Here is a 57671-nt window from a genome sequence, read left to right as displayed (position 1 = left end):
TTTGATAGCGTTTAATACTTTCTGTAGAGCATTGACAGCGCACGTCCTGATTAAAAGCATAACCACAGGGGCAGGGGTTCATTGCAGCCACCAATTGAAAGTTCGCTGGAAAGGTAATTTGTCGCGATGCCCGAGAAATCACAATTTCTTTAGACTCCAACGGTTGCCGCAATACTTCTAATACTTTCTTATCAAACTCAGGTAATTCATCTAAAAACAACACGCCTAAGTGCGCCAGCGTGATTTCGCCAGGTTTTGGATATGAGCCACCCCCGACCAATGCTACGGCAGAGGCAGTATGGTGTGGGGCACGAAATGGGCGTTGCCCAAAAGTATGCGGTGTGTTGGCGACTGAGTAGATACTCGCAACTTGTAAATTTTCTTGTAAATCTAAGGGCGGTAAAATACTGGCAAGGCGAGAAGCCAACAAGGTTTTACCTGTGCCTGGCGGGCCTTTAAACAACAAGGAGTGTCCGCCTGCTGCTGCAATTTCCAAAGCACGTCTTGGGCGTAATTGCCCTTTTACATCTGCCAGATCAAAAGCCGAAGCCGAGAGCAAAGGCTGGTTTACTGGCGTGACTTTATGAAGTGGCTGATGTTGTGCCAAATGCTCACAAACTTGTTTTAAGTGATTGGCAGCAAAAACTTCAAAGTCTGGTAATTGTGCGGCTTCTTGCGCATTTTGTTCGGGTAAAACTAAACAGTGCTGTGCCTGTTGGCAGGCAATCGCAATACTCAGCGTACCTGTAGTTGGACGCAATTGACCATCTAAAGCCAGTTCACCAATAAATTCTAAACCATCGCTACTGTGTTCGGGCAGTTGACCTGAAGCAATCAAAATGCCCAAAGCAATGGCAAGGTCAAGGCGAGAACCATCTTTAGGTAAGTCTGCTGGTGCTAAATTAATGGTTAGACGTTTGCTTGGAAATTGAAAACCACTATTGATAATGGCAGAGCCGTACCCGATCTTTACTTTCACGGACTGCCGCTTCGGCTAAGCCGACAATCGTCAAAGAGGGTAAACCCTGACTTAAATGGACTTCGACTTCAATGGCAGGGGCGTGCAGACCCAATAGCCCCCGTGTATAAACTTTGGCAAAAGACATTATTATTATGATCCGTTTTGGTGCGTTATTTTTATAGGTGTTTGGTCTTTTATGGCACTAAATTGGTGCTTATTTTTTGAGCTGCATCTTTTGTTCGAGCATTTCGACTTGTTTTAACAATTCATTTAAACGCAAATTGGCATTATTCAGCGCAGTACGCTGACGATCTAGCTCATCTTGAGAGACCAAATCCATTTTTGTCACGGCTTCATTCAGTAAAGCACGTAAATTATGTTCTAAATCTTTTTTGGGTTGTTCAATTTGTTCCAAAATGGCTTGTAATAAAGTTTCAATCATTGTTGTTTCCACACAGATGGACAAAGGTAGGCAGTGTAGCACTGGTCTTTAATAGACTATAGCATTTCAGACGAAATATGGATTTATTCGATGAGTAAAATCGTAAATCTTCTAGTAAATATGTCTATTTTTTGAAGATCAAAACCATATAAATGTATAAAATAAGGTATAAAGAAAACTCATGTCACGGTTTCTAATTTCCCCCGACCTTAGAACTTTGGCATGGAATTTGAACATAAAACCTTACTGGTGAATTAAGCCGAAGGAAAACAAACATGAAGCTCGTAACTGCAATTGTAAAACCCTTTAAATTAGATGATGTGCGTGAAGCATTATCTGAAATTGGTGTTCAAGGGATCACCGTAACAGAAGTCAAAGGCTTCGGTCGCCAAAAAGGTCACACCGAACTTTATCGTGGCGCTGAATACGTCGTTGACTTCTTGCCTAAAGTTAAAATTGAAATCGCAATTAGTGATGAAATGGTGGATTCGGTGATTGAGTCAATCACTCGTGTTGCTAGTACGGGCAAGATTGGTGATGGCAAAATCTTTGTTACTAACCTCGAACAAGTCATCCGTATTCGTACAGGTGAAACGGGTGCAGACGCTGTTTAAGAAAATGGCACGAAGTTTGCTGAGTACCTAATAACTCACAAAAACAAAGGTCGGGGGACACAAATGAAAAAAATGCTACTCGCGCTGAGTCTATCAGGCGCACTTCTTGGTGGTTCTGTTGCTTGGGCTGAAGAAGCCGTAACAGCCACCGCACCAACTTCAGATGTTGCAGTGCTTGAAACTGCCGAAACATCTCCTATCGAAACAACAAATGCAACAACAGAAGTTGCAGCTGTAGCAGAAGTCAGCACGACTGAAGCTGCTGAACCAGAAGCTGTATTAGATACAGGCGATACCGCTTGGATTTTAGTTTCGACTGCTTTAGTTTTACTCATGACCATTCCTGGTTTGGCACTGTTTTATGGCGGTATGGTACGCAAGAAAAACGTACTCAATACTATGGCCTATAGCTTTGTAGCAGCAGCCGTGGTCAGTATTGCCTGGGTGGCAGTGGGCTATAGTTTGGCTTTTGGTGAAGGTAATGCCTTTATTGGTGGTCTAGACAAAGTCATGCTGGCGGGCATTGGTACCGATGCGCTCAGTGGCAGTATTCCTGAAATTCTATTTGTGATATTCCAAATGACCTTTGCCATTATTACTGTGGCAATTATCAGTGGTTCAATTGCAGAACGAATGAAGTTTGGTGCCTTTGTTGCCTTTATCGCGATCTGGGTGGTCGTGGTCTATGCACCAATTACCCACTGGGTATGGGGTGGTGGTTGGTTAGGCAATGATGGTGCACTTGATTTTGCTGGTGGTACTGTTGTTCATATTAACTCGGGTGTTGCAGGTTTGGTTGCTGCATACATGTTGGGCAAACGTATGGGCTTGGGCCGTGAATCTATGGCTCCGCATAACCTGACTTTGACTGTACTGGGTGCCAGTTTACTCTGGGTGGGCTGGTTTGGTTTCAACGGTGGTTCTGCTTTAGGCGCGAATGGTGCAGCGGGTTATGCCTTAGTTGTGACTCAAGTGGCAGCCGCAGCCGCAGCAATCGCATGGCTTGTTGTTGAAAAACTGGTACGTGGTAAAGGTTCGGTATTAGGTGCTGCATCGGGTGCTGTTGCAGGTTTGGTGGTGATTACTCCAGCAGCAGGTTTTGTGACTGTTGGTGGTGCATTAGCGATGGGTTTAATTGGTGGTGTCGTATGTTTCTGGGGTATTACTGCCTTAAAACGCGCCCTGAAAGCTGATGACTCTCTAGATGCCTTTGGACTACATGGTGTAGGTGGTATTGTCGGTGCAATTTTAACCGCCTTCTTTGCCAGCGAGTTTATTATGGGCGATGCTGCACCAAGCAACTTGATGAGCCAACTTTGGGTGCAAGTTGAAGGTGTGTTAGCGACCATTGCTTACTCAGCTATACTGACTTTCATCATCTTAAAAGTAATTGATCTAACCATCGGTATTCGTGTGGCTGCAGAAGATGAGCGTATGGGACTCGACTTAAGCCAACATGGTGAACGTGTAGAATAATTCAGACAGCACATAATCAATATATTGTGTAAAACAGCCCTTCGGGGCTGTTTTTTTTCTATATGTTGCGTAAAACTCTACAAAGTTTGGAAATTTTGCTACACTGCATTTTCATTTAAATTTGTGCAATTAAACCGCTATGCATTGTCCATTTTGCAACACTGCAGACAGTAAAGTGATTGACTCACGTTTGGCGGCAGAAGGCTGCCAAATTCGCCGACGTCGTGAGTGTATTGGCTGTGGTGAACGCTTTACCACCTTTGAAAGTTATGAAGTGGTCATGCCTCGGGTAATTAAATCCGATGGTAAAAGTGAGCCTTTCGATGAAGCCAAGTTGCGTCGTTCGTTAATGCATGCTTTGCAAAAACGTCCTGTGACCCAAGAGCAAATTGAAACGGTACTTAGTGACATCCAACTGCAAATTCGCCGTTTGGGAGAGCGTGATGTGAAATCACGTACCATTGGTGAGGTTGTTATGCAGGCTTTATTTGCATTGGATCATGTCGCTTATGTACGTTTTGCCTCGGTGTATCAAGACTTTCAGGATGTTGAAGCCTTCCGTCGCCAAATTGAACAAATGCAGTCGCGTGAGCAATAAAGCACAATGCCAGCATCTATTCCACAGCATCCATCCATGACTGAACTCAATACTGACGCGCAACCTGATGATCTTTTTTGGATGCGTCGTGCCATTGAACTGGCACGTTTGGGGCAATACAGCACTAAGCCAAATCCGAACGTGGGCTGCGTTATTGTTAAAGATGCCCAATTATTGGGCGAAGGTTTCCATCCGCGTGCAGGACAGCCACATGCCGAAGTCTTTGCTTTGCGTCAGGCCGCTGAACAAGCGCAGGGTGCAACCGCCTATGTGACCTTGGAACCTTGTGCACACTATGGGCGCACACCACCATGTGCCAAAGCCTTGGTTGATGCAGGCGTGGTCAAAGTGGTTGTGGCTTGTCCAGACCCAAATCCATTGGTGGCAGGTAAAGGCGTTCAGATTTTACAGGATGCAGGTATTCAGGTCAGTGTGGGCGTGGCAGAAGCTGAAGCAGCACAGTTAAATGCAGGCTTTTTAAAAGCTATGGCTACAGGTATGCCTTATGTGCGTTTAAAAATTGCCTCTAGTTTGGATGGTCGTACCGCCATGGCTTCGGGTGAATCTAAATGGATTACAGGGGCTGCAGCACGTGCAGATGTGCAACATTGGCGTGCAATTTCTGCAGCAGTCATTACGGGTATTGATACGGTACTGGCCGATGACTGTCTGCTCAATGTACGTCAGTTGGCAGCGGTGGATGATCTTCACAATGTGGTACAGCCAAAACGGATTATTTTAGACCGTCAAGGTCGTTTGCCTTTGAGCGCACAAATTCTGCAGCAACCTGAAACCGTGATGGTGATGGGGCCGTATCGTGCAGAGTTGGCAGCCTTAGGCGTGATACAATTGGCGGTACAGCCTTTGGCAAGCTTACTGGCTGAACTGGTCAAACAGCATCAAATTTATGATGTACTGGTTGAGGCAGGCGCAACTTTATCTACCGCTTTCTTGCAAGAAAGCTTAGTTGATGAAGTCATCAGCTATGTGGCGCCTACATTATTAGGGCAATCAGCACGTGCCATGTTTAATGCAGAATTTGAGCAGATGGCAGAGCAACTTCGATTTAAACTTTGCGACGTCACTCAATTGGGTGATGACGTGCGCCTTAGGTTAATTCCTTCTCAAGAGACACTATGAGTTCAGAGTCAACGGTTTATCACAAACGTCGTCATGCGGCACGCACCACCGATGAATACTTATTTCATCAATTGGTGCCTTATTTGGGCAATAAACGCCGTTTACTGCATCTGATTTTAGAAGCCCTTGAACAGACAGGAACGCTACATCCTAAAGATGGTCGTGCCCCAATTTTTGCTGACTTTTTTGCAGGCTCAGGCGTGGTATCACGTTTGGCTCGCCAAAATGGCTATCGGGTAATTGCCAATGACTGGGAACCCTACAGCCATGCCTTAAACCATGCGATTTTGGCCTGCACCGAAGCACCTGCGTTTAAAGAATTAGGCGGTTATCAAAAAGCCATTGATTATTTGAACCGCTTGCCTGAAGTCAAAGGCTGGGTAACGCATAACTTATGCCCACGTAACGACGAAATTTATGACCCGAGCCGTGACCGTTTATTTTTTAAACGTCGTAACGGTATGCGTATTGATGCGATTCGTCAGCAAATTGCCACGTGGCAAGCGCAGGGTGCAATTGATGATGTTGAGATGTCGGCCTTGTTGGCACCTTTACTCTATTCTGCCAGTTTTGTCAGCAATACCAGTGGGGTATTTAAAAGCTTCCACCATGGTTGGGGTGGTAAAACTAAAACTGCACTAGAACGAATTGAATCGTTATTGTGGCTCACTCCAAGCCGTTTTTGTGAAATTGGCGATGCCAGCAAACCTGCTGCAGAAATGTGGTGTGTTGATGCACAGCATCTGGCTAATCAAATGAGTGGTTTTGAGGTTGATGTCGCGTATTTGGACCCTCCATATAACCAACATGCCTATAGCAGTAACTATCATGTTTTAAATGCTTTAACGCTGTGGGATCAGGTCGATTTACCCACTCCAGACACCAAAGGCTTTAAAAGTGGTATTGACCGTGCGTGGCGTAAGGAACGTCCAAGTCCATACAACTCTTCCAAGTATGCCAAAGAGGCTTATGAAACCTTATTGGAAACCATCAATGCACGTTTTATTCTGACCAGCTATTCTACCGATGGTAATATCAGTGCCACTGACTTGCTACAAGCTAACTTGAAACGTGGCCGCGTGACATTATTGACGCAAGATGTGCCACGTTATCGTGTCAGTAAGCAGCGTCAGTCTGAACGTGCGCGCGTGCTGGAATTTATTGTGATTACCGACACCCATGCCAAATCAGGCCCGCCAATTCGTCAGTTGCTGGGTCAGTTGTACCATTTTGCAGAATTGGGCGGTGTCGATACCTCAGGGGTGAGTACCCAGCTGGCCTTGTGGTAAGCCCACCTTAATGAACACATTAGAGAAAGAATTATGTTTACAGGCATTATTGAAAGTTTAGGTAAAGTGGAAAGCCTGCAAAGTGTGGGCGGTGATGTACGTTTGCGTATTCAGACAGATTTAGATATGTCAGATGTGCATTTGGGTGACTCGATTGCCACCAATGGTATTTGTCTAACCGTGATTGAGTGGGGCGATAACTGGTATGCGGCAGATGTGTCGCGTGAAAGTCTGAACCGCACCACTTTAGGTACATGGAAAGTCGGTCAACCTGTCAATGTTGAAAAGGCCATGCTGCCAACCACACGTTTTGGTGGGCATATCGTGAGTGGGCACGTAGATGCCGTGGGTGAAATTACCGTGGTACGTGAAGATGCACGCTCGATTTACTATGAAGTAACTGCACCTGCAGAAATTGCCAAATATTTGGCAGAAAAAGGCTCGGTGACGGTAGATGGCATTAGCCTGACTATTAACCATTTACGTGGCAGCATCATCAGCCTAAATTTAATTCCGCATACGGCAGAACGCACCAATATTGGTACGTGGAAAGTCGGCAGCAAAGTCAATTTAGAAGTGGATGTATTGGCACGCTATATTGAGCGTTTGCTATTGGGTGATAAAGCTGCAGAAACCACACAGCAATCCAAAATCAGCATGGAGTTTTTGGCTGAAAATGGCTTTTTAAAATAAGCACAACGCCGTTAAATTCAAACAGTCTGATTGAAAAATTAGACTGTTTTTTTATTTTTAGGGATAATTCAGCCGAATAAAGTCATTTTTTCATCATGGATGATGCATTGGTTTATTGTAGATGATTGATATTTTAATGAATTTGGAATACTGGCTGCCCATATTACTCGATAATTATGGGGTGTGGATTTATGCCATTTTGTTTCTGATCATTTTTGCAGAAACAGGTTCCGTGTTTATGTTCTTTTTGCCAGGTGACAGCTTGCTGATCGCCATTGGTGCGCTGTGCTCTACCACTGACGTGGTGCATTTGCACTATATGGGCATTTTGCTTTTTGTTGCTGCGGTCTTGGGATATAGCGTCAACTACTACACTGGACGCATATTGGGACTAAAATACTTTCATCAGCATTCACGTTATTTCAAACCCGAATATATTGTAAAAACCAACCATTATTTTATGAAACATGGCGGTAAAACTATTTTAATGGCACGTTTTATACCTTTCGTGCGGTCTTTTGCACCCTTTGCAGCAGGGTCGGGGCATATGCCTTTGGCGACTTTTACTGTGTATAACGTAGTCGGTGCTGCTGTGTGGATTTTTTCTTTAATGGCAATAGGTTACGGTTTAGGTAATATTTTATCTTGGTTGGGTGATTGGATTTAAACCCTTAATTTTATTTTGGCTAGTGCTAAAAAAAGCCCACAGTGTGGACTTTTGATCATATTTGGTTTTAGTGTTTGATGACTGTCAACTCAGTACCACCTAAACGTGGCACAATTGCGTTATCGCTTTGAATTGAAAACTCACCTTTTTCAGCCTCTTTAGATAAGTACATGCATAATGATTGGAAGTCTGCACGACTCATCCATAGATCCTGAGCACGAATACTCCACTGTTCGCCCGTATGTAGATGGTCGATTTTTCCTGAAATTTTCGTCAAGATATCCATTTGAAACCCATGATTGCAAAAGTCATAAAAGGAAATAAAAGTTGAAAATTCAACTTTTTCCGAGCGCTCATGATGTGACAGAAATGTTGCAGTTTAATGACACTTGGGTTAAAACTTTGGGTTAATTTTGTATAAAAAGTAAAATTACTCTTTAGAAAAATTTGAATTTTTTAAAATATAGTCTATTTCTTCCTGAGCAGCAGCATGCAGGCGTGCACGGAAAATGGTCACTGCTTGTTCAATCTGGGTTTCTGCTTCTAATTCTAAACGCAAACGCACACTTTCCAATTCAGACAGGATTTGATCATCACTAACACTTAAAGCTGCTTTATTAAAACTCAGTGCAGGGAATTCAGGATTTTTCTGATAACGTGCGGTATAGGTTGAAATTTCATGATCCAAACTTTGGCGCATAATGGCTAGGGTCTGGGTTTGCTCTGCAAAACGCTGAGCTTCATCTTGTTGTAACTGTGCAGCATAGGCTGCTTGTTCTGCACGCTGCTGCTCCAGTTTTTTCTCTAAGGCCAACTGACGACGCTGGCGGGCTTCTTCAATCAAGCGTGCTTTTAAATTGGCATAAGCTTGTTCAATGGTGTTCTGAGATTGCTGTTGTGCACGTTGATCTTGGGCAATCCAGTTTTGCAAATTCGTTTCAGGTTGCAAGACTTCACAGATGCGGTAAAGGTCATCCATAAATGTCTGGCGCACAGCCTGAGGCGCAGTTAACCAGCGCTGTTTAAAATCTGAGCCGACATTTAAGGTCACAACAACTCTCCTTATTCTGAGCAGTATTTGTAAAAATCGTTTTAAAATTAAAGCTTAAACGTCTGTGGTTCTATGCCCAAACGTCGATATTGTTTAAATTTTTCACGCCCAAGCACTTTGGCAGTGTCGTGATTTTCAATAATCTCAATAATGTGACTAAATTTTGCATAGGCTTCAAGTGCCTGACTGTTAAAATTAAACACAATCCAGTCCGATTCAAGCGGTAATTCGGCAGAAATACATACACTGGCCTGTGTTTGGTTGATGCCATGAGGAATAAAACTGCTGGCATCAAAGCTCCATAGACGTTCATCTAAGGCTTGTTGCAAGTCAGCGTCAGGGCAGTGCAGCCAAATGCGCGCCTGCTGCCGCATAATTTTGCGGCATAAACGGCAAGTGCTTTCCACTTGCCGTTCAGGGCTTTTTTCAAACAAATAAAAGCTGACTTTAGCCATTATGGCCTGCACGTTGTGCAAGGAATTGCATCAATAATGGAACAGGACGGCCTGTTGCACCTTTATTGCTGCCTGAGTTCCATGCTGTACCTGCAATATCTAGGTGCGCCCAACGGTAGTCACGGGTAAAGCGCTGCAAGAAACAAGCTGCAGTCACTGAACCTGCTTTTGGCCCACCAATGTTGCCAATGTCGGCAAATGGTGAATCCAGTTGTTCCTGATAGTCATCAATTACAGGCATGCGCCATACACGGTCAAATGCAGTTTGTCCTGCGGCTTCCAATTCTGCTGCCAGTTCATCGTCAGGGCTAAACATACCGGTTAGCACTGAACCGAGTGCAACCACGCACGCGCCTGTTAAAGTGGCAATATCAATCACCAACGCAGGGTTGAAGCGTTTCACATAGGTAAGGGTATCGCACAGTACCAAACGACCTTCGGCATCGGTATTTAAAATTTCGATGGTTTGACCGCTCATACTGGTCACAATATCACCTGGGCGGGTTGCTTTACCTGAAGGCATATTTTCAGCCGCAGCAATGGTGCCGACCACATGAATTGGCAAACGTGCTTCGCACAGTGCGCGCATGGTGCCTAAGACTGAGGCAGAACCACACATATCAAATTTCATTTCATCCATGCCTAAGCCAGGTTTGAGTGAAATGCCGCCTGTATCAAAAGTAATCCCTTTACCCACTAAGACCACAGGGGCTTCATCACGCTGCGCTTGGTATTCAAGACTAATGATGCGCCCTGGACGGTCTGAACCCTGACTGACTGCAAGGAATGCACCCATGCCCAGTTCCGCCATTTGTGCTTCATCTAAAATGGTGACTTTGAGCAGGTCTGGAAACTCTGCCGCCAAGGCTTGAGCCTGTTCTGCCAAATATTCAGGGAAGCAAATGTTGCCCGGACGGTTACCCAAGTCACGCGCCATGTTTTGCCCTGATTGCACAGCTTCAATTAACTGCAACTGATCGGCAGTGAGTGAGCTTTCTTTGGCAATTAAGTTGATCTGTTCAAGATTAAATTCATTCTTTTTGCTTTTGAATTCATCAAAGGCGTAAGCTGCCTGCGTGAGGCTAAGTGCAAATACATAATGCAATTCGCTTGGCAAGGCAGACAGATCAATGCTGATCTGTTTAAATTTTTTTTGTGAAGATTTGATAATGCTTTGTGCAATTTTTGCCAGTTTTGCAGGCTGTAATTCTTCAACTTTACCTAAGCCAATCAGAGCGCTATGTGCACATTCTGCAACATTGGCCACCAGACTTAGACTTTCATTCAGGCCTGCCTTAAATTGTGTGGCATCAAGAATACGGTCTAAATCCTTGATTTGATAAGCAGCAGTTGCCTGTGGAACTTGCTCTGCAGCCACTAAAATCAACAAATATTCATTGGCGCTTTGCGCTGGGAATGACGTACTTAAGCTAAATTTTATCACTGGATTTTATGCCTATCTAAATGTGCAAACTATGCAACCATTGAAACATTTTTATGCGTCGAGTTTCAATGTATAACAAGGTGATAGGTTTTATATTTTGCACATTCAGGTAAACTAACGCGAATTGGATTCCCTCACATTTTGGAAGAAATAATTTGATTATTCGGCGTTATTTGGTCAAGCAAGTTGTGTCGACATCCTTGGTTGTGATTGCCTTACTGACCTTGATCATGATGGGTGGTCGACTGATCAAGTATTTTGGCGTAGCCGCGCAAGGGCGTTTGGATGCGAGTATTTTATTCAGCATCATTGGCTATCGCTTGCCTGAATTTTTGACGCTGATTTTACCTTTAGGTTTCTTTATTGGTCTGATGCTGGTCTTTGGTCGTTTATATGTCGATCATGAAATGGCAGTGCTCAACAGTAGTGGTGTGAGTCGACATCAGTTGGCACGTTTATTGGTACCTATGACGTTGGTGTTTCTGATTGTGCAAGGCTTTTTGATGCTGTGGGCATCGCCTTGGGGGATTCGTCAGTTTGAAGCACTGACCACTAGTCAGGCGGTGCGTACAGGTTTTGATTTGGTGCGACCCAAAGAATTTATTTCTTCGGGGCCATACACCATTTATGCAGGCGATTTATCTGAAGACCGTAAAAACCTGAAAGATATTTTCTTCTATCAACGGGCTGAAAAAGCAGGCCGCCCAGATGTGATGATTTTAGCCAAAGAGGCCACACGGGTAGAACTGGAAAATGATCCTGCCAATGTGGTGGATTTGGTTGAAGGTCGCCGTTATGAAATATTCCCAGGCACAGCCAAATATTCCCAGGCAGAATTCCAAAGTTATCGTTTACGTTTAGAAAATGACAAAGAAGCCAAATTTGAAAGTGCTGAAGTCGAAGCTTTAACCACGTCACAACTCTGGGAAAACCGTGAAGACCCTGTGGTGGCCAGTGAGCTAGGTTGGCGTATTTTTGTGCCGTTTGCAATTGTGGTGGCGCTGTTTTTAGCAGTGGCATTATCAGAAGTGAGTCCACGGCAGGGACGTTATTTAAAACTATTTCCAGCTTTGTTAATTTTCGCCAGTTTGATTGTGGCACTGATGGCAGTTAAAACTCGTGTTAGCAAGGAAGAGATGGGCATGATTGCCTATCCACTGGTATTGTTGGCGTATGCCATTGCCGCAGCCTTGTTCTCGCGTAAACAAAAACTGGCACCTAAAATTAAGCAGCAAATTCAGCGAGTGAGGTCTTAAGATGTTGGCACGTCGTATAGTTGCAAAACACGTTATCAAGACCACGGCACTGGCTATGTTTGGTGCCACCGCAATTCTGTCTGGTTTGCAGGTGTTGTTTACCTATTTGGGAGAGTTGGGTTCACTCAAAGAGGGTTATGGTGCATGGCAGGCGCTACTGTATGTGTTATGGGGTGCGCCAACCTATCTTTATGAAATTTTACCTATTTCTGCCTTAATTGGTGCAGTTTTAGGTTTGGGTACTTTGGCATCCAACAGTGAATTGATTGTGATGCGTTCTGCAGGAATTAGTCTGTGGCGTATTGTGGGATGGGTCATTCGTTCCGCTTTGGTGTTGGTCGTTCTGTCGTTTGTACTTAGTGAATGGGTGATACCGTATACCAACGAACAGGCCAAAAGCGTTAAAAGTCACCGCAGCGTAGCAGAGTTGGGCGAAGTTCGTGGCTATTGGTCACGTGAAGGCAATCGATTTATTTATATTGACTATGCTAATGCCCAAGGTCAGCTAAAAAATGTGCAAGTGGTCGACTTTGATGAGAACTATCGTCTGCGTGGCACGCTGTCTGCCGATCAAGGGCAGTTTGTTAAAGATGGAAGCTGGTTGTTGAATCAAACTGAACAGATGGATATTTTGCAAGCAGGTAACGCGACCTTGGCCAAAAATAGCCAACAAGCATTGGCTTTGGCTTTGCAGCCGAAATATGTGCACATGGTCACCATCGACCCTGAAGATTTATCACCTAGCCAGTTGGTGAGTTTCATGAGTTATATGCATGAATACAGCCAAGTGCCAAAAACTTACCAATTGGCCTTTTGGCAAAAACTTGGTGCGCCATTTGCCCTAATTGCCTTGGTGGTGATTGCCTGTTCCTTTATTTTTGGGCCGTTACGTCAGCAATCTATGGGTTTTCGTTTGGTGATTGCCTTATTTGTGGGTTTAACCTTCTTTTATTTGCAGGATTTCTTGGGCTATGCAAGCTTGGTTTATGCACCATCGCCTGCGTGGTTCGTATTTATTCCTATTGTTCTGATGTTTGTCATCGGCGGCTATTTATTGCATCGTGCACGCTAAGTGCGCACCGATGCTGCTGCTTTTCTGTTTGATTGGCTAAACCTATCTGAATCAGTGGTGGAAACCATCTTCTGAACATAGAGTCTTGACGCAAAATTCGTTAAGATAGCATGATTAATTTGTAGACGAAAAAGAGTATTGATTATGGCGGATGCAACTGCTGGCAAAATCCCTCACGTATTGGTGATTATGGATGGTGTGGGTCATCGCGAAGCGGTCGAAGACAACGCGTTTTTAGCAGCGAAACGACCAAATTTGACTGCTATGCAGGAAAAGCATCCGCATGGTTTGATCTCTGGTTCTGGTGAAGATGTTGGCCTGCCAGATGGTCAAATGGGCAACTCTGAAGTGGGTCACATGAACTTGGGCGCAGGGCGCGTGTTATACCAAGACTTTACCCGTATTACCAAAGACATCCGCACAGGTGCTTTTTTTGAGCATGAGGTGTTGGTGGATGCTGTAGAAAAAGCCAAAGCTGCTAACGGTGCAGTGCACATTTTGGGTTTATTGTCTGAAGGTGGTGTGCATTCGCATGAAGATCACATTGTGGCGATGGCAGAATTGGCACTTAAACGTGGTGCAAAAGTGTATCTACATGCCTTTTTAGATGGTCGTGATACACCACCCAAAAGCGCACAGCCTTCTTTAGAAAAACTGGATGCATTATTTGCACAATATCCAGGTCAGGGGCGTATTGCTAGCTTAATTGGCCGTTACTTTGCAATGGATCGTGACAACCGTTGGGATCGTGTAGAACAAGCCTATCGTCTACTCACTGAAGGTGAGGCAGTGCGTACTGCTGCAACTGCGGTAGAGGGCTTGGCAGCGGCTTATGCAGCAGATGAAAGCGATGAGTTTGTTAAAGCCACTCGTATTGGTGAAATTGCCCAGATTCAAGATGGCGACAGCGTGGTATTCATGAATTTCCGTGCTGACCGCGCGCGTGAATTAACCAAAGCCTTTGTGGAACAGGACTTTGCTGGCTTTGAGCGAAAAGTTGTGCCGCAATTGTCTAAATTTGTGATGTTGACCCGTTATCAAGCCAGTATTGCTGCGCCTGTGGCGTATATGCCAGAAGATTTGAAAAACTCAATTGGTGAGTACTTATCAGACTTAGGTAAAACCCAGTTGCGTATTGCCGAAACTGAAAAATATGCACACGTGACCTTCTTCTTTAGTGGTGGCCGTGAAGATGAATATCCGGGTGAAAAACGCATCCTGATTCCATCACCAAATGTGGCAACTTATGACTTAAAACCAGAAATGAGTGCTTATGAAGTGACCGATGAACTGGTTGCTGCAATCAATTCAGGTGAGTATGACTTGTTGGTGGTGAACTATGCCAATGGCGATATGGTCGGTCATACTGGTGTTTTTGATGCTGCAGTGAAAGCGGTTGAAGCGGTCGATACCTGCTTGGGTCGCGTCTATGAAGCGGTGATGGCGAAACAGGGTCACATGATTATTACTGCTGACCATGGTAACGTTGAACAAATGCAAGACTATGACAGTGGTCAGGTACACACGCAACATACGACTGAATTGGTGCCATTCATTTATGTAGGCCCAACACAGGCGACTATTGCAGAAGGTGGTGTGTTGGCAGACGTTGCGCCAACTTTACTGAATTTGATGCAATTGCCTGTCCCTGCAGACATGCAAGGTCGTAACTTAATTTGCCTACAGGCATAACCTCAGACTGGTGATGGAATGACGGCTCACAAAATTTATGCATTGGCATTGACGACATTGCTGTTGTGGGTTGGTCATTCCCAGACTTGGGCTGCACCTGATGAGTTAGAGCTGGATGGGCCAACACAGGCACAGGATTATGTAGATGTGCCTGTCGAGGCGATTCAGGAGTTTGTACAAATTTATGGCATAGTCAAAGACAACTACGTGACTGAAAAAAGTGACGATGCCTTATTTCAGCAAGCCATTCGTGGCTTGGTGAGCGGTTTAGACCGCTATTCGCGTTATTTAACTGCAGAAGAATATAAACAGCTTCTACAATATACCGAAGGCGATTTGGCTTCGGTCGATTTTAATTTACGTTATGAAATGGCCCAGCAGCAGTGGGTAATTCAGAACTTAAATACCGATGCAGACTCTGCCAAACAAGGACTGCGTAATGGTGATAGCCTGTTCAAAATTGATGATCAGGAATTAAGAAAACTCACTGCAGAGCAGGTCAATAACTTGCTCACAGGTTCAGTAGGTTCGACTTTAAGTGTACAGCGTGCGGCCAATCAGCCCTCTATGTTATTGGTGCGCAACAAAAAAGTGGAAACTGATATTCAGGCACAAATGCTTCCGAATCAGGTCTTGTTGCTTAAGGTCCGCGTGTTTCAGCAAGATACTGCTAATGAAATCAAACGCTTAATTGAAGAACATAGTACACCACGTTTAAGAGCTGTATTGATTGACTTGCGTAATAACCCAGGGGGCTTGTTGTCTGCTGCAGTAGAATCTGCCGATTTATTTCTAAATCAGGGTGTGATTGTATCGACCAAAAGTCGTTCTGAGGGCGATCAGCAATTTCAGGCATTACCAAGTTTTGAATTTCAAAATTTAAAAGTAGGGGTACTGATTAATCAGCGTTCGGCTTCGGCCGCAGAGGTCTTTACTGCTGCTTTGAAAGATCACGCACGAGCTTGGGTCATGGGTGAAAAAAGCTATGGCAAAGGTGTGGTACAGAAGCTGTTTCCTCTCAGCGATGGTTCAGCCTTGCAAATGACGGTTTCGCATTACTACACCCCACGCGATCAAATGATTGAAGGCGTAGGGATTCAGCCGAATCAGCAATATATCCAAACTGCAGAGATGAAAGAGGATGCCTATTTAGAGCATGTGGCAAACTTGTTGCTCAGTCGTCGTTAATACGATCATTGGTCATTCACAAATTACAACGCATACAGTTTGAAGATGAATAGTGCTTATTCATCTTCAGTATCAAGCCCAAATTTTTTCAAACGATAACGTAAAGAACGGAAAGACATCCCCAGTTTTTTTGCGGCTAAGGTGCGGTTCCAGTGGGTTAGATTCAGGGCATTCAGTAAAATATCTTTTTCCACTTTTTCTAAATAAGCTTCTAAACCTTCTTCTGGCAGTTTACGTCCTGTTGGCATCGCATCTGACATGAGTGTGTTATTTGTGTCTGAGGATGACGGAGTCTCAGTGCTAGTTTCCATACTAAACTGTCGTAATGGCGCAGTTTGCAGGTGTTGTAGATCAATGACGGCATCATCACTCAGGGTCATGGCGCGTTCAATAATATTGCGTAATTCACGCACGTTGCCAGGATAGTATTGTTCCAGTAAAAATTGCTGGGCCCGTGGGGTGAGCTGTTTAGCAGGAATATCCCATTCTTGTGCGACTTTTTGAATGAAGTGATCTGCCAGTAATAAAATATCTTGTTCACGTTCACGCAGGGCAGGCAAAACCAAATCCATCACATGAATACGGAAAAATAAATCCTGACGGAAACGTCCTTGCTGAACCAAACTTTCTAAGTCTTGATGACTGGCACTGATCACACGAAAATCGACATCAATTTCGGTGTCTGAACCGACAGGACGAATCCGTTTTTCCTGAACCGCACGCAGCAGTTTGACTTGCATACTCAGTGGCAACTCGGCTATTTCATCTAAGAACAAGCTGCCACCATGTGCAGATTGAATCAAACCCTGTTTGTCTTGGGTTGCGCCTGTAAAGCTGCCTTTTTTATGCCCAAACAGCTCGCTTTCCATGAGCTCGGTTGGAATTGCCCCGCAGTTAATTGCAATAAATGGCCCTTCATTGCGGTTACTTAAACGGTGTACCAAATTGGCAACTACTTCTTTCCCTGTACCTGATTCGCCTGTAATAAACACAGGCGCTTGCGAGCGGGCAATTTTTTTGATGGTGCTGCGTAATTGCTGAATAGGCAAAGATTGCCCAATCAACATTTTGTATTCGAGTTGATCTTGGCTGTTTGGTTCGGCTTTATCAAACGGCTTATTTAGCGCTTTTTCAAGGAGTTGCTGCAAATGCATCTGATTAACTGGTTTGCTAACAAAGTCAAATGCACCCGCCTTTAATGCCGCAATTGCAATTTCCATATTGCCATAAGCTGTTAACACGGCTACGGGTAAATTGGGATATTGCTCTGCAATGAATTCCACCAGTTGTATACCATTGCCATCGGGTAGGTTTAAGTCGGTTAAACAAGCATCATAATGATGTTCAGCCAAACGCTGTTTCGCTTGTTCCAGACGGTAGGCCACATGAGTTTGAATGCCCATGCGAGCCAAAGTCATTTGCATAAGAGTACAAAGGTCTTCTTCGTCATCGACCAATAAAACCAAAGGTTGAACAGCGTGCATATTTTCCCCAAAACAACACAAAAACTACATCGTTAAATAAAGACTAAATCGCGGGTGGGCATTGGCATTTAATTCTGAAACATGCCCCTTGTTTTTGTTCTACATAGCTTAGCTTGGCTTGATTGGCTTCGCAAAAACTATGTGATAAATATAATCCTAAACCAGTTCCATTAATTTCGGTACTGAAAAATGGTTGGAACAGATAGCGAATATCCTGACTGGCAACCCCTGAGCCAAAATCCTGTACATCAATGTAAATATGACTTGCTTGATGATATGCATGAATTTCTATGGCTTGCTGATCTGCTGAATTGTGTCGAATGGCATTGCGAATCAGGTTTATTAGCACTTGGCGTAACTGTAATTCATCAAACAGAATACTGATTTGATTTTCAAGTTGCAGCCGAATTTTACTGGCAGCATCGGGTAAATCTTCCCTAATGAGTTGCGGCAAAAATTGGTTTAGCTGAATCACTACAGGTGTGGTTTGTTTGTTTTTCACCATACTTAAGGTGTCGTGAATAATTTTATCAATCCGGGCCGCTTGTTTACTGATCATGCCGGACAACAATTGTTGTTGTGCTGCGTCACTGCCACTGAGGAGCGTATTGGCCTGTACAATGGCAGCCAGTGGATTACGGATTTCGTGGGCAATACTGGCTGATAATTGCCCTAAGGCCGCCAGTTTGAGTTGCTGGACTTGTTGATTTATTTTTTGTCCATCCTGAAGTGCCAATAAGGTTAATGTTTGATGCGGTACTTTGAGTTTTTGCACCTGAATATGCACGTGAAAATTGCTGAGTTGTGATTCAAACTGAAATTTTTCACCATCTTGTAACTGGTCAAATTTGAACAGATCAAATAAATCGGGCTGAATTTTATACAGTGGATAGGTTGAGTGTGCGTATTGTGCAGGAATACCCAATAAATAACAGGCCGCAGGGTTGCTTAAAACCACATGACAATTTTCATCTAGCACCAAATAACCCATTTCCGTTTGTTCTAAAATATACCGATTAATATTTTGTAGGCGGTGCAGTTCTAAAGATTGCGAAAAGTTGAGATTTTCTAACAGCTGAAAGCGTCGTACCGCAATACGGCCACTGCCATAGACCACCCAAAATAAAAATGCCAGCAGGGCACTATGACCAATATTATTCAGTGAAGAAAAGGCCAGTAAGCTGCCAACAAAATGTTGGTAAATCACCATAATCATGGCAATGAGGGTGATGGCTAAGGCTTTACGTTTTTGCAGCAATAACGATGCCGCAAAAATCGTGATCACAAACAATAAACTTAAATAGAGGTTGGGTCCATCGGTTGCAAAAGTCAGGCTACTCAGCGCAATAATATCAACCGCAAAAAATAGAGTCAGTTGTTGGCTGCTTTTGAAGGGAATATATTTATAGCTGATCAGTTGCACACAGCTAAACACAAAATAGCAGACCAGTGTATACAGATATAAACCAGGATGTTGATACTGTGAACCAAGCTGCTGAAAGGTGAGTAGGGTAATCAGCAGTAAACAAAAGGCAATTAAAAGCCGATACGCACCATACCACATGCCAAGATGATACTGATTTAACTCAGAATGTTGTTTTAAATCTGGCATAGGGTCATCGTCTTATACACGGATAAAATGCACAACAAGCACACAGTAAAGATTAAGGCTTAATCAATCCATAACGAATCGCAAGGTGCGTGAGTTTGACATCACTATCAATATTTAATTTTTCAAAAATACGGTAGCGGTAGGTATTCACCGTTTTTACACTGACAAAGAGTTTATCGGCAATTTCCTGTGCGCTGATACAGTTCACCACCATCATTGCCACTTGCATTTCACGTTCTGACAGACTATCAAAAGGCGATTGTTGCGTGTCAGATAAGTATGAACTGGCCAGTTGCTCGGCAATATCGGCACTGAAGTATTTGCCGCCCTGCATGACTTTTTTGATGGCACGTACCATCTCGCTCACTGGTGCACCTTTGGTGATGTAGCCTTTTGCTCCCGCCTTGAGCAGTAAAGATGGGTACGGTTCTTCTGCCAAACCACTAACCGCCAAAACTTTAGTGTCGGGTGCAGTCTGCAACAAGCGACGCGTGGTTTCTACACCCCCAATGCCAGGCATGTTCACATCTAATAACACCACATTGGGATGATGCTGACGTACTAAGGTAATCGCTTCTTCACCAGATTCAGCCTGTCCAATCACCTGTACATCGGCATGGTCTTCGAGCATACGGCAAATCCCAGTACGTACCAATTCATGATCGTCCACTACTAAAACTGTGATCACCTACACTCTCCCTTTGAAAAAATCATCTTTTTTGTTACATAAAGCAAAATTAGCTTGCAATGAAACGACAAAATTAGCAATGCTATTCTTAATCCAGAATGAAAAGTTCTGCACAATATCCTGGCAAAAACTATTCATTGTTGTATTTTTTATTAAATGTAAGGCATATTTGAGGTAATACGCAAATGTATCTTACCTCCCTGAGTTGAGTAAGCAGTCGTGAAAAATTCTAAGAAGTCGTTAATGCATGTGCTGATCGCATCTATGATGCTCAGCCTAAGTTCTGTCAGTTTTGCTGAACTTGTCATCAATCCTTCCTCTGGGAGCGACGGTCAGGCGACATTAAGTTGGTCTTCAGAGCAAGCCGGTCAATTCTTAAATGGTGACCTAGCAAGTAGCAGTGCGAGCGCTCAGGCTACACCAGACACTTATGTTGCAGAGCCTACACCGCCAGGTTCAACCAAAATTACCACAACTGTACGTAGCAGCAATGGTGTTGCACCCGCGTCTACTACGCCAAAAACCGTCCGTATTTTAGATACCTCTGCCTATAGCAGCCAGCCTTCTGTCAATGCGCGCGCGGCTTTGGTGATGGATGCACAAACTGGTGAAGTGCTGTACAGCAAAAACACCAACGTAGCACTGCCAATTGCTTCAGTGACCAAAGTGATGACTGCAGTGGTCACCTCAGATGCTCGTTTGAATATGTCTGAACAAATTACCTTACAATCAATAGACTTTGCAGGCGCTGCAGGCAAAAACTCAAGTTCGACTTTGCGTGTGGGTGACAAGCTCAACCGTGCCGAAGCATTATTATTTGCTTTAATGAAATCTGAAAACCCAGCAGCAGCAGCCTTAGCGCGTACCTACCCAGGGGGAAAAAGTGCCTTTGTTGCAGCAATGAATGCTAAAGCACGTGAATTGGGCATGAATGCTACCCGCTTTACCGAAGCCACAGGTCTAGACCCGCGTAACGTTTCTTCTGCACGTGATTTGGGTATTTTGGTAAGTACTGCCTCGCAATATGGTTTGATTCGTCAATTCTCAACGACGCCAACGTATGACTTTAACTTGGGTTATCGAGTCTTGAAATCTAATAATACCAATGCGTTAGTGCGTAATGGTGGCTGGAATATCAATCTGTCTAAAACAGGATATATCAATGAGGCAGGGCGTTGTGTGGTGATGCACACCACTTTAAATAACCGTCCTGCAGTGGTGGTGCTTTTGGGTGCAGATACTTCACAAGCACGCACCAATGATGCAACCCGTTTAATGAGCTGGGCAAGTCAGTTGCCAAAACGCATTTAAGCGAATATTCAGCTTTAATGGTGTGATTCTCACGATTAAGGCTGAAAAACCTGAACAGAAATATAAACAAGAAAAAACCCTGCCAAAGCAGGGTTTTTTATGACACTTCAAATTTTACATATTTGAAAGAATCGAGTCTTTTACTTGTTGCATGGTGGCATCAATTGACAACATAACAGCATCTGCACATTGTTTCATGGCTGTGTCAGGGTCTTTTAGACCGTTACCTGTTACGGTACATACGATCACAGAACCTTCTTTGATTTTACCCGCTTTGATGTCGCGCATTGCACCACCAATAGACGCAGCAGATGCAGGCTCAACAAATACGCCTTCATACATAGACAGCATACGTTGTGCTTCTAAAATTTCGGCATCGGTCAATTCATCAAACCAACCTTCTGAATCACGTACCACTGCTTTAGCATGGTTCCAGCTTTGTGGGTTGCCAATACGGATTGCAGTTGCAACAGTTTCTGGGTTTTCAACAGGCGCACCACGTAAGAATGGCGCAGCACCAGACGCTTGATAACCGACCATGATTGGACGGCCTTCAGGGTTTGGGCCTGTGAATTTGTCAGTAGCTGCGTCATATACCACCTGCTCGAATTGATCTGCAGGTTGGTTGGCAACTGCTTCGGTATATCCCATCCAGTGAGCAGTGATGTTACCTGCGTTACCTACTGGTAAGCAGTGGTAATCTGGAGCACGACCTAACTCATCTACAATTTCATAAGCGATGGTCTTTTGACCTTGTAGGCGGTAAGGGTTGATTGAGTTCACAATCGTTACAGGTGCTTGGTCAGCCACTTCTTTAACGAGGCGCATACCATCGTCAAAGTTACCACGAATTTGCATGGTGATTGCACCGTACATCATCGCTTGTGCCATTTTGCCCATGGCAATTTTGCCTTCTGGAATTAAAACGAATGCTTTAATGCCAGCACGGGCAGCATAAGCTGCAGCCGCAGCAGAAGTGTTACCTGTAGATGCACAGATAATGGCTTTTGAACCTTCTTCAACCGCTTTGGTCACTGCCATGGTCATACCACGGTCTTTAAATGAACCTGTCGGGTTTAAGCCTTCATACTTCACATAAATTTCAACATCTTTACCAATAATGCGTGGAATATTCTCAAGCTTAATGAGCGGCGTGTTACCTTCGCCTAGAGAGATTGCACGTGTAGTTGCAGACACTGGTAAACGGTCACGATAACGGTCAACTAAACCAGTATAACGATTGGCATTCGACATGATGATGTTCCAATTGTGTGTAGAGCTTGGCAAGGGGAAATATTCCCCTCCACCCGATTAGTTATCAAGCGATTCTAAACGAATTCGTACAATTTCGCCATGAATGGTTGGCAATGCTTGAATTTGTTGTAACGCTTCATCCATTTTTGATTCCTGAACTGGGTCAGTCAGAATCACGATAGGAATAAGGTCTTTTAAGCGTGATTGTTGCATGATGGCATCAATACTGATGCCTGCACGGCTTAAGATGGTGGTTACATCGGCAAGAACACCAGTTTGGTCTTCAGCATTAATACGGATGTAGTAGCCAGTGGTCATTTCTTCACGGCTTAGAATTGGCAAGTCGGTTAATGCTTCAAATGCCAATTGTGGAATCGTACCTGCACCATCTTCGGTATATGAAATATCACGGACAATGTCGACAACATCGGCAACCACAGCAGACGCTGTTGGGCCTGCACCTGCACCCGCACCATAATATAAAGTTGGGCCAACAGCATTGGCTTGTACCAAGACTGCATTTTTTACGCCGTTGACGTTGGCAATCAATTCTTCTTCAGGAATTAAAGTTGGGTGGACGCGAAGTTCAATCCCTTTGTCGGTACGACGTGCAATCCCTAAGTGTTTGATGCGGAAGCCTAGTTCTTCTGCATATTTCACATCTTGCGCTGTGACTTTGCCAATACCTTCGGTAAAGACTTTGTCAAACTGTAGTGGAATACCAAAAGCACATGAAGCCAAAATGGTCAGTTTGTGTGCAGCATCAATACCTTCAACGTCAAAGGTTGGATCGGCTTCGGCATAACCTAATTCTTGCGCTTCTTTCAGGACATCTTCAAAGGTACGGCCTTTTTCACGCATTTCACTTAAAATAAAGTTGCCAGTACCGTTAATGATGCCTGCTAGCCATTCAATTTTGTTGGCAGCCAAACCTTCACGAATTACTTTAATAATTGGAATACCGCCTGCAACTGCTGCTTCATAGGCAATTTGTACAGCATTGTCTTCTGCTGCTTTAAATAGCTCATTGCCATGTTCTGCAAGCAGGGCTTTGTTGGCAGTCACGACTTGTTTGCCGTGTTTCATCGCTTCCATGATGACTTCATACGCAGGGTGAATACCGCCCATGACTTCAACCACGACGTCTACATCGGGTTGACGTACGATGTCCATCAAGTCATCACTTTGCTTGACAGATTCTGGCAAGTTGAGGTCTGGACGCGGACGACGTGTTCCCACATAGGTGATTTCAATTTCACGACCGGTGCGACGTCTAATCTCAGCAGCATTTTCTTTTAATAGTTTAAGGGCACCACCACCCACAGTACCAAGACCGAGGATTGCCAGACGAACTGGTTTCACGTCACACTCCATATTAATCAACTTTAAGCGAGTTTAGATCATAGCTAAAAAAACGCGCTGACTCTAGGGCAGATCTCACTTATCTTTTGTATATAAAAAAAAGTAAAATCACAGATAAAAATTCGTTATTTATATTGGCTCTATGGACGCTTCATCTTAGTTTATGACCAAGATGAAACATCCCAAAAACTGCGTATTTTTAGTTTTCTAAACGCTTCACCAATTCTGAAGTAGACAAATAGCCACCCAAATAAACGCCTTCAGCATTATAAATTGCGGGCGTGCCATTTACGCCCATATTTAAACCCAGTTGATATTGAGCACGAACTGGGTTTTTACAGTTGGCAGGGGCAATTGCTGCACCATTCATAACCGCATTAAAGGCTGCATGGCGGTCTTCACTACACCAGATCGCTTCCATGTTTGGCATGTGCTGTTCGCCACGTGGCCAAGCAATGTAACGGACTTCAATCCCTTTGCCGTTCATTTCATCCATTTGTTCATGTAGACGATGGCAATATGGGCAGCTGACATCGGTAAAGACATAAATTACATGTTTGGTTTTGCCTTTGGCAGGGAAGACCAGTAAATCTTCCTGCTTTAATTCAGCAAAGATTTTTTTGTTCACGCCTGCTTGCAGGTTTTCACTGACGTTGTGCAGTTCTTTGTCGCCTAAACGAATTACGTCACCTTGAATAATATATTTGCCGTCACTGGTGGCATAGACTGAAGACATGCCTTCTAGGCTGACCCAAAATAGGTTGGGTACTTCAGTGGCTTTAATATCGGTAATTTTGGCACTGATGCCTGCAGTTTTAAAATGTTGCTGCAAGGTCGTGCTTAGACGTTGTTGTGCATTGCGTTCAATTAGAGTCGATGCTTCACCTGTAGCGGGAGCACTTGCGGTGAGCGTAGTTTGCTTTTTGTCTTCGTTATTGGCATTTGAGCAAGCGGTGATTGCAAAAGCACTGGCAAGTGAGCAGGCAATCAAAAGTGTTGAGCGGGTAAATGTCATAAACAACCCTTTCTTGTTGGCGTAAAAAATAGAGCGTTAGCATAACAAAAAATAGTCGTGATCGTTAAACTTCTGCGTCGTTTTTGATTTTAAGCCCGTGGATGGTGCTGGGCATGTAGTTGCTGCATACGGACTTGTGCCACATGTGTATAAATTTGTGTGGTAGATAAATCACTGTGTCCGAGCAGCATTTGTACCACACGTAAATCTGCACCATGATTCAGCAAATGGGTGGCAAATGCATGTCTTAAGGTGTGTGGCGATAACTCGGCCTGAATGCCTGCTTGCAGGGCATAGCGTTTAATGGCGTACCAGAAGTTCTGGCGACTCATAATGCCGCCATGCTGCGTTAAAAATAGATAATCTGTGGCGGTTTTATACAGTTGTGGGCGCGATTCTGTTAAATATTGCTCGATCCATTCACATGCGACTTGCCCCATGGGTACTAAGCGTTCTTTATTGCCTTTTCCCACAATGCGTAAATAACCTTGTTTGAGGTTAATCAAGTCTAGACGCAAGTTGAGTAATTCAGTGACACGTAAACCGCAGGCATACAGGACTTCCAGCATGGCACGATCTCGTAAGCCCAAGGCCGTCTGAATATTCGGTGCTTGAATCAATGCATCGACATCGGCTTCGGACAAGTCTTTGGGTAGAGCACGACCTAACTTAGGTGTTTTATGTGCTGCAACAGGGTTGTCGGAACGTAGTTTGTGTTCTCTTAAAAATTTGTAAAAAGAGCGCAGGGCAGAAAGACAGCGTGCTATCGAGCGTGGACTTTTCTGTTGTTTGGTCAGCGCAATCAACACATCAGAAATATCATCATGTTGCCAGTCTGGCATGGGTTTACTGACATATTCGCTGCACTGAATTAAATCGGATAAATAGGCATTACGTGTATGTGGGCTCACACTTTGTGCAATTAAATCATTGCGATAGCCTTCCAAAAAACTCAGGGATTCTGGAATTTGAATTGCAGCAGGAATACGCGGTTTTTTGTTCAGCATAGTGATCACATGAAAAATCCCAATGTTGATTGGGGAAATCGATAATAAGCATAGTTATTTCCTACTCTAATCCAATTCAGTAAGCCTGTCGATGTGATATAAAACCATTAAATGTAAGTTGACCTTATTTGTTAATTATTCTCATTTGCGTATATAATGGGCAAAATAGTATAGGAATTTCACGGTGCGTTTGTCAGAACTCAAAGCAAAACAAACAGCCATCATTCGTCAGGTACTTCGGACTGCCGATGGTGGAACATCCCTAAATGATTTGGTTGCGAATCGCTTAGAAACGTTGGGCTTTGTGCCTGGAACGCCTGTGCAGGTGATTACCAAAGGTATTTTTGGTGGAGATCCGATCTTAATTCAGGTGGGATTTACCCGTTTTGCCTTGCGCAAAGTGGAAGCTGATCGCGTTGAAATTGAACAGGGAGTAACTGCATGAGTGATCCCTTACGTATCGCACTTGTAGGGAATCCAAACTGCGGTAAAACTTCTTTATTTAACCATTTGACAGGGACGCGTCAGAAAGTTGCAAACTATGCGGGTGTTACCGTAGAGCGCAAAGTGGGTCAGTTCAACTTGCCTTCGGGGCAGGCGGTACGTGTACTGGATTTACCAGGTACATACAGCCTAGAAGCCACCAGCCCAGATGAAGCCATTACCCGTGATGTAGTGCAGGGCAAAATTGCTGAAGAAGGTCAGCAAGATGCATTTTTGTGTGTGGTCGATGCGACCAACCTGAAACTGCATCTAGGTTTAGTACTTGAAATGATTGAGTTGGGACGTCCAATTTTATTGGTGCTCAACATGATGGATGAAGCACGCCGCCGCGGAATGCAAATTAATACGCAAAAGCTATCTGAGCGTTTGGGTGTGCCTGTGGTGGAAACCGTTGCGGTGCGTGATTCAGGTATTCAAAATTTAATGAATGCGTTGGATTTGGGTAAGTTTTCGGTACCACAGACTGAATTGACAGGCTTAAAAGGCAGCCAGCACCAACGTATTCAAACCATTTTGCATGATGTGGTGCAGTTTGTAGATGAAGAAGACAAACGCTCTGACTTTCTAGATAAAATTTTTCTGCATCCTGTGTTTGGCTTGGTAAGCCTTGCCGTGATGATGTTCATTGTATTCCAAGCTGTTTTTGCTTGGGCTGCACCATTTATGGATGGTATTGAAAGCTTCTTTGGCTGGTTAGGCGAGGTGCTTGGGGAAAATATCTCACATCCTTTGCTGAACAGCTTAATTGTAGATGGCATTATCGCAGGTGCAGGCGGTGTGGTAGTGTTCTTGCCACAAATTCTAATTTTGTTCCTGTTTATTTTGATTTTAGAAGAATCGGGCTATTTGCCCCGCGCTGCATTCCTACTAGATAAGCTGATGTTTAGTGCAGGCTTGAGTGGTCGTGCCTTTATTCCTTTGTTGTCCAGTTTTGCCTGTGCAGTTCCAGGGATTATGGCCACCCGCAGCATTGCTGATCCACGTGATCGTTTAACCACGATCATGGTTGCGCCATTGATGACTTGTTCCGCACGTTTGCCAGTATATGCCTTATTGATTGCGGCGTTCATTCCAAATCAAACCGTTTGGGGCATGTTTAATTTACAAGGTTTGGTGTTATTCGGTCTTTATATGGCGGGCATTTTAAGTGCCTTGGGCGTATCGTTTGTGCTCAAATTTTTGCAAAAAGACAAATCTGAACACGTGTTGTTAATGGAATTGCCAAGCTACCGTTTTCCAGACCTAAAAAGTGTGTGGATTGGTTTGCTAGATCGCGCCAAAATTTTCTTAAAGCGTGTCGGTGGCATTATTTTTGCGCTGTCTATTTTGCTATGGTTTTTGTGTACCTTCCCACAACCGCCAGAAGGCGCGACCATGCCTGCGATTGATTACAGCTTTGCAGGGATGTTGGGGCATGTGTTACAGCCAATTTTTGCACCCATTGGTTTTAACTGGCAGATTGTAATTGCTTTGATTCCTGCCATGGCAGCACGTGAAGTAGTCGTGGCAGCATTGGGTACAGTCTACGCCTTGTCTGCAGTTGATGAGGATGCCATGTCCGAAGGTTTGGCCGCTTTAATTAGTGGCGGTGGTGAGCTTGGTTGGTCATTGGCGACAGGTTTGTCATTGTTGGTGTGGTTTATTTATGCACCGCATTGTTTGGCGACTTTGGCTACTGTAAAGCGTGAAACAGGTTCATGGCGTACAGTCAGTTTTATGACGGTGTATTTATTTGGTTTGGCCTACTTTATGTCATTCCTGACTTATCAAACAGCCTCATATTTATTGGGTTAAGGCTATTTTAGGTTTCACAGGAGAAGACGAACATGATTGAAATTCTGATTGTTGCTGCACTGGTACTGTGGAGTGCGGTAGTGGTTTTTAAAAAAGTCTTTCCCAAGGCTTCTAGCGCAGTTTTTCTAAAACTGTCCAATTCCTGCGCAGAAAAAGGTTGGCATGGTTTGGCAAAGTGGTTGAAGCCTGCGGCAGTGGCAGGTTGTGGTGGCAGTTGTGGATGTGACAGCAAAGATCAACCCACCGAAAAGAAAGTTGAAGTCCAAGCAGTGAAATGGAAATAGCCACATCTGTCCAACTTTACTGAGATGTTTTAAAAAACCGTCAGCGATCTGACGGTTTTTTTACGCACTGACACAAAAAATTTGCAGAAACTGCAAACAGAAAAAGCATTCAAAACAGCAAAGTGCTACCATTTTGTCAGTTTCAAAATTACCGCACAAAATGGGGCAAAAATGTTAATACAACGTGGTGGATTAAAAGTCGTTGCAGGGCTTGGTATTTCGGGTGTTGCAGCCGTTAATTTCTTACATCATCAGGGTTACCGCGTTGCTGTGACAGACTCTCGCCCCACACCTCCAGGACATGATCAAATTCCAGCCGAGGTTGAAACTCGTTTTGGGGAGTTTGATCAGGATTTATTGCTGTCTGCAGAAGAAATTGTGATTAGCCCTGGATTAGACCCAAAATTACCTGAAATTCAGGCTGCCATGGCGCAGGGTATTCCTGTGGTGAGTGAAATTCAAATATTACGTCGTGCAACCGACAAACCTATTGTGGCTATTACTGGTTCAAATGCGAAAAGTACCGTGACCACGTTAATTGGTTTAATGGCAGAGCAGGCGGGTAAAAAGGTAGCTGTGGGTGGTAATTTAGGCCGTCCTGCGTTGGATTTGATTAAAGATGATCCTGAGCTGTATATATTGGAACTCTCCAGTTTTCAGCTAGAAACCACATCGAATTTAAATGCAGAAGTGGCGGTGGTGCTGAATATGAGTGAAGATCACTTAGACCGCCATGGCGATATGCTGGGTTATCACACTGCCAAACATCGTATTTTCCAAGGTGTCAAAAAAGTGGTGTTTAACCGTGATGATGCCTTGAGCCGTCCGTTAGTACCCGATCAAACCCCAATGCAAAGTTTTGGCTTAAATGCGCCTGACCTAAACCAATTCGGTTTATTAAAAGATGATGATGGCAGCATGTGGCTAGCACGTGGGCGTGAGCGTTTATTGAAAAGTACCGAAATGTATATTCAAGGTACGCATAACATTGCCAATGCCTTGGCTTGTTTGGCTTTGGGTGAAGCGATTGGTTTACCTATGGCAAGCATGTTGGAAACGCTGAAAACTTTTAAAGGTTTGGAACACCGCTGTGAATTTGTCAAAACCTTGCATGAGGTGCGTTATTATAATGATTCTAAAGGCACCAATATTGGTGCGACTTTGGCGGCTTTGGATGGCTTGGGTGCTGCAATTCAGGCTCAAGGTGGGCAAGTCGCCATTATTTTAGGTGGGCAAGGCAAAGGGCAGGACTTTACTGCGCTGCGTGCTTCCTTGCAGCAATATGCCAAACTCGCGGTGTTGATTGGTGAGGATGCACCGCAAATTGAAGCTGTAATTGCGGGTACGACCACACTTTTGCGTGCAGAGACCTTACAACAGGCAGTCGAAATTTGCCAACAACATACACAAGCGCATGATGTGGTGCTATTGTCACCTGCATGTGCAAGTTTTGATATGTTCTCGGGCTATCCAGAACGTGGTCACAAGTTCGTTGCTTATGTTAACGCGCTGGTATAACAACAATAAGGGATGAGATATGGCTGGCTTGGCTCAGACAACAATCAATAAACTCAATCAGGTCTATGACCGTTGGCTGCCAAAACTGCCTGCGGAAATAAATGTGCGTAATGTGCTGATTTTTAGTGTATTGGCATTGTTATGTATTGGCTCGATTATGGTGGCATCGGCGTCGATGCCCTATGCAGAGCGTATGCATGAAAATGCTTTTCACTATGTTTTCCGCCATGGTATTTCGATTGTGGTGGCCTTGGTTGCTGCTTTTGTTGTGTATAAAGTGCCGCTGAATACATGGTTTAACAATACCTTTTTTCTGTGGATTGTCACCATTGCCTTATTGATTGCAGTTTTGGTGGTTGGTACTGAGGTTAATGGCTCTAAACGCTGGATTCGGGTTGCAGGATTTACCTTACAAGCCTCTGAAGTCGCCAAAGTCATGATGGCCATATTTACTGCAGATTATGTGGTGCGACGTGCCGAAGAAGTGCGTAACAATATTAAAGGCTTGGTACGTCTTGCGGTGATTATGGCCGTGACCGTTGGTTTGGTGATTGCAGAGCCAGACTTAGGGGCTACTGTGGTGATTGCCTTGACCATGCTGGGCGTCTTCTTTTTGGCAGGTGCACCGTTAATTCAGTTCGGGATTGCCTTCGGGGCAATTATTGCCGCCTTTGTGTTTTTAGTGGTGTTCGAGCCGTATCGCTTTGAACGCTTAATGTCGTTCTCAAACCCGTGGAATGACCCTTTGGGTGTTGGCTATCAGTTATCTAACGCTTTAATGGCATTTGGTCGTGGTGAGTGGGTTGGTGTAGGTTTAGGGCACAGTATTCAGAAAATGTCCTATTTACCAGAAGCGCACACAGACTTTATGTTGGCTGTGTTGGGTGAAGAGTTCGGCTTTTTGGGTATTTTTGTGGTAATCAGCCTGTCTTTTGCGATGCTGGTTTCTTGTATTAAAATTGGTCATCGTGCCCTAAAAAACCAATATTTACGTGCAGGCTATTTGGCGTATGGAATCAGCATCATCTTCTTGTTGCAGATTATGGTGAATACGGGCATGAATATGGGCATGTTGCCAACCAAAGGTCTGACGCTACCATTCATTAGTTATGGTGGTTCATCTTTGATTATGTGCGCAGTCATGGTGAGTCTAATTCTGAAAATTGAAGCCTCGACCCATGAAACCAATCCAAGCCGTGAAGAATCTAGTTTCTAGTCTTAAGCTTCTAGATTCATCTCTTTAGCAGAATTCGGCTGAGCATGGTTTAGCACCATGCTCGGCATTTCAGTTCCACAATGTAAACACTTCACCGTAGCATTCTGCTGTTTCGACACAGGAAAAAGCGGAATAAAAAATAAAGAAAAATATTGCCGCCGTTGTCTTAATTCATATCTGCTGTGGGTACGACAAACAGGACAAGTAAACTGATTGCTTTCCACGACTTTGGTTTTCGGCCCTACACCAAAAATAAAAAACATAGATGCTTCTGCCTAAATCTGTGAATGTGACTTTGAGCATAAACGAATCTGGAATTTTATAAGTAGCAACCGTGTAACGTAGTGCCTACAGGAATACGAGATGCATCCCATTGTTGAATGCCTTGCAGCAACATACGTGCTGGCGTGTCTAGGGTGATTGGGGGCTGATTTAGCGCAGTAAACGCAGCCTGTAGCAATTGTGAGGCTTGGGTTAAGTCCAAAGCCTGAGCAAGGTTCTGTTTAGACAGTTTCTGTCCTTGCGCATTCATGGCTAAAGGCAAGTGCATATAATTAAGGCGTGGATAGCCTAACAATTGCCCCAAATAAATTTGTCGTGCGGTGTTGTCCAGCAAATCTGCACCTCGAACCACATGCGTGATGCCTTGCAGATAGTCATCCACCACCACCGCCAATTGATAGTTGATAATGCCATCGCGCCGTTTCAATACAAAATCTCCCAAGTCTTGCGTTAGGTTGGAACATTGTTGACCCTGTAAACGGTCTTGAAAATAGATGTCCTGATCGCTCACTTTAACGCGAATGGCTTGTTCTGCAAAATCTAGCCCTAGATTACGGCAGGTACCTGCATAAATATGATTAGAGCCAAGCATTTTACGGGTGCATTGACAGGCATAGACTAAATCTTGTTGCTGTAACTGTTGTAATATGGCTTCATAAAGCTCAAGACGATCTTTCTGGAAAATAATTTCAGCATCAGGTTTAAATTGAAAAGCATCTATGCAGCGCAAAATATGGCTTTCACTGCCTGGGTAGATACGAGGAATATCGGTATCTTCAATGCGGACGAGCCATTTGCCGTGCTGAGCTTTGGCATCACAATAACTGGCTACTGCGGTAATGAGTGAGCCAAAATGCAAAGGGCCGGTTGGCGATGGCGCAAACCGACCTGTGTAGCGAGTGAGCGAAACATCGTTTCGCTGCTGCTCAAGCTCCGAACTGTGTTCGGCTAGGTAATTCTCAACAGTCACGATTAACCGTTGTTTTGCTTCTCTTTGATCTCTGCCAAAGTTTTGCAATCAATACATAACGTTGCAGTTGGACGTGCTTCTAAACGACGTAAACCAATTTCGACACCACAAGTTTCACAAAAACCATAGTCATCGTTTTTAATCGCTTCAATAGATTGTTCAATTTTACGAATCAATTTACGTTCGCGGTCACGAGTACGCAACTCAATTGCAAACTCTTCTTCTTGAGTCGCACGGTCGTTTACATCTGGCAAGGCTGTATTTTCGTCTTGCATAGTGTTTAAAGTGCGGTCAACTTCTGACATTAACTCTTCTTTCCACGCCATGAGAATTTGACGGAAATGCTCGAGTTGTCCTTCAGACATGTATTCTTCATTTTTTTTAGGCTGATAAGGTGCAATACCAAATAAGCTAGCTGTAGAACCGCCCTCTAAAGCCTTTGGCTTTGCCTTACGCACGCGTTTTGTAGCTTTTTCTTCTACAAGATCTGTTTGTTCGTCCAAGACTTGATTTTGGTTGTCATTCGCCATGTAGGGCATTCCTCATCATATGCGTACGATTGGTACGCGAAAAATATGGTGATATGCAAGTGTTTTTATCCACTCCCAAAGAACAATATTCGATCTTCGGGGGACGTCATCATATAGACTTTTTTTGATTATGGATAGTCTTTGATGTTTGGATGTGTTATCGCATTTTTCGTTGAAGGCATAAAGTAAAGCAAAAGAAATAAAATGAAAAGTTAATAACCTGAAATTTCAAAATTTATTTGTTGCACGATATGCTCAACCCGATGCACCTGAGTGCTAAAACTGCCATCTGCATTCAAATGTAACACACGGTAACCCGGGGCTTCTGTACCTAAAGCAAAGTGTTGGCTGTGTGGTTTGAACTGCACGCAGGTCGATGGAGTTGAGTAAAACTGAATCCCTTGCCATTCATTGAGCGAGTCCTGATGCACATGACCGCACAGCACCAGTTTGACTTGACTGTGCCGCGCCAACACATCAATTAAATCTTCAGTGTTTTTTAACTTGTGCTGATCAATCCAGTGTGAATGCATATCAAAAGGATGATGATGACAGGCAATGATCACATACTGATGCGCATGTTGTTGCAGAACCTGATCTAATTGTTGTAACTGTGCTGCATCCATCCATCCATCGACACGGTTTTTGACGGCTGTATTCAGCAAGATCACGCACCAGTTACCCAGTTCAATCGCATGGACTTGATTGGATTTTACATAAAAAGGGAAGACCTCGGCATCATCATGATTGCCAGGAATTTGATAATGCGGAATATTTAATGCCTGCATAAATTTTAAATAGCGCTGATATGTCGCAGCGACAGGCACTTGTGCTAAATCGCCAGTATGAAAAATTGCATCGGCCTGCGGGTATTGTTGTGTAATATCCTGCATGACCGCATGAAAACTGTGTTCAGGATTCATGTGCACAAACTCTAAATCATCCTGATCCATGAGATGTGTATCTGAAATTTGTACAATGGTCCAGCGCTCTGGCTGGTGTGTATTTGGGAATAAAGTCATGCCTGACCCCTTAGACATCCTTTACGGTTTTAATCTGTTGTTGTAACCATTGCAATGCCATAATGACAGGTGCGTTCTTTAGCCGACCATTGGTCAGTAAGTCAGGAATGTCCTGATAATCAATAATATGTAATTGGATGTTTTCTCCCTCATCTGGCATTCCAAAAACGCCACCTTCCTGTGGTAGCGTGGTATTCGCACTATATAAGTGGAACAACTCTGCACATGCCCCTGCAGAAGGGTAAAAACTAAATAAATGTTGTAATTGTTGCAGCTCGCAGCCTGACTCTTCTAAGGCTTCACGACGAATGCAGCTTTCAGGCGATTCATTGCCATCCAGTACCCCTGCAATCACTTCCAATTGCCAAGGCGAGTCGCTGTCGTCAATTGCACCAATGCGGAACTGTTCAATCAGTGCAAATTTTTGTTGTGCGGCATCATAAATGAGTACCCCAGCCGCTTCAGGGCGTTGAATAAGTTCACGCTGAAGGACTGGGGTATAGGTGGTTTGATTAAACAAGCGATGGCTCAGGCTGACTTTCTCAACCTGAATAAACCCGCGATACAGGTATTCACGCTGGTGAATCTGTGCATCGTGTTGACCATAAGTTGCTTGTTGAATAATCTTCATAAACTCTCATCAGGATGAGCAAAGCATGATTTCATCCTAACTGAGATTTGATTGAATACAAACGCTTTTTAAACAATTTATAGCTTATGGTACAATTTTTGACCATGTTCCTGATAAGCGGTTTTCATGGCTTTGAGACCTGATTCTACCTCTGCATCTACTTGCTCTGTTTTGTTCGCAGCATTTTGATTTTGTGCATAATCTCTCACATTTTGGGTGATTTTCATGGAGCAGAACTTTGGTCCGCACATTGAACAGAAGTGTGCAGACTTATGCGCTTCTTTTGGCATGGTTTCATCATGCATGCTGCGTGCGGTGTCTGGGTCAAGGCTCAGGTTGAACTGATCTTCCCAGCGGAATTCAAAACGTGCTTTAGACAGCGCATTGTCACGGGCTTGTGCACCTGGGTGACCTTTGGCAAGGTCAGCCGCGTGGGCTGCAATCTTATAGGTGATGATGCCGTCTTTGACGTCTTTTTTGTTTGGTAAGCCCAAATGCTCTTTTGGTGTCACATAGCACAGCATTGCTGTACCGTACCAGCCAATCATTGCTGCACCAATGGCAGAGGTAATGTGGTCGTAGCCTGGAGCAATATCAGTGGTTAATGGGCCAAGTGTATAGAATGGTGCTTCTTTACAGACCTCAAGTTGCAAGTCCATATTTTCTTTGACCATGTGCATTGGCACGTGTCCTGGGCCTTCAATCATCACTTGCACATCATGTTCCCAAGCACGGTGGGTCAATTCGCCCAAAGTACGCAGCTCGCTGAACTGTGCTTCATCGTTGGCATCTTGAATACACCCTGGACGTAAACCATCACCCAAGCTGAACGATACGTCATAAGCCTTCATGATTTCGCAGATTTCATCAAAATGTGTGTACAGGAAGTTTTCTTCATGGTGTGCCAAACACCACTGTGCCATGATTGAACCACCACGTGACACAATGCCTGTTAAGCGGTTAGCTGTGAGGGGTACATAACGCAATAACACCCCTGCGTGAATGGTGAAGTAATCCACGCCTTGCTCTGCTTGTTCAATCAGGGTGTCTTTAAAAATTTCCCAAGTCAGGTCTTCGGCAATGCCATTTACTTTTTCTAAGGCTTGATAAATAGGAACAGTACCAATTGGCACAGGTGAGTTACGGATAATCCATTCACGGGTTTCATGGATGTTCTTACCTGTCGATAAGTCCATGATGGTGTCTGCACCCCAACGGGTTGCCCAAGTCATTTTTGCGACTTCTTCATCAATACTGGAACCTAGTGCCGAGTTACCAATATTGGCATTGATTTTCACCAAGAAGTTACGGCCAATAATCATCGGTTCACATTCTGGGTGGTTAATGTTGGCAGGGATAATTGCACGGCCTTCAGCCACTTCCTGACGTACAAATTCTGGCGTGATTTCGGTTAGATTTTTAGCCCCGAAGTTTTGACCTGGGTGCTGACGCATATCGACCCCTTCGCGCTGACGCTGGTTTTCACGAATCGCGATATATTCCATTTCTGGGGTGATGATGCCTTGTTTGGCATAGTGCATTTGGGTTACGTTTTTGCCCGCTTTGGCACGACGTGGCTTTTGAATATGCGCAAAACGAATTTCAGCGGTGCGAATGTCACGTAAGCGTTCTTGACCAAATGCAGAGCTCAGAGTTTCTAGTTTTTCGGTGTCTTGGCGTTCTTCAATCCAGCTGTCACGAATATTTGGTAAGCCTTTGTTTAAGTCAATTTCAACATTTGGGTCGGTATATACGCCTGAAGTGTCATACACCATAATAGGTGGATTGTGTTCACCACCCAAACCTGTTGGGGTATCGGTCAATTCAATTTCACGCATTGGCACTTGAATGTCTGGGCGTGAGCCTTGGATATAGACTTTTTTCGATGCAGGTAAAATGCGGGTTAAATCTTTGGCATCTTGCTCGTGTTGAGCAGAAATATCAGCAGGGGACAGATTCGTTAATTGGTTCATTGCAATGATCCTGAAGAATGAAATCAACGAATCAAGCACGACCAAAAACATAGCAAATCAAACTGTTTAAAAAGTTAAAACAGTTTTTAGGCGGGGTGTTTAGGTGGCTTGATTCCTACGCAGGTTTTAACCTGATCAGGTTCAACGGTACTTGGGTTTACATCTTGTGTATTGCTTTAGGCTGAACACAAAATGGACACAATCTCAGCGAGGAATTACTCGCGCTCCGTCAAGCTGTATAAATAGTAGCATGTTGTGACTATAAAAGCAGGGCTCACCGTGCTTTTATTCAGGTGGGGTGTTTGGTAGAAAATTACCTTTAAAGCGGCAGGCAAATGCCATCACTGAAACAGTCACGCTTTGAATTGGTGAGCGTGGTCTTGAGGTTTAAATATTGATTCAGTTGTGCGTGTACCAAAGCTTGCTCGCCATGTTCACGTTTTTGTTGTGCGGTAGGCTGGGCGGAAATTTCATTAAGGCGTTGTTCTGCGCTCATTTGTAAAAAGGCAATAAATTTGCGTGCTTGATTGGCCAAAGTAGATTTTTGCAGTTCAGCCAGTTTTTTAACTTCAAATAATACAGCGGGCTGAATACTGGATTCATCGACATAATCGTATGAAACAGGGCTTTGCGCTGTCCCTTTAAACAACAGCATGGCATAAAGTTCAGCCAGATAACGTGCATCTGCAATAAAGTGACTTTTTGGATAACGTTGTAGATAATCTTCCCAAAACAAAGCACGTTCTGCGATGTCTGTCGCATCGAGCGTCAATCCTGCATCTTGTAAGCTAGACTGCATGTTGTCATTGGCCAGTCTTTCAATGAAAACTTGCTCAGCATCGGGCATATAAGGTGCAAAAATAATTGCTAAATATTGCGGACTGCGTCGGTATGCAAGCTTGCTTGCACCTGCATCATGCAGTTCTAAGTAGGCTTGTCCTTTGTGTTTCAATAAATACTGATCACGCGCAGCAAATTTTTCAAAATGACTTTGCTGAATGGTGGGGTGTTGAGCCATATCAAAGGCGTGTTGTTCAAACGCTAATTGTTCTGTAGCACTACGTTCTACATGCAAAAAGCGTTGATACATTTGGGTGGAAAGGTCGAGCAATTTTAACTGTTCTGCTAAAGGCAACAGCGGCAAACAGACTTTTAAGTCCTGATTGATTTGCTCTAAGGCAAATGTGGTGCGGGTATTATCAATTTGCTGCATGTTGTGCTGAATGTTGTCACACATTTGGGTTAAATCTACAGGCTCACTGGCACTGGTCTGCACCTGTGGCGGCTCAGGTACAGGCGGAGTATCCGAGTTTTGGCAGGCGAGTAAACCTAAGCAACTGCTAAGCAGTATGATCAGTTTACTCATGCGAAAAAATTTAACCATTACAGCAATTCAACATAAAAATTGATTGGTCATTGAAGGTGATCTCTAAGTGTCAATCCATCATGAGAAAAGTGGTACAAACATACGTCATCAAACAAAAATTAAGCATTGCCAAAAAGTAGAATTTCCAGACCATTCGTACGATGCAGACGGTTTGTAGAAATACACTTCATTGCACAACTAGGGATAGGGAGAGTGCTCATTGTAAGGTTAAATAGCCGCAAGAAATTGTAGTATTCTGCTAGAGTTTGGTTACATGGTTGTGATGTGAAGCTGAATTGTGAAGCTTGTGTAAGCAGAGGTTTTTTTGAGTTGATGCTTATGCAATGAATTGAAATAAAATGAAAATTAATGCAATGTAATGAAACTCATACGGAAAAAATGCAAATAAGCTTTAGTATGTGCAGAGTAAAAAGAACATGCAATTGGATTGATGAAATCGCAAAAGTGGGTTGTTAGAAAAACAATGAAAAAAATCGTTTTGAGTCTGAGTTTATTGTGGGCAAGTTCAGGGGTATTTGCTTTAGATTTGCTGCAAGCCTATGCACGTGCTCAACAGAACGACCCGAATTGGCAAGCACAGCAATTGCAGTATCAAGCCGATCAACTGAATTTAGGGATTGCCCAAGGTAATTTACTGCCAACAGTGACCTTGTCTGGCAATATTACTCGTAAAAGTCAGGACATGAGTCAGGTTAATTCTGCAGCCTCAAATGATATATTTGGTAGTCCGTCATCCACTTCGCGTCAAGTGGCTTTAACTGCGCGTCAGCCATTGTTCCGTTGGGATGCTTGGCAAGCGTTAAAACAAGTGAAAACCTCTTTGAGCTTGAGTGAAGTGACTTTGCGTTTACAACAGCAACAACATATTTTGAATGTGTCTGAAGCTTATTTTAATGTGTTGCGTCAGCAGTCCTTAACCACCGCCTATTTACAAGAAGAAAAAGCGCTGCTGGAACAGCTTAATATGATGAATGCTAAACTGCGTGAAGGTTTAGTGGCTAAAAGTGAAGTCAGTGAAGCCAATGCACAATATCAAAATGCACGTGCTAATCGTATTGCAACGCATGTGCAACTGGTGTTGGCACAAGAACAATTGGCACAATTGATTGGCCCGTATCGGGAAAATTTGGCAGTACTGCGTGATGATTTTCAATTTCAGAAACCCGTACCAGAGCGTCTAGAAGATTGGGCACAGTTGGCCCAACAGCAAAATCTAGCCATTTTACAGGCCCGTTTACAGCGCCAATATGCTGAAGATACACGTCGGGTCGAGCAGGCTGCGCGCTATCCACAAGTTGAGGCCGTTGGCAGCTATGGCTATGCCAAGCAAAGCCCTGAAAGTGTGATGTCACCCGATGGTCAGTTTGATCAGATTGGGGTAGAGATGAACTGGAACGTGTTTAGTGGTGGGCGTGTCAGTAAAAATGTGCAAAAAGCGGCAGTGCAAGTCCAAAAATCGGAAGCTGAACTGGATGCCGCAATTCGCAAAGCTCAGACCGAAGTAAAAAAAGCATATTTACAAGTCGAAACAGATCAGGCCAAATTGCAGGCACGCCAAGCAGCCATGAATTCTGCAGACTTGGTGGCACGTGCCTCGAAAGCGCAATATCAAGAAGGTTTAAAAACCATGGTGGATGTATTGCTGGCACAGCGTAATGCTTTTTCGGCGAAGCAAGATTATCTCAATGCACAATATGATTATTTAAATCATGTCTTGCAGCTTAAAGCTGCGGTGGGACAATTAACCGAACAAGACTTGCAGGAAATGAATGCTTGGTTGGTGCAAAAGTCATCGTAGCATGGACTCACGAAGAAAACCGAAATACACGATTGTTGTTTAAAGACAGAAACGATCAGACTTTAGAGTTTGGTGAGAAAATGTCATAAAAACGTCATCATTGCTGTGCTTTAATATTGAATCATTGCGTCAGTCTATCCTTTTGTTGTGGAGAGTATTCCTTGAGTACGAATAATCCTGTGTTAAGTCACCATATTTCTTCTCAGTTCAATGAAGATTTGCAGGATGTAAATACCAAATTTATGACCATGGGTGGTTTGGTAGAACAGCAGGTTGCCAATGCGATTCATTCACTCTTGGATACTGATGCAGCGTTGGCGGTAGAAGTGCAATTCCAAGACAATGTGGTAAACCGCATGGAAACCGAAATTGACGAAGCCTTAACTTTGATTTTGGCACGTCGTCATCCTGCAGCCATCGACTTGCGTATGGTCATTGCCATGTCTAAAGCCAATACTGACTTAGAGCGTATTGGTGATGAAGCTGCAAAAATTGCACGTATTGCCCAAAACTTATGTGAAGAAGGCGGTTCGCCACGGGGATATATGGAAACCCGTCATATTGGCAACCAAGTACGTGTCATGATTCATGATGCACTGGACGCTTTTGCACGTTTAGATGTAGACCAAGCTTTACGTGTATTGTTGGCAGATGCCGATATTGACCGTGAATATCAATCTGCAACCCGTACCCTGATGACCTATATGATTGAAGATCCACGTCATATTTCACGTGTAATCAATGTGATGTGGGTGTTGCGTTCATTGGAGCGTATTGGTGACCACGCGCGTAATATTTCTGAACAAGTCATCTATATGGTGAAAGGTTTTGATGTGCGCCATACCAGCGTCAAAGAAATTGAAGAAAAAGTACAGGAACGCTAAGTTCTAGTTACTTGTAAGTCTTAAAGCCTCATCTGTTGGTGGGGCTTTTTTATGCCACTATTTTAATTTTCTGAATTTCTTTGAGAGTAGAAACTGGCCTATTTTGAAAAATTTTGGGCAAAAAAAATCCCAGACTTTGGGGGAAATCTGAGATTGAAATCGGGGATATTTATTATAGTAAGAGACAATTGCTTATCTCCTTGCAAATAAGTATAGGAAAAGCCAGCGCGATAATCATGTGCTTTATTGTAGTGGAATGTAGCGTTTTATATACAAATGTATTTTAGAATTACATTGTTATTTGTGTGATTTATTTTTTATGATTTTATTTAAAATCATCGCCTAATCCGCTATTTTTAGGGCTTAAAGATGTGAATGTTCATCTTTAAAAAATCAGCAACAGCTTTCACTTTTTGAATCTTCTTTCAGTTGTTTTGCTGCATGGCTGTAGATCATGCAAAAAAGGGCATAAAAAAAGAGCCTTCGTGAAGACTCTTTTTGATATTGGTTCTTGATGCTTAGAATACAGGCGAAATTAGTTTTGAGGTTTTAAACCTTCAGCGACTTCAAGGCTAGCATCATTGTTCAGGAACTTCTCACGCTGCTCTTCAAGAAACTTTTTCGCATCGGCTTCAAACACATTTAAACGCTTTTCGTTAATGAGTGTAGTTTGGTGTTTGAGCCATTCTTGCCATGCCTGCTTAGACACGGTTTCAAACAGTTCCTGACCTTTTGCACCTGGAAATGGCGCAAAATCCATCGCATCCATTTCCTTTTGATATTTACGACAAAACACTTGTTTAGACATAGCGACTTCCCGGTTAGGCATAAAGTTGGGCAAGACGTGCTTGAGCACGTTCAATTGCTGCAGCGACTTGTGCAGGTGCAGTGCCACCAATATGATCACGTGCATTTACAGAAGCCTCAAGGGTTAAGGCTTTTTCAAATACATCGGCTTGAATCAAATCAGAGAATTGTTGTAATTGCGCTAAGCTCAGTTCAGACAGGTCTTTACCTTCTTGAACACCCAAGGCTACGGCTTTACCTACAATTTCATGCGCATCACGGAAGGCCACGCCATTTTTCACCAAGTAATCGGCAAGGTCGGTTGCGGTAGAGAAACCACGCAATGCTGCTTCACGCATTTCTGCAATATTTGGTACTAAGGCAGGAATCATGTCGGCAAATGCCATGAGTGAGCCACGTACGGTATCAATTGCATCAAATAAAGGTTCTTTGTCTTCTTGGTTGTCTTTGTTGTAAGCCAAAGGCTGACCTTTCATGAGGGTTAATAGGCTCATTAAATCGCCATAGACACGACCAGTTTTACCACGCACCAATTCAGGCACGTCTGGGTTTTTCTTCTGCGGCATAATGGATGAGCCTGTGCAGAAACGGTCTGGAATATTCACAAACTTAAATTGTGCAGATGTCCATAAAATCAGCTCTTCAGACATACGTGACAAGTGCATCATAATTAACGATGCAGCGGCATTGAATTCGATCCCGAAATCACGGTCTGATACTGCATCTAGCGAGTTTTCAGATACAGCTTCAAAACCAAGTAGTTCCGCCGTATAAGCACGGTCAATTGGGTAAGTCGTGCCTGCTAATGCAGCAGAACCCAATGGCATGCGGTTGACACGTTTACGACAGTCAATTAAACGCTCTGAGTCACGTACTAACATTTCAAACCACGCCATCAGATGGTGACCAAAGGTCACAGGCTGTGCGGTTTGCAAGTGAGTAAAACCAGGCATAATAGTGTCAGTATTTTTTGCAGCCAGTGTCAAAATACCGTGTTGTAGTTTTTTTAATAATTCTAAAATTGCATCAATTTCATCACGGACATAGAGACGAATATCGGTTGCCACTTGGTCATTACGGCTACGACCAGTGTGTAGTTTTTTACCTGTAATGCCAATACGCTGAGTTAAACGTGATTCAATGTTCATGTGCACATCTTCAAGATCAATGCGCCATTCAAATTGACCTGCTTCAATTTCGGCCTGAATGGTGTTTAAGCCCTGAACAATGTCATCACGCTCTTCGCTGGTGAGTACGCCCACTTTTGCCAACATGGTGGCATGTGCAATTGAGCCTGCAATATCTTGTTTATAAAAGCGTTGGTCAAATTGAACAGATGCTGTAAATTCAGCAACAAATGCGTCAGTAGCTTCAGAGAAACGACCGCCCCACATACCCGAAGTTTGGGCTTGTGACGGATTTGAGGAATTAGAAGATGTGGTCATATCGGCTCAATAAAGTAAAAAGCGGTAATTTGGACAAGAGTATAACAAATTCAGATTCACTTGCCGAAGAACAAGCCAATCAAACTTTTGCTGATACGCAGGCAGAACAGAATTATGTGTATTTTTTTACGAAAATAGGGCGTTGGCAATATCTAATTGAACTATTTATTGGCAGCAATGCTTTGGCAATGGTCTTGGCTTTGGCTGAAGCACAGGGTTGGCAAGGTTTAAGTTTTGCTCGGGTGCTGCAATATATTTTGTATATCAACTGGGTAGTATTGTGTTTTGCGGCTTTGGTTGAATTTTTTCAGGCACGTTTTTTACGCATGGGCTTGGCGCTGTCATTTATGGTGAGTTTTATCTTGCTGCAAGCCATCGTATTGGTCACGACACTCAGTTTAAATACCTTATTGCATTTTGGGCAAAATTTTCATTTGCAGCAGTTTAGTCTGGATGAATTGATGCATGGGATTGGACTGCATTTGAGTTATGGTGTGATTTTGGGTGCGTTTTGTTTTCGTTATATCTATGTACGGGAACAAGCTATTCAGCAGCGGCATAGTGAATTGCAAGCGCGGGTGCATGCCATGCAGGCCCGTATTCATCCACACTTTTTGTTTAACAGCTTAAATAATGTGATCAGTTTAATTGCAATTGACCCTGATAAAGCCGAGCAGATGCTGCTGAATTTATCTCGTTTATTCCGTGCCAGTTTGCAGGAATTAAAACTGGTGAGCCTGAAAGATGAGATCGAACTTTGCCAACGATATTTAGAGATTGAGCAAATTCGTTTGGGTGATCGGTTGGCGGTAGAATGGAAAATTGAACAACCGCAACTGCTCAGTCAGGTACAAATTCCGTTATTAACTTTACAACCCTTGCTAGAAAATAGTATTTTTCATGGAGTTGAAAAAGTTTTAGCAAAGAGTACGATAAGTATATTGATCGAAATATTGCAAAACCAAGTCAATATTGTCATTACAAATCCGTATGTCAGCGATAAAATAAATTTAAGATCTGGACATGGGATTGCACTGCAAAACGTGGAACAGCGCTTAAAAGCGTATTATGGACGCAGTGTTACTTTCAAAAATTATGCGGGGAATGGTATGTACACCACGGTGCTGCAATACCGTTATAAATAAAATAAGCTGTGATTGCTCTGATTTTTCTAGACTTGATAAAAATAAAGTTATTGACTTAAAAAGGAGGAAAAATGGACATCCTAATTTGTGATGATGAGCCTCTAGCTAGAGAGCGATTATCACGTTTGGTCACTCAACTGGGGCATCATGTGGTGGCAACGGCAGCTCATGGGCAACAGGCGATTGAACTGGCGGATGAACATCAGCCGGATGTCATATTATTAGATATTCAAATGCCGGGAATGGATGGTCTAAGTTGTGCTCAGCATTTACGTGAGCTTGACCCTATGCCAGCCATTGTGTTTTGTACCGCTTATGATGAACACGCACTTGATGCGTTCAAATCCAATGCGGAAGGCTATTTGTTAAAACCGATAATGCAACAGGAATTGCAACAGGTTTTAGATCATTTAACAAAACTCACGCAAGCGCAGATGAGTCATTTAAAACAAAAAGAAAATATGGACGAATTAAAAATAAAACGTCACCAAATCGCGGCGAAAACCTATCGCGGTGTAGAGTTGGTGCCAATAGAAAATATCTACTATTTTTTAGCCGATCAGAAATATGTCACTGTACGTCATAAAAATGGCAGTGTCCTGATTGATGAAACGCTGAAAGATTTAGAAACCGAGTTTGGTGATCAGTTTATTCGGATTCACCGAAATGCCTTAGTGTCGATTCAGTTTTTGGAGGGGCTAGAAGTGGTCAATTCAGGACAATATCAGGTACGTTGCCGTGAGCTGGATGAGCGTTTAGCCGTCAGCCGAAGACACTTACCTTTGCTGAGAGAACGCATCCAAAAACTCTAATTTTTGTGCAGAATCCAGCATTTTTTGTAAATAGATCAAGCAATCGGTAGAGAAATAGACTTGCATTTTTAGGGGATCAGGTTAAGTTTAGATGAACAAAATTGATCTTGCTTAGTCACTATGATGAAAACCCTGAAAATTGCAACTCGACAAAGCCCGCTTGCGTTATGGCAGGCCGAACATATTCGTGCCCGCTTGGAAGCACTGCATGCCGATTTAACCGTTGAGTTGGTGACCTTTGTCACGCAGGGCGATAAAATTTTAGATACCCCATTGGCAAAAATTGGGGGCAAGGGACTGTTTGTTAAGGAATTAGAAGCTGCTTTGATGGATGGTCGTGCCGACTTGGCGGTGCACTCCATGAAAGACGTGCCGATGGCACTGCCTGAGGGCTTAAATTTGGCGGTCATTTGTGAACGTGAAGACCCGCTGGATGCTTTCGTGTCAAATCACTATGCGCATTTTTCAGATTTGCCACAGGGCGCTAAAGTGGGTACATCTAGTTTGCGCCGTAAATGCCAAATTTTGAAAGCACGCCCAGATTTAGAAATTATAGATTTACGCGGTAATGTGGGAACACGTTTATCTAAACTGGATGATGGTCAATATGATGCCATTATTTTGGCCAGTGCAGGTTTGAAACGTTTAGGTTTGGAGCAGCGTATTCGTCATACTATTCAGCCTGATCTGAGCTTACCTGCCGTTGGGCAAGGCGCTTTAGGTTTGGAGTGTCGTAGCCAAGATCAGGCGGTATTGGATTTGATTTTACCGTTGATGGATGCAGACACCAATGTTTGTGTACGTGCGGAACGTGCCTTTAATGCCTATTTGGAAGGTGGTTGCCAGGTGCCAATTGCAGGCTATGCAACCTTACAAGATGGTCAATTACAGATAGAAGGCCGTGTTGGCAGTGTCGATGGGCAAACTATTTTAAAAGCCGTACAAGTTGGTGCGCCTGAACAGGCAGAACAATTGGGTGAACAATTAGCTCAAGCCTTATTGGCGCAAGGTGCAGGTGAGTTGCTCAAAGCTTTGTACCAATAGTGGTCTGTTGTTTTAAGCCATGATTTTTATCAATACTCGCCCGCAGGGGCGTGCTGAAGCGCTCAGTCAGGCTTTGCAACAACAGCACATTGAGGTGATTGATTTGCCGTTGTTGCGCTTGTCAGCACGGCCTTGGTCGGCTGAACTAGCCAGTCTGTATGCCCAATTGCCTAATACGCATATTATTGTGGTGGTTAGCCCAACAGCCGTTGAAATTGGGATGGCGTATTTGGCTCAAAGTCATCTGCAATTGCAGGATTTACAACATATTCGCTGGGTGGCTGTGGGTGAAAAAACTGCAGAAGTGCTGCGTGAATATGGAGTGCACAGCGATATCCCGCAGGTGGAAACCTCTGAAGGGATGCTGAGCTTAGCGAGCTTGCAAAACTTGGCAGCAGGTACGCAAATTGCATTTTGGCGTGGCGAAGGTGGGCGACAATTTATGATGCAAACCCTGCTTGATCAGGGCATGCAAGTACATAACTTTGTCTTGTATCAGCGAGAGTGTCCTGCCAGTTCTGTGCAAAAAATGGCAGCAGTCCGCAGCCGTTTAATACAAACTTCAGAATTTTGGATGATGATTAGCAGTGAGGCCAGTTGGTTAAATTGGTTGATGTTGATTCAGCACGATGCCACTTTACTAAATAAAGGTCATTATTGGGTATTGGGTGATCGACTCGAACAAATTTTGCTCGATTATCAGGCACAGCATCACACAAAATATAAAATACTGAAGTTGACCAATTTAAAAACAGAATTAATATTGCAGCAAATCATGCGTATGCAAGGAAAGTTATGAAGAAACTGATGCTGATCGTTGCGTCGATCGCTGTGATCTGGATAGTCAAATTGAGTTATGACGTCATGCAAATTTCAGCGCAACAACAACAACTCAGCCAAAGTTTGCATCTTGCCGAAAAAAATAATGCCAATTTAAATGACCAATTGGTGGCTTTGCAGCGCCGTAATTATACTCAGCCGTCTTCAGAGCAATCTGCAGCGTATAGTAGCGAAGTGCAGGAAAATAGTATTCAGCCTATGGATGTGGTGTCGCAGCAATTAGACTTGGTCGAGTTCGCATTGCAGCAACAACAGTTTCATTATGCTTTGGAAAAAATGAGTGTGTTGGCAGATGATTTGACTGACTATGCCTTAGCACCTGCCTTAAAACAAAGTCTGCATCAGGTCATTCAGCAAGATCAAAAACAAATCCAACAGTTTATTGCCACGCGTGATGCTCAATATCAACAGGTGAGTCAGTTGTTACAACAGCTAGATCAGCATTTAAAACTGCAAATTCAACAGCCTGAGCTAAACCCTGCCGATGTAGAGGATCGTTATTTTTGGCAAAAGTGGCTCAGTATTGAGGCCGCTAAACAACCTGCAAGCACCTTAATGCAGCGCCAAATTATCTTAAAAGAAGCTCAATTGCGTTTGTTATTGGCACGTCAGGTATTAATGCAAGGTCAGTATTTGCAATATCAGCAGGAACTAAATGGCATTATCCAGCTGCTACAGTCATTACCTGATCAAAAAGCACAGCAATTGATTCAGCAATTAGAAAAAATTAAAAATTTAAATATTGTACCTACGCCAAGCTTAAAAACACGTGCTTTATTGGGGGCGGTATAAATGAAACAAATTCTACTCGCCTATGTGGTGGTTAGTCTTGTACTCGTTGCGCTGCTCAGTTTGCTGAGTTATGGACATGGTTCAGGCTATGTTTATGTGTATTGGCGTGAGTGGCAATTACAAACCAATATCTGGTTGCTGTTGTTCTTTTTCTTATCCATCAGTGTTTCGTTGCAAGTGTTATGGTTGCTGTTAAAACGCTATTTTAGCCGCGAGCAGCGTAAAGTCGAAACGGTATTTAATTTTAAAAACCTACATCCTTATGAGCAATTGGCAGTCATTTGGTTATTAGATGCTGCTGAGGATCAGCACCAATTTGTCCGACAAGTCTTTGCCCAGTCAGGTTTGCTGAAAGGGGTGATGGAAGCACGTATGTATTCCATTCAGCAGCAATATCCACAAGCCTTGGCAGCTTTAAATCAAAGCAGTGCTGCAGCTTTTGAATTGGCAGAAATTCAGCGTATTGAAATTTATTTGGCGCAGCAGCAACCTGAACAGGCTTTAACCCATTTAGAGTTTCTAAATCAGCATGAATTATCGCCATGGTTATTTAAAGTTAAAACGGCATATCAAAAGCGTTTAATTGATTTGTGGGGGCAATTTGCTACGCAATATCCTTGGCATTATTTGCGTTCGACTAAATATGGCCATTTAGATGCCGAAAAAAAACAACAATGGCTAACCCAATTACTGATTCAGTTTGAGCAGGTAGATGCAGAAAACTTACAGGCATTGCAGCAGCGCTATTTAGATTTAGGTGAACAAATTTTTAGCCAAAGTTATGCGATTCAGGTGTTGTGGCTGAAAGTACTTTCACGTTTGCCTGATATGACGCAACAGCATGAACAGTTAGCTGTACATTTGTTGAGTGAACAATTTAATCAGGAAGTGTTTTATTTATGGTTCCAGCAACAGTTGTTAAAACAACAGCCTGATTATGTGAAAATTGAACAACAAATAAATATCTGGGAACAGAAATACCCTGCATTACCTGTATTTAGTTTTGCCAAATGGCATATTTTTACAGCAACAGCACGCTATTCAGAGGCAGAGCAATTACTTGCTTTATATCCTGAACATGTATTAATGAGTTATTTAAGGGTTAAATCTAATTTAAAAGATCAGCCTGAATTATTAAAACAGTTAAATTTAATCTTTGAAAATAATTCTAATTTTGTCGAAATTAAAATTTAAAGGTGAATTGTGTTAACACTATCAGATTATCCTATTATTTTTGAGCAACGTGTCGCATGGGGTGATATGGATGCTTTTGGGCATGTCAATAATGTGGTGTATTACCGTTATATTGAAAGTGCACGTTTATGTTATTTTGATCAATTGAAAATTTTACAGCAAGGCGTGTTCACGGTCGTGGCATCTAATCAATGCCAATATATGCGCCCAGTGGTTTATCCTGATGTATTAAAGATTGGGGTTCGAGTTGAAGAGTTACGTAATAGTGCTATGCGTATGCATTATTTAATCTACAGCGAAACTCAACAAACTATAGTGGCACAGGCAGAAGCAGTTATTGTTTGTGTAGATCATGTAAATATGCAAAAAACCTTAATCCCTGAAAATGTACGCGCAAGTATTCATAAAATAGAAAAAACTGTACAGCATATTCTTGATTAAAACTGAATAATCAGTTCATAATATATCGACTGTTATTTATACGTAGAGTAGTGGATTTTTTATTAAAGCTTTGGTTTGATAAAATGTAATGAATCTGCTTAATTTAATAACTGAATATAAAAAAGCATAGTTTTTGGAGTAAGTATGATGCCCGATATTAGCAATTTATCTGTTGAAGAGTTAAAGCGTTTACAAGCTGAAGCTGAAGCATTAATTGCCACGAAAAAAGATCAAGCAATTGAAGATGCCTATAATCAAATTATCGCAATTGCAGATGGTTTAGGTTTAAGCATTGAGCAAATTCTTGAAGTTGGCGAAAGCAAGCGTAAAAAAAGCCCACGTAAAACAGTAGAGCCACGTTATCGTAGCAAAACTAATCCAACAGATACTTGGACGGGTCGTGGTAAACAACCACGCTGGTTAGTTGCTGAATTAGAAAAAGGCGCGAAACTTGAAGATTTTCTAATCTAAGCTTCATCAATTTGTCATTGAGTTGACTTAGAGTTCAAAAACCAAGCAATACGGCTTGGTTTTTTTTATCTGTATCAATTGGCGATGCCGAAAAAGTGTGCATAATGTGTGAGTGTTATAAAAAGTCATTCATAGAAAAATTAGTAAGGTTGGTCGTGGTGGCATGATAAAGAAACCCAAATACATCACGTGGTGGATTTTCGCCCTCATTGCATTTTTGATTTTTGTGTTATTACAAATTCCTGCAGCGTGGTTGATTTCAAAATTTTATAAAAACAACCAGACTTTACATAATGTCAGTGGCAACATTTGGCAGGGGCAAGCCGACTGGCAAAAAGGACAATTACGTGGCACTTTAAGCTGGAATACGCGTCCTTTAGATTTGGTACTACTGCGTGTTGCTGCCGACGTAGAAGTGCACAGCGGCAATACACAATTGGAAGGCATAGTTGCTTATCGTTTTGGCACGATTTTACTGCAATCACTCGAAGGTCAAATTGCGCCTGAGACTTTAAAAAGTGTTGTGGACTGGCAATGGCCGAGCAATGCGATTCAACTTAAAGACGTTCATTTAAATTTTAAAAAACAACAAGGTTTTGCAAAGTCAGAAGGACAAATGCAGTGGGCAGGGGGTGAGTTGCTTTATCGTTTTGCGCAGCGCCAAGACCGCATGAATATTCCTGCTTTAAAAGGCAGTTTGTCGGACGAAAATGGTAAATTGATATTCGATATCCGAGATCAACGCGAACAGAAAATGGTGAATATTGCACTTGATCAGAATTTGATGCTGGATGTGCAACTCACCCAACGTTTGTTGATGAATATTGCTTCTTATGAAGGTAAAGCAGGACTAGATACTTATGTTATCAGTACCCGTCAGCCTTTACTGAAAGGAGGCTTTTGATGCGTGATTTTTCAGAGCGTTGGGCCAACTTAGATTGGAAGCAAGTAGACCGTGTTGCGCCTGTATTGTTAACCCTGCTCATTTTGTATTTGTGTTGGAAACTGGCGAGTTTATTTTGGCTGGTGCTTGCACCGCCGCAGGCTATGCAGGTAGATCGGGTGGAATTGGGCTCACAGCAACCACAGATTCCGAATATTTCTTCTTTTGCACTATTTCATGAAGTTGGACGTGCCGCTACGGTAGACGATCAATTAAATATGACTTTGCAAGGTGTTGTTGTCGGACAACCGAGTCAGTTCTCATCGGCCGTGATTAAAGTGAATGAAGTCGCTGAACGTTACCGTGTGGGAGATGTGATTGATTCTAGTCAGTATCAATTGGCAGAAGTGTATTGGGATCGAGTGATTTTGCGTCATAGTAGTGGTGCTACGCGTGAGATATTGTTTAAGGGTATCGAGAATGGTTTAAATCAACCGATCGCCCCATTAATTTCCAGTGGTAATACGCCCGCAATGGTTGCGCCAACAGCGCCTGCACAACCGAATAATGCAATTGGACAAGCAGTACAGCGAATTCAGGAAGACCGTGAACAATATTTAAAAGAAATGGGGGTTGAGGCCAATACAGGCAACGGTTATGAGGTAACCACACGGACTCCCGCAGCGTTAAGAAATAAACTAGGCTTACAACCAGGTGACCGTATTTTGTCTTTAAATGGGCAGAGTGTCGGGCAAGGGCAAAACGATGTGCAGTTACTGGAACAGGCGCGTCGTGAAGGTCAGGTGAAATTAGAAATAAAACGTGGTGATCAGGTGATGACCATACAACAAAATTTTTAAATGAATCGGCATGTTGAATAATGCAGAGGCATATTTAGGGTTAGGAAACACAGTAGATTATGGCTTTATTGAATCATGAGCGTCCATTTTGGGCATTACTGGCTGCTGCACCGCTTGTTGCAATGGTGAGTACTGCAAGTCATGCGCAAACCTGGAAAATTAATTTACGTGATGCGGACTTGACTGCATTTATTAATGAAGTGGCCGATATTACGGGCAAGAACTTTGCAGTCGATCCACGCGTGCGTGGCAATGTCACGGTGATTTCCAACAAAGCCTTAAATAAAAATGAAGTCTATGACCTGTTTTTAGGGGTGCTGAATGTCAATGGTGTGGTCGCCATTCCATCGGGCAATACCATTCGTCTTGTGCCTGACAGCAATGTCAAAAGTTCAGGTATTCCCTATGACGGCCGTCAAAATGCACGTGGCGATCAAATTGTGACGCGTGTGATCTGGCTAGAAAATACCAATGCCAATGACCTGATTCCTGCTTTACGTCCGCTCATGCCACAGTTTGCACATTTGTCTGCAGTGGGCGGCACCAATGCCTTAATCGTGTCAGACCGTGCTAGCAACATTTACCAGCTAGAAAGTATTATTCGTAATTTGGATGGTACTGGGCAAAATGACATTGAAGCGATTAGTCTACAGTCTAGTCAGGCAGAAGAAGTCATTGGTTTGCTTGAGTCGATGAGTTCGACCGGGGCAGCCAAAGATGTGAAAGGCTCTCGTGTGCGCATTGTGGCAGACAACCGCACCAATCGCATTATCATTAAAGGTGACACTGCAACCCGTAAACGCATTCGTCAAATGATTGAAATGATGGATGTGCCTGCCGCAGACCGTTTGGGCGGCTTAAAAGTTTTCCGTTTGAAATATGCCAGTGCGCAGAATTTAGCGGAAATTTTGCAAGGTTTGGTGTCGGGGCAAGCAGTCAGTAGCAGTTCTGGCTCAAATAACAACAGCAGTAATAATAGTAGTACAAGCAACCTGAGTAACAACAATAACAATACGGGCAATTCATCTACAATTTCCACCCCAAGTATTAATTTGGGTGGTAGTTCAAATAGCAATAATCAAAACAACATCACCAGTTTTAATGGCAATGGTGTCAGTATTATTGCCGATGGTTCGCAAAATGCCTTGGTGGTTAAAGCAGACCCGCAACTGATGCGTGAAATTGAATCGGCCATTCAGCAGCTAGATACTCGTCGTCAACAGGTGTTGATTGAAGCTGCGATTATTGAAGTAGAAGGCACTGATGCTGATCAGCTCGGTGTGCAGTGGGCGCTAGGAGATTTAAGTAGCGGCATTGGCTTGATTAACTTTGACAATATCGGTGCCAGTCTGAAAAATGTTGCCGCAGGCTATTTGACAGGTGGTGCAGCAGGTGCAGGTAGTGCGATTGGTGCAGGTACATCTTTGGTTTTGGGTGATTATCGCGAAAGTCGTGATGGTTCACGCAAGCTCTATGGTGCGATGATTCAGGCGCTGAAAGAAAAAACCAAATCCAATTTATTGTCTACGCCATCTATTGTGACCATGGACAATGAAGAAGCCTATATTGTGGTGGGTGAGAACGTTCCTTTCGTAACGGGTTCATTATCCACCAATGGCGGAGTGGCAAACCCGTATACCACCATTGAGCGTAAAGATGTCGGGGTGACTTTAAAAGTTGTGCCTCATATTGGTGAAGGTGGCACACTCCGACTTGAAGTGGAACAAGAAGTGTCTGATGTCAAAGCCAATAAAGGTCAGGCACAGGATTTGGTAACCAGTAAACGTGCCATTAAAACTTCTATTTTAGCAGAGCATGGGCAAACTATTGTCTTGGGTGGTCTAATTTCAGATAACTCAATTTACAGTCGTCAAGCTGTGCCGGGCTTAGGTGCGATTCCAGGGCTTGGGCGTTTATTCCGTTCCGATGGTCAATCCAATCAAAAGCGTAATCTCTTGATATTTATCCACCCGACTATTGTGGGTGATAGTCAGGATATTCGTCGTATTTCGCAGCAGCGCTATAGTCAATTGTATAGTTTGCAACTGGCCATGGATGCCGATGGTAGCTTTGCCAAATTGCCTGAAAATGTCAGTGATGTTTATCAGCAGCGTTTGCCCGTATCTCGGGTTGCACCACAAGCAGGGGTGTACCAAACGCTGCCATCGGCTGTGCCTGCCAACCGTACGGCAACGGTGACTACACCTGTTGCAATTGAGCCTGTGGTACAACGTCAAAGCGTGGCATTGCCGCAGCAGGAAGTGAGTAAAACCAAAAATACGGTTACCACAACCACAATTCGTGCTACACCTTAATCGTATCCTGCACAGATTGTGGTTAAGGGCATGTTATGATGTTGCCAAATCACACCAGAGAAATTATTTATGACTTGGAAAATACAAGCAATTAGCGGTGAATTTACTGGCCAGGAAATTAGTATCGACCGTGATATGTTGGTGGGACGCCATCAAAGTGCAGATTTGGTGCTGCAATCGGCGGAAATTTCACGTAAACATGCGGCTTTTTTAGTGAAAGACCAAGCACTTTACGTGCAAGATTTAAACTCCTCGAATGGCACTTTTGTGAATGATTTGCGCATTGCCGATGAAACCTTGCTTAAAGAAGGCGATATTGTGCAGTTTGCTAGCCTGAAGTTCTCTGTGTTTGCACCAGCCGTTGAACTTGAACATGCTGCAGATGTGGCAGAAACGGCAGAAAAAGTAACCGAAGCTACAGAGAAAACAGCTGCACAGCAAATGAATGAGCAAGGCATGCCCGAATTGAATCAGCGTGACAGTTCGGTGCAATTAAACCGTGATGGGATGCCACAAGGGGTTGCTGTACCTAAGCCAGCACCAATTCCAGAGGGTGTCGATATTCATGCGGTTCAGGCTGAACCTACTCCAGTTGCGGTAGAGCAGCCTATTTCTCGTGTGGAACAAGAGAGAGAACAACAAAAAAATGCATCTGTTGGCTTAATTTCACTAATCGTGTTGGTGATTTTAGCTATTTTGGCATGGGTATTGTTTAAATAAGCGACCTTTGCTTTACAATCAGGGCATGCAATCGCATGCCTTTGTCAATTTAGGGGGGAATGATGTCTATTGCTCAGCTCGATACACGCCAAGTTATTTTATTTGACCTTGATGGAACGCTAGTAGATTCTGCCACAGACTTATACCGTGCCATGAACATGAGTTTGAATGCACTGCAGTTACCTTTAGTGACTCTAGAGCAAGTACGTACTTGGGTTGGAAAGGGCACTGCTGTTTTTTGTCATAGCGTGTTGATGCATTTAATGGGGGTTGTGCATCCCGAGCAACATCAACAGCTCTTGAATACCTTTTTAGACATTTATAATGCTGAACCGTGCATCGATACGCAGCCCTTTGCAGGCATTATTGAGTTTTTGGATTGGGCAAAGGCGCAGAACAAAACTTTGGTTTGTGTGACCAATAAGCCTGAACAACCTGCACGTGCCATTATCGAAGCTTTAAACATGCAAAATTATTTTGATGATGTGATTGGTGGGGACCGTTTTGAAGAACGTAAACCACATCCGCGTCAATTGCTGCACTGTGTCGAGCGTTATCAGGTTGACCCTTCGCAAGTGTTAATGATTGGAGATTCTTCCAATGACGTAGAGGCTGCGCGTCGTGCGGGTATTGATTGTATTGTAGTCAGCTATGGCTATAATCATGGTGAATCCATTGCCGATTGTCAGCCACAACAAATCGTGGATAATTTAACTGAATTGTTAAGGATGTGAACCTTAACAATTCATAATTCAACCCAAACCGCTATAAAGGATATCAATATGAGTCAGGCTGTCATGCCCATATTTCGATGGCGACACTAGTCAGAAACGCAAATCATTCTTCACTTCGTCTTATCGAAAAAATTAGTGTATCGAAATAGGGAGCTTCACATGACCACTCAGACTCAATTTGAACAACTTAAAACTGCGGGCTATAACCTGATTCCTGTATATCGCCAACGTCTGGCCGATACCGAAACGCCATTGTCAGTATTTGCACGTTTGAAACAGCATCAACAAGCCTATTTGTTTGAATCTGTAGAAGGGGGCGAAAACTGGGCACGTTATTCTATTATTGGTTTGGGTGAATCTACTGTTTTTTCCTGCAATGCAGGCGAGTTAACCATTCAACATGCAGATGGTTCAGTAGAAAAACAAAACTGTGCACAGCCTTTTCAATATATCCGCGATTTTCAAGCGCAGTTTAAAGTGCCTACACAGGCCGATTTACCCGAATTGCCAAGTTTTACTGGTGGCTTAGTTGGGTATTTTGGTTACGATGCGGTTCGTTATATTGAGCCACGTTTGAAAAATGTGCCGACAGCAGACCCTGTCGGTTTGCCTGATATTTGGATGATGCTGTCTAAAACAGTCATCGTGTTTGATAATTTAAAAGATACCCTGTTTTTAATTGTGCATGCCGATGCAGCACAGGCAGATGCCTATAACAAGGCACAACAGCAGCTCGATGCACTAGAAGAAGTTTTAGCAACGCCGATTAGCTTAAAAGCACAAAAGCATACACCGCCACATTTTGAATCACTCACAGGCAAAGAAAAATTCTTGGCGTCAATTGAAAAAGTTAAAGAATATATCCGTGCAGGCGATGTCATGCAGGTGGTGCCTGGGCATCGTATGGTGTCGGATTTTGATGGTGAACCGTTACAGGTTTATCGTGCCTTACGTCACCTTAATCCATCGCCGTATTTGTTTTTGGTGCAGGGCAAAACCTTGGCTGACGACCAACCGTTTCATATAGTCGGTTCATCACCTGAAATTTTATCGCGTTTGGAAAATGGCATTGCAACCGTGCGCCCTTTAGCGGGTACACGTCCGCGTGGCAAAACCAAAGAAGAAGACTTGGCTTTGGAACAAGACTTACTGTCAGATGAAAAAGAAATCGCTGAACATTTAATGCTGATCGATTTAGGTCGTAATGATGTTGGACGTATTGCCAAAATTGGTAAAGTGCAAGTCACCGATCAAATGGTGATCGAACGTTATTCGCATGTCATGCATATTGTCTCCAATGTGCAGGGTGAAGTGCGTGATGATGTAGATGCTTTGGATGTTTTTCAGGCAACCTTCCCCGCAGGCACGCTTTCAGGCGCACCAAAAATTCGTGCTATGGAAATTATTGACGAAGTTGAGCCTGTAAAACGTGGCGTTTTCGGTGGTGCTGTTGGTTATTTAGGCTGGCATGGCGAAATGGATATGTCGATTGCCATTCGTACCTGTGTAATTCGTGAAAATAAGGTCTATGTGCAGGCAGGTGCAGGCTTGGTTGCTGACTCAAATCCTGAATCTGAATGGAATGAAACCCAAATAAAAGCTCGCGCAGTGATCAAAGCGGTTGAATTATCATCAAATGGATTGATTTTATGAGTTTTTAACGGTTTTTTTGAAAAAAACACTTGCACGGATTTCAAGTTTTGCTAAACTGCACACCGTTCCGATACGAAACGTACGAAACACTAAGAAACGCCGGCATAGCTCAGTTGGTAGAGCAACTGACTTGTAATCAGTAGGTCCACAGTTCGAATCCGTGTGCCGGCACCATCTTAGAGAGTTTAAATCGTGAAGTAAAGAACGAACACTGAGTAAGTGTGAAATGGTGGGATTCCCGAGCGGTCAAAGGGAGCAGACTGTAACTCTGCCGCGTAAGCTTCGAAGGTTCGAATCCTTCTCCCACCACCATTAACTTCGATAGAAGTGGTAATTACCAACATAGATGCGGGAGTAGCTCAGTTGGTAGAGCGGCAGCCTTCCAAGCTGCATGTCGCGAGTTCGATCCTCGTCTCCCGCTCCATCGAAGGATTTATCGCTCTTATAGCTCAGTGGTAGAGCACTCCCTTGGTAAGGGAGAGGTCTCGAGTTCAAATCTCGATAAGAGCTCCAGATACAGTTTAGCGATTATTCGCAAAAATTTTTTAAAAAGCAGGCTTATTAGTCTGCTTTTCAAGTATTAGGTGTCTAGATTTTTAGGCGATATGTCGGGGCAGAGTTTTACTCAGCATTGTGTTCGACGTAAACGAGGAAGATGAACATGGCTAAGGCTAAGTTTGAACGTAATAAGCCACACGTTAACGTGGGCACAATCGGTCACGTTGACCATGGTAAAACAACTTTAACAGCTGCAATTGCAACTGTATGTGCAAAAAAATTCGGTGGTGAAGCGAAAGATTACGCTGCAATCGACTCTGCACCAGAAGAAAAAGCACGTGGTATTACAATTAATACTTCTCACGTAGAATACGACTCTCCAACTCGTCACTACGCGCACGTAGACTGCCCAGGCCACGCCGACTATGTTAAAAACATGATCACTGGTGCTGC

At 43.4% G+C, this 57671-nt stretch carries 55 protein-coding genes, 4 tRNA genes, 1 pseudogene and 1 riboswitch (1 of these 61 running past the window's edge); of the genes and pseudogenes, 38 read left to right on the top strand and 22 right to left on the bottom strand.

The window, feature by feature from the left end; genetic code table 11:
* Both HHA43_RS04835 and HHA43_RS04830 read right to left on the bottom strand, forming a co-directional pair.
* A pseudogene (locus HHA43_RS04835) lies at positions 1-1106 on the bottom strand (YifB family Mg chelatase-like AAA ATPase); it reaches 383 nt to the left of the window's first position.
* A 69-nt stretch (positions 1107-1175) separates the two neighbouring features.
* Positions 1176-1403: an accessory factor UbiK family protein gene (locus HHA43_RS04830; RefSeq protein ID WP_136143898.1), complete on the bottom strand. Its 228-nt coding sequence runs from the start codon at positions 1401-1403 to the stop codon at positions 1176-1178.
* A 275-nt stretch (positions 1404-1678) separates the two neighbouring features.
* Between HHA43_RS04830 and glnK the strand changes: the two genes are divergently transcribed.
* The 7 genes from glnK to HHA43_RS04795 all read left to right on the top strand — a co-directional run bounded on the left by glnK (position 1679) and on the right by HHA43_RS04795 (position 7880).
* Positions 1679-2017, top strand: a complete 339-nt coding sequence (gene glnK / locus HHA43_RS04825) for a P-II family nitrogen regulator (protein ID WP_004650081.1) — start codon at positions 1679-1681, stop codon at positions 2015-2017.
* 63 nt (positions 2018-2080) lie between these two features.
* Complete coding sequence (locus tag HHA43_RS04820) at positions 2081-3493, top strand: ammonium transporter (RefSeq protein ID WP_168460956.1); 1413 nt, start codon at positions 2081-2083, stop codon at positions 3491-3493.
* Positions 3494-3632: 139 nt separating this feature from the next.
* Positions 3633-4091: a transcriptional regulator NrdR gene (gene nrdR, locus HHA43_RS04815; RefSeq protein WP_096902237.1), complete on the top strand. Its 459-nt coding sequence runs from the start codon at positions 3633-3635 to the stop codon at positions 4089-4091.
* Between the two features lie 36 nt (positions 4092-4127).
* Complete coding sequence (gene ribD, locus HHA43_RS04810) at positions 4128-5231, top strand: bifunctional diaminohydroxyphosphoribosylaminopyrimidine deaminase/5-amino-6-(5-phosphoribosylamino)uracil reductase RibD (protein WP_136144347.1); 1104 nt, start codon at positions 4128-4130, stop codon at positions 5229-5231.
* Entirely contained in the window at positions 5228-6520 is a 1293-nt protein-coding gene (locus HHA43_RS04805) for a DNA adenine methylase (protein ID WP_131260998.1), read from the top strand. Before ribD ends, HHA43_RS04805 begins: the two co-directional genes overlap by 4 nt.
* Before the next feature lie 33 nt (positions 6521-6553).
* Positions 6554-7213 (top strand): riboflavin synthase, encoded by a 660-nt coding sequence (locus HHA43_RS04800; RefSeq protein ID WP_096902235.1) that lies wholly within the window; start codon positions 6554-6556, stop codon positions 7211-7213.
* Positions 7214-7334: 121 nt separating this feature from the next.
* Positions 7335-7880, top strand: a complete 546-nt coding sequence (locus tag HHA43_RS04795; protein ID WP_168460954.1) for a VTT domain-containing protein — start codon at positions 7335-7337, stop codon at positions 7878-7880.
* Positions 7881-7947: 67 nt separating this feature from the next.
* Here the strand turns inward: HHA43_RS04795 and HHA43_RS04790 are convergent, their stop codons facing one another.
* The 4 genes from HHA43_RS04790 to HHA43_RS04775 all read right to left on the bottom strand — a co-directional run bounded on the left by HHA43_RS04790 (position 7948) and on the right by HHA43_RS04775 (position 10827).
* Positions 7948-8166, bottom strand: a complete 219-nt coding sequence (locus HHA43_RS04790) for a hypothetical protein (protein ID WP_136144345.1) — start codon at positions 8164-8166, stop codon at positions 7948-7950.
* A 144-nt stretch (positions 8167-8310) separates the two neighbouring features.
* A complete protein-coding gene (locus HHA43_RS04785) occupies positions 8311-8931 on the bottom strand; it encodes a hypothetical protein (RefSeq protein ID WP_168525652.1) in 621 nt (206 codons plus the stop codon).
* 47 nt (positions 8932-8978) lie between these two features.
* Positions 8979-9386 carry a DNA polymerase III subunit chi gene (locus HHA43_RS04780; protein ID WP_168541842.1) on the bottom strand — a complete coding sequence of 136 codons (408 nt, stop codon included), beginning with the start codon at positions 9384-9386 and terminating at the stop codon, positions 8979-8981.
* The gene (locus HHA43_RS04775; RefSeq protein ID WP_168525695.1) at positions 9379-10827 is read right to left on the bottom strand and encodes a leucyl aminopeptidase; all 1449 of its coding nucleotides are present in this window, start codon (positions 10825-10827) and stop codon (positions 9379-9381) included. Before HHA43_RS04775 ends, HHA43_RS04780 begins: the two co-directional genes overlap by 8 nt.
* A 158-nt stretch (positions 10828-10985) precedes the next feature.
* Between HHA43_RS04775 and lptF the strand changes: the two genes are divergently transcribed.
* From lptF to HHA43_RS04755, 4 genes are all read left to right on the top strand, one after another.
* Positions 10986-12086: an LPS export ABC transporter permease LptF gene (gene lptF, locus HHA43_RS04770; protein ID WP_168418364.1), complete on the top strand. Its 1101-nt coding sequence runs from the start codon at positions 10986-10988 to the stop codon at positions 12084-12086.
* Between the two features lies 1 nt (position 12087).
* Positions 12088-13158 carry an LPS export ABC transporter permease LptG gene (gene lptG / locus HHA43_RS04765; protein WP_168418365.1) on the top strand — a complete coding sequence of 357 codons (1071 nt, stop codon included), beginning with the start codon at positions 12088-12090 and terminating at the stop codon, positions 13156-13158.
* Positions 13159-13302: 144 nt separating this feature from the next.
* Positions 13303-14850, top strand: coding sequence for a 2,3-bisphosphoglycerate-independent phosphoglycerate mutase (gene gpmI / locus HHA43_RS04760; RefSeq protein ID WP_168418366.1), 1548 nt, complete (start codon positions 13303-13305; stop codon positions 14848-14850).
* A gap of 18 nt (positions 14851-14868) precedes the next feature.
* The gene (locus tag HHA43_RS04755) at positions 14869-16038 is read left to right on the top strand and encodes a S41 family peptidase (RefSeq protein ID WP_168525656.1); all 1170 of its coding nucleotides are present in this window, start codon (positions 14869-14871) and stop codon (positions 16036-16038) included.
* Between the two features lie 56 nt (positions 16039-16094).
* On the opposite strand, the gene HHA43_RS04750 is transcribed toward HHA43_RS04755, so the two are convergent.
* The 3 genes from HHA43_RS04750 to HHA43_RS04740 are packed head-to-tail and all read right to left on the bottom strand — an operon-like array spanning position 16095 to position 19822.
* The gene (locus HHA43_RS04750; RefSeq protein WP_168541840.1) at positions 16095-17522 is read right to left on the bottom strand and encodes a sigma-54-dependent transcriptional regulator; all 1428 of its coding nucleotides are present in this window, start codon (positions 17520-17522) and stop codon (positions 16095-16097) included.
* Between the two features lie 43 nt (positions 17523-17565).
* Positions 17566-19134 (bottom strand): sensor histidine kinase, encoded by a 1569-nt coding sequence (locus HHA43_RS04745; RefSeq protein ID WP_168418369.1) that lies wholly within the window; start codon positions 19132-19134, stop codon positions 17566-17568.
* A 52-nt stretch (positions 19135-19186) separates the two neighbouring features.
* On the bottom strand, positions 19187-19822 hold the full coding sequence (locus HHA43_RS04740; protein ID WP_004975702.1) for a response regulator: 636 nt from the start codon (positions 19820-19822) through the stop codon (positions 19187-19189).
* 219 nt (positions 19823-20041) lie between these two features.
* Here HHA43_RS04740 and HHA43_RS04735 point away from each other — a divergent pair, with 219 nt between their 5' ends.
* A complete protein-coding gene (locus HHA43_RS04735; protein ID WP_168541838.1) occupies positions 20042-21133 on the top strand; it encodes a serine hydrolase in 1092 nt (363 codons plus the stop codon).
* A 114-nt stretch (positions 21134-21247) separates the two neighbouring features.
* Here the strand turns inward: HHA43_RS04735 and thrC are convergent, their stop codons facing one another.
* From thrC to xerD, 4 genes are all read right to left on the bottom strand, one after another.
* On the bottom strand, positions 21248-22387 hold the full coding sequence (gene thrC, locus HHA43_RS04730; protein ID WP_104852917.1) for a threonine synthase: 1140 nt from the start codon (positions 22385-22387) through the stop codon (positions 21248-21250).
* Between the two features lie 57 nt (positions 22388-22444).
* Positions 22445-23749, bottom strand: coding sequence for a homoserine dehydrogenase (locus HHA43_RS04725; RefSeq protein ID WP_168460939.1), 1305 nt, complete (start codon positions 23747-23749; stop codon positions 22445-22447).
* A gap of 199 nt (positions 23750-23948) precedes the next feature.
* A complete protein-coding gene (locus HHA43_RS04720; protein ID WP_168460938.1) occupies positions 23949-24764 on the bottom strand; it encodes a DsbC family protein in 816 nt (271 codons plus the stop codon).
* 89 nt (positions 24765-24853) lie between these two features.
* Positions 24854-25771 carry a site-specific tyrosine recombinase XerD gene (xerD, locus tag HHA43_RS04715; RefSeq protein WP_168460937.1) on the bottom strand — a complete coding sequence of 306 codons (918 nt, stop codon included), beginning with the start codon at positions 25769-25771 and terminating at the stop codon, positions 24854-24856.
* Between the two features lie 184 nt (positions 25772-25955).
* Between xerD and HHA43_RS04710 the strand changes: the two genes are divergently transcribed.
* From HHA43_RS04710 to ftsW, 5 genes are all read left to right on the top strand, one after another.
* Complete coding sequence (locus HHA43_RS04710) at positions 25956-26216, top strand: FeoA family protein (protein ID WP_168418377.1); 261 nt, start codon at positions 25956-25958, stop codon at positions 26214-26216.
* Positions 26213-28069 (top strand): ferrous iron transporter B, encoded by a 1857-nt coding sequence (gene feoB / locus HHA43_RS04705; RefSeq protein WP_168541836.1) that lies wholly within the window; start codon positions 26213-26215, stop codon positions 28067-28069. The genes HHA43_RS04710 and feoB overlap by 4 nt, the downstream gene beginning before the upstream one ends.
* 32 nt (positions 28070-28101) lie before the next feature.
* Complete coding sequence (locus tag HHA43_RS04700; RefSeq protein ID WP_168460934.1) at positions 28102-28353, top strand: DUF6587 family protein; 252 nt, start codon at positions 28102-28104, stop codon at positions 28351-28353.
* Positions 28354-28524: 171 nt separating this feature from the next.
* Positions 28525-29871 (top strand): UDP-N-acetylmuramoyl-L-alanine--D-glutamate ligase, encoded by a 1347-nt coding sequence (murD, locus tag HHA43_RS04695; RefSeq protein ID WP_168460933.1) that lies wholly within the window; start codon positions 28525-28527, stop codon positions 29869-29871.
* A 19-nt stretch (positions 29872-29890) separates the two neighbouring features.
* On the top strand, positions 29891-31087 hold the full coding sequence (gene ftsW, locus HHA43_RS04690; protein WP_168541834.1) for a putative lipid II flippase FtsW: 1197 nt from the start codon (positions 29891-29893) through the stop codon (positions 31085-31087).
* 2 nt (positions 31088-31089) lie between these two features.
* Here the strand turns inward: ftsW and HHA43_RS04685 are convergent, their stop codons facing one another.
* From HHA43_RS04685 to HHA43_RS04655, 7 genes are all read right to left on the bottom strand, one after another.
* Positions 31090-31350: a zinc-ribbon domain-containing protein gene (locus tag HHA43_RS04685; protein ID WP_168418384.1), complete on the bottom strand. Its 261-nt coding sequence runs from the start codon at positions 31348-31350 to the stop codon at positions 31090-31092.
* A gap of 56 nt (positions 31351-31406) precedes the next feature.
* Complete coding sequence (gene gluQRS / locus HHA43_RS04680; protein ID WP_168541832.1) at positions 31407-32339, bottom strand: tRNA glutamyl-Q(34) synthetase GluQRS; 933 nt, start codon at positions 32337-32339, stop codon at positions 31407-31409.
* 2 nt (positions 32340-32341) lie between these two features.
* Complete coding sequence (gene dksA / locus HHA43_RS04675; protein WP_168418386.1) at positions 32342-32869, bottom strand: RNA polymerase-binding protein DksA; 528 nt, start codon at positions 32867-32869, stop codon at positions 32342-32344.
* A 212-nt stretch (positions 32870-33081) separates the two neighbouring features.
* Positions 33082-33891 carry a 3',5'-cyclic-AMP phosphodiesterase gene (gene cpdA, locus HHA43_RS04670; RefSeq protein ID WP_168418387.1) on the bottom strand — a complete coding sequence of 270 codons (810 nt, stop codon included), beginning with the start codon at positions 33889-33891 and terminating at the stop codon, positions 33082-33084.
* A gap of 10 nt (positions 33892-33901) precedes the next feature.
* The gene (locus tag HHA43_RS04665) at positions 33902-34522 is read right to left on the bottom strand and encodes an NUDIX domain-containing protein (RefSeq protein ID WP_168418389.1); all 621 of its coding nucleotides are present in this window, start codon (positions 34520-34522) and stop codon (positions 33902-33904) included.
* Between the two features lie 77 nt (positions 34523-34599).
* A complete protein-coding gene (thiC, locus tag HHA43_RS04660; RefSeq protein WP_168541830.1) occupies positions 34600-36495 on the bottom strand; it encodes a phosphomethylpyrimidine synthase ThiC in 1896 nt (631 codons plus the stop codon).
* Positions 36496-36590: 95 nt separating this feature from the next.
* A riboswitch (TPP riboswitch) is annotated at positions 36591-36734 on the bottom strand.
* 80 nt (positions 36735-36814) lie between these two features.
* On the bottom strand, positions 36815-37879 hold the full coding sequence (locus HHA43_RS04655) for a hypothetical protein (RefSeq protein WP_168541824.1): 1065 nt from the start codon (positions 37877-37879) through the stop codon (positions 36815-36817).
* Between the two features lie 466 nt (positions 37880-38345).
* Between HHA43_RS04655 and HHA43_RS04650 the strand changes: the two genes are divergently transcribed.
* Together HHA43_RS04650 and phoU are read left to right on the top strand one after the other, a co-directional pair.
* Complete coding sequence (locus HHA43_RS04650) at positions 38346-39680, top strand: TolC family outer membrane protein (RefSeq protein WP_168541822.1); 1335 nt, start codon at positions 38346-38348, stop codon at positions 39678-39680.
* 161 nt (positions 39681-39841) lie between these two features.
* Entirely contained in the window at positions 39842-40564 is a 723-nt protein-coding gene (phoU, locus tag HHA43_RS04645) for a phosphate signaling complex protein PhoU (protein WP_168418393.1), read from the top strand.
* Between the two features lie 535 nt (positions 40565-41099).
* Here phoU and HHA43_RS04640 read toward each other — a convergent pair.
* Together HHA43_RS04640 and argH are read right to left on the bottom strand one after the other, a co-directional pair.
* Positions 41100-41372 (bottom strand): oxidative damage protection protein, encoded by a 273-nt coding sequence (locus tag HHA43_RS04640; RefSeq protein ID WP_026438236.1) that lies wholly within the window; start codon positions 41370-41372, stop codon positions 41100-41102.
* Positions 41373-41385: 13 nt separating this feature from the next.
* Complete coding sequence (gene argH / locus HHA43_RS04635) at positions 41386-42816, bottom strand: argininosuccinate lyase (protein ID WP_171525255.1); 1431 nt, start codon at positions 42814-42816, stop codon at positions 41386-41388.
* Between argH and HHA43_RS04630 the strand changes: the two genes are divergently transcribed.
* The 19 genes from HHA43_RS04630 to HHA43_RS04540 all read left to right on the top strand — a co-directional run.
* On the top strand, positions 42807-43961 hold the full coding sequence (locus tag HHA43_RS04630; RefSeq protein ID WP_168541819.1) for a sensor histidine kinase: 1155 nt from the start codon (positions 42807-42809) through the stop codon (positions 43959-43961). The two genes, argH and HHA43_RS04630, sit on opposite strands and share 10 nt — an antisense overlap.
* Positions 43962-44032: 71 nt before the next feature.
* Positions 44033-44773, top strand: coding sequence for a LytR/AlgR family response regulator transcription factor (locus tag HHA43_RS04625; protein ID WP_104852924.1), 741 nt, complete (start codon positions 44033-44035; stop codon positions 44771-44773).
* 123 nt (positions 44774-44896) lie between these two features.
* Positions 44897-45817, top strand: coding sequence for a hydroxymethylbilane synthase (gene hemC / locus HHA43_RS04620; protein WP_168460967.1), 921 nt, complete (start codon positions 44897-44899; stop codon positions 45815-45817).
* A 19-nt stretch (positions 45818-45836) separates the two neighbouring features.
* Complete coding sequence (locus tag HHA43_RS04615; RefSeq protein WP_168418395.1) at positions 45837-46616, top strand: uroporphyrinogen-III synthase; 780 nt, start codon at positions 45837-45839, stop codon at positions 46614-46616.
* Positions 46613-47449, top strand: a complete 837-nt coding sequence (locus HHA43_RS04610; RefSeq protein WP_168541816.1) for a hypothetical protein — start codon at positions 46613-46615, stop codon at positions 47447-47449. The genes HHA43_RS04615 and HHA43_RS04610 overlap by 4 nt, the downstream gene beginning before the upstream one ends.
* Positions 47450-48643, top strand: a complete 1194-nt coding sequence (locus HHA43_RS04605; RefSeq protein ID WP_168525680.1) for a heme biosynthesis protein HemY — start codon at positions 47450-47452, stop codon at positions 48641-48643.
* A gap of 9 nt (positions 48644-48652) precedes the next feature.
* Positions 48653-49084, top strand: a complete 432-nt coding sequence (locus HHA43_RS04600) for an acyl-CoA thioesterase (RefSeq protein ID WP_168525682.1) — start codon at positions 48653-48655, stop codon at positions 49082-49084.
* Positions 49085-49228: 144 nt separating this feature from the next.
* On the top strand, positions 49229-49555 hold the full coding sequence (locus HHA43_RS04595; protein ID WP_168418399.1) for an H-NS family nucleoid-associated regulatory protein: 327 nt from the start codon (positions 49229-49231) through the stop codon (positions 49553-49555).
* Positions 49556-49718: 163 nt separating this feature from the next.
* Positions 49719-50459 (top strand): type II secretion system protein N, encoded by a 741-nt coding sequence (gspN, locus tag HHA43_RS04590; protein WP_168525684.1) that lies wholly within the window; start codon positions 49719-49721, stop codon positions 50457-50459.
* Positions 50459-51298 carry a type II secretion system protein N gene (locus HHA43_RS04585; protein ID WP_168541813.1) on the top strand — a complete coding sequence of 280 codons (840 nt, stop codon included), beginning with the start codon at positions 50459-50461 and terminating at the stop codon, positions 51296-51298. The genes gspN and HHA43_RS04585 overlap by 1 nt, the downstream gene beginning before the upstream one ends.
* Before the next feature lie 59 nt (positions 51299-51357).
* Positions 51358-53613: a type II secretion system secretin GspD gene (gene gspD, locus HHA43_RS04580; protein WP_168541810.1), complete on the top strand. Its 2256-nt coding sequence runs from the start codon at positions 51358-51360 to the stop codon at positions 53611-53613.
* Positions 53614-53682: 69 nt separating this feature from the next.
* Entirely contained in the window at positions 53683-54333 is a 651-nt protein-coding gene (locus tag HHA43_RS04575; RefSeq protein ID WP_168418402.1) for an FHA domain-containing protein, read from the top strand.
* Positions 54334-54395: 62 nt separating this feature from the next.
* Positions 54396-55067 carry a phosphoglycolate phosphatase gene (locus tag HHA43_RS04570; protein ID WP_168525691.1) on the top strand — a complete coding sequence of 224 codons (672 nt, stop codon included), beginning with the start codon at positions 54396-54398 and terminating at the stop codon, positions 55065-55067.
* A gap of 159 nt (positions 55068-55226) precedes the next feature.
* Positions 55227-56720 (top strand): anthranilate synthase component I, encoded by a 1494-nt coding sequence (trpE, locus tag HHA43_RS04565; RefSeq protein ID WP_168418404.1) that lies wholly within the window; start codon positions 55227-55229, stop codon positions 56718-56720.
* 98 nt (positions 56721-56818) lie between these two features.
* Positions 56819-56894 (top strand) — tRNA-Thr (locus HHA43_RS04560).
* Positions 56895-56948: 54 nt separating this feature from the next.
* A tRNA-Tyr gene (locus tag HHA43_RS04555) sits at positions 56949-57032 on the top strand.
* 36 nt (positions 57033-57068) lie between these two features.
* Positions 57069-57144 (top strand) — tRNA-Gly (locus HHA43_RS04550).
* Positions 57145-57158: 14 nt separating this feature from the next.
* A tRNA-Thr gene (locus tag HHA43_RS04545) sits at positions 57159-57233 on the top strand.
* A 148-nt stretch (positions 57234-57381) separates the two neighbouring features.
* A partial coding sequence (locus tag HHA43_RS04540) for a GTP-binding protein (RefSeq protein ID WP_228284149.1) occupies positions 57382-57671 on the top strand: 290 nt, incomplete at its 3' end.

It is taken from the genome of Acinetobacter sp. A2, assembly GCF_012371325.1.
Taxonomy (GTDB): domain Bacteria; phylum Pseudomonadota; class Gammaproteobacteria; order Pseudomonadales; family Moraxellaceae; genus Acinetobacter.
The sequence above is the reverse complement of the archived record's forward strand: the minus strand, read 5'-3'. Positions and strand labels throughout refer to the sequence as shown.

Bases quoted from the DNA above. Each gene is read 5' to 3' on its own strand.
- HHA43_RS04665 (WP_168418389.1), bottom strand. From the start codon at position 34,522: ATGAAGATTATTCAACAAGCAACTTATGGTCAACACGATGCACAGATT.
- HHA43_RS04800 (WP_096902235.1), top strand. From the start codon at position 6,554: ATGTTTACAGGCATTATTGAAAGTTTAGGTAAAGTGGAAAGCCTGCAA.
- ftsW (WP_168541834.1), top strand. From the start codon at position 29,891: ATGGCTGGCTTGGCTCAGACAACAATCAATAAACTCAATCAGGTCTAT.
- hemC (WP_168460967.1), top strand. From the start codon at position 44,897: ATGAAAACCCTGAAAATTGCAACTCGACAAAGCCCGCTTGCGTTATGG.
- HHA43_RS04610 (WP_168541816.1), top strand. From the start codon at position 46,613: ATGAAGAAACTGATGCTGATCGTTGCGTCGATCGCTGTGATCTGGATA.
- HHA43_RS04585 (WP_168541813.1), top strand. From the start codon at position 50,459: ATGCGTGATTTTTCAGAGCGTTGGGCCAACTTAGATTGGAAGCAAGTA.
- gspN (WP_168525684.1), top strand. From the start codon at position 49,719: ATGATAAAGAAACCCAAATACATCACGTGGTGGATTTTCGCCCTCATT.
- lptG (WP_168418365.1), top strand. From the start codon at position 12,088: ATGTTGGCACGTCGTATAGTTGCAAAACACGTTATCAAGACCACGGCA.
- HHA43_RS04720 (WP_168460938.1), bottom strand. From the start codon at position 24,764: ATGACATTTACCCGCTCAACACTTTTGATTGCCTGCTCACTTGCCAGT.
- HHA43_RS04605 (WP_168525680.1), top strand. From the start codon at position 47,450: ATGAAACAAATTCTACTCGCCTATGTGGTGGTTAGTCTTGTACTCGTT.
- HHA43_RS04615 (WP_168418395.1), top strand. From the start codon at position 45,837: ATGATTTTTATCAATACTCGCCCGCAGGGGCGTGCTGAAGCGCTCAGT.
- HHA43_RS04700 (WP_168460934.1), top strand. From the start codon at position 28,102: ATGATTGAAATTCTGATTGTTGCTGCACTGGTACTGTGGAGTGCGGTA.
- dksA (WP_168418386.1), bottom strand. From the start codon at position 32,869: ATGGCGAATGACAACCAAAATCAAGTCTTGGACGAACAAACAGATCTT.
- thrC (WP_104852917.1), bottom strand. From the start codon at position 22,387: ATGTCGAATGCCAATCGTTATACTGGTTTAGTTGACCGTTATCGTGAC.
- HHA43_RS04655 (WP_168541824.1), bottom strand. From the start codon at position 37,879: ATGGTTAAATTTTTTCGCATGAGTAAACTGATCATACTGCTTAGCAGT.
- feoB (WP_168541836.1), top strand. From the start codon at position 26,213: ATGAGTGATCCCTTACGTATCGCACTTGTAGGGAATCCAAACTGCGGT.
- HHA43_RS04830 (WP_136143898.1), bottom strand. From the start codon at position 1,403: ATGATTGAAACTTTATTACAAGCCATTTTGGAACAAATTGAACAACCC.
- HHA43_RS04640 (WP_026438236.1), bottom strand. From the start codon at position 41,372: ATGTCTAAACAAGTGTTTTGTCGTAAATATCAAAAGGAAATGGATGCG.
- nrdR (WP_096902237.1), top strand. From the start codon at position 3,633: ATGCATTGTCCATTTTGCAACACTGCAGACAGTAAAGTGATTGACTCA.
- HHA43_RS04795 (WP_168460954.1), top strand. From the start codon at position 7,335: ATGATTGATATTTTAATGAATTTGGAATACTGGCTGCCCATATTACTC.
- HHA43_RS04630 (WP_168541819.1), top strand. From the start codon at position 42,807: ATGTGGTCATATCGGCTCAATAAAGTAAAAAGCGGTAATTTGGACAAG.
- HHA43_RS04750 (WP_168541840.1), bottom strand. From the start codon at position 17,522: ATGCACGCTGTTCAACCTTTGGTTTTATTGGTCGATGACGAAGAAGAC.
- ribD (WP_136144347.1), top strand. From the start codon at position 4,128: ATGACTGAACTCAATACTGACGCGCAACCTGATGATCTTTTTTGGATG.
- thiC (WP_168541830.1), bottom strand. From the start codon at position 36,495: ATGAACCAATTAACGAATCTGTCCCCTGCTGATATTTCTGCTCAACAC.
- HHA43_RS04650 (WP_168541822.1), top strand. From the start codon at position 38,346: ATGAAAAAAATCGTTTTGAGTCTGAGTTTATTGTGGGCAAGTTCAGGG.
- HHA43_RS04820 (WP_168460956.1), top strand. From the start codon at position 2,081: ATGAAAAAAATGCTACTCGCGCTGAGTCTATCAGGCGCACTTCTTGGT.
- HHA43_RS04570 (WP_168525691.1), top strand. From the start codon at position 54,396: ATGTCTATTGCTCAGCTCGATACACGCCAAGTTATTTTATTTGACCTT.
- murD (WP_168460933.1), top strand. From the start codon at position 28,525: ATGTTAATACAACGTGGTGGATTAAAAGTCGTTGCAGGGCTTGGTATT.
- HHA43_RS04745 (WP_168418369.1), bottom strand. From the start codon at position 19,134: ATGCCAGATTTAAAACAACATTCTGAGTTAAATCAGTATCATCTTGGC.
- glnK (WP_004650081.1), top strand. From the start codon at position 1,679: ATGAAGCTCGTAACTGCAATTGTAAAACCCTTTAAATTAGATGATGTG.
- HHA43_RS04575 (WP_168418402.1), top strand. From the start codon at position 53,683: ATGACTTGGAAAATACAAGCAATTAGCGGTGAATTTACTGGCCAGGAA.
- HHA43_RS04805 (WP_131260998.1), top strand. From the start codon at position 5,228: ATGAGTTCAGAGTCAACGGTTTATCACAAACGTCGTCATGCGGCACGC.
- HHA43_RS04625 (WP_104852924.1), top strand. From the start codon at position 44,033: ATGGACATCCTAATTTGTGATGATGAGCCTCTAGCTAGAGAGCGATTA.
- HHA43_RS04685 (WP_168418384.1), bottom strand. From the start codon at position 31,350: ATGTTTTTTATTTTTGGTGTAGGGCCGAAAACCAAAGTCGTGGAAAGC.
- gspD (WP_168541810.1), top strand. From the start codon at position 51,358: ATGGCTTTATTGAATCATGAGCGTCCATTTTGGGCATTACTGGCTGCT.
- HHA43_RS04755 (WP_168525656.1), top strand. From the start codon at position 14,869: ATGACGGCTCACAAAATTTATGCATTGGCATTGACGACATTGCTGTTG.
- HHA43_RS04780 (WP_168541842.1), bottom strand. From the start codon at position 9,386: ATGGCTAAAGTCAGCTTTTATTTGTTTGAAAAAAGCCCTGAACGGCAA.
- xerD (WP_168460937.1), bottom strand. From the start codon at position 25,771: ATGCTGAACAAAAAACCGCGTATTCCTGCTGCAATTCAAATTCCAGAA.
- cpdA (WP_168418387.1), bottom strand. From the start codon at position 33,891: ATGACTTTATTCCCAAATACACACCAGCCAGAGCGCTGGACCATTGTA.
- trpE (WP_168418404.1), top strand. From the start codon at position 55,227: ATGACCACTCAGACTCAATTTGAACAACTTAAAACTGCGGGCTATAAC.
- HHA43_RS04790 (WP_136144345.1), bottom strand. From the start codon at position 8,166: ATGGATATCTTGACGAAAATTTCAGGAAAAATCGACCATCTACATACG.
- argH (WP_171525255.1), bottom strand. From the start codon at position 42,816: ATGACCACATCTTCTAATTCCTCAAATCCGTCACAAGCCCAAACTTCG.
- gpmI (WP_168418366.1), top strand. From the start codon at position 13,303: ATGGCGGATGCAACTGCTGGCAAAATCCCTCACGTATTGGTGATTATG.
- HHA43_RS04595 (WP_168418399.1), top strand. From the start codon at position 49,229: ATGATGCCCGATATTAGCAATTTATCTGTTGAAGAGTTAAAGCGTTTA.